This window comes from Aestuariimicrobium sp. G57, assembly GCF_050110855.1.
Lineage (GTDB): Bacteria > Actinomycetota > Actinomycetes > Propionibacteriales > Propionibacteriaceae > Aestuariimicrobium.
This window is the reverse complement of sequence record NZ_JBNINW010000002.1, coordinates 180297-235582: the sequence shown is the minus strand read 5'-3', so window position 1 is coordinate 235582 and position 55286 is coordinate 180297. Positions and strand designations below refer to the sequence as shown.

Here is a 55286-nt window from a genome sequence, read left to right as displayed (position 1 = left end):
CACCTCGACTCTGGCATGCACGGCTGGGACAGCAATGCCAACCCCGATGCGTTCATGAACGCCGATCCGCTCGAGGTCGGCCGCGACGTCGCCCGGCTGCTCGACGAAGAGGACGCCGACGTGCTCATCGGCTACGACTGGCACGGCAACTACGGCCACCCCGACCACATCATGGTGCACAAGGTGATGAACGCCGCCGCAGACCTCGCCGCCCGCCGCCCCCGGCTGCTGCAGTCCACCATGAACCGCGATGCCATCCGGGCAGGCTATGACCCCGAGAACAAGGCCGGCTTCGACCCCGATGCCCCGGCCGACGACGGCAACCCCGTCGGCACGCCCGAGGCCGAGATCGCCTGGAAGGTCAACGTCAACGAGGTGGTCATGCTCAAGCGTGAAGCCCTCGCCGCCCACGCCAGCCAGGAGGACGCCGCCCAGCTCATCGCCATGCCCGAGGGCTTTTTCGCGCTCGCGTTCCGCCACGAGTACTACATCGAGGACGGCGTCTCGCCCATGCGTGAGGCCTGGCCGTTCTGATGCTGCCCGATGTGACGCTGCGCGTCGTGCTGGCTGACACCCCGCAACTGCTGGCCGAGCACTTTCGCATTCGCCGCGAGGTCTTCATCGGCGAGCAGGGGGTCACCGAGGCCGAAGAGGTCGATGGCCGCGACGACCTGCCCACGACCGCCTGTGTGGTCGGACTGCTCGACCATGAAGGCTCGCCCGGCACCGTGGTGGCCGCCGGTCGGCTGCTCGACCTCGACCACCCGTCGGTGCATGTGGGGCGGGTCGCTGTCTCGTCCTCGGTGCGTGGCAGCGGTCTTGGACGAGAGCTGATGCGCGGCCTGGAACACCTCGCGGCGCAGCTGACCACCGGCGAGCTGACACTCGTGCTCGACGCGCAGGAGTACGCCCAGGGGTTCTATGCTTCGCTGGGATATGCGCGCACCGCGCGTGAGCGCTTTCAGGACGCCCGCATCTGGCATGTCGAAATGGCCAAGCGGGTGCGCTGAGCCCGGCGTCGCGCGTCAGAACAAGCCATCGGTCACCGGCGGCGCATGGGTCGGGTCGACCCCGGCGAACATGCTCGACAGTGATTCACCGCAGTGGATGCGCCGAATCGCGTCGGCGAACATCGGCGCCACCGAGCGTTGCACGAGGGCGGGCCAGTCCTTGGGGCGGGGCACCGTGTTGGTGCAGACCACCTCGCTGATGAAGTCGTGGTTGCCGAGCCGCTCGACGGCCCGGCCCGAGAACAGCCCGTGCGTGGTGGTCACCGAGGTGCCGGTGGCGCCGTGGTCGCGCAACCGGTCGACGATCTCGAGGATCGAGCCACCGGTGGCGATCTCGTCGTCGAGGATGATCGCGTGCTTGCCGGCCACGTCGCCCACGATCGAGTCGATCACGACCCGGTCGTCGGCCAGTCGCCGTTTCGAACCCGATGCCAGGGGCAGGTTGAGCAACCTGGCGAACTGCTGCGCCTGTTTGGCGGCCCCGAAGTCGGGGGAGACCACGACATGGTCGCTGAGGTCGCGTCCCCGGTAGTGGTTGGCCAGTTCACCGATGGCGGTCAGGTGGTCGACCGGGGTCGAGAAGAACCCATGCACCTGGGGTGAGTGCAGGTTCATGGTGAGCATGCGCGACATGCCCGAGGTCTTGAGCAGTTCGGCCACCAGTTTCGCGCCGATCGAGATGCGTGAGCGATCCTTCTTGTCCGACCTGGCGTACGCGTAGTGCGGCACCACCGCCGTGATCTGGGCCGCGGACGCCCCGCGCGCGGCGTCGATCATCATCAACAGCTCGACCAGGTGTTCCTGGGTGGGCGGCACCAACGGCTGGACGATGAACACGTCACGCTTGCGGCAATTGGCGAGCAGTTGCGCCTGCAGGCAGTCGTTGCTGAACCGGCTGGTGACGGCCCCGGACAGGGGAACGCCGAGGTTCTCACAGAGTTCGGCCGCAAACTCGCGGTGGGCCGATCCGCTGAAGATGACCACGTCGTCCATCGTCTGCCTCCATCGCCTGGGTGTTCGGGCCCGCTGGCCCCGGCATGGGCCACAGGCTACCGGCAGGCGATGTGGGCCGGTGCAGGGCGGCCGCACCCGTCAGCAGCTTTTTGCGACACCCTGTATCGCTACTAGAATCGCAGCATGACTGAAGCCCCGCAGGCCACCCCCACCGCCACCACCCCGATTGACGCCGACCTCGTTGAGGCCCGCCGCAAGCCGCTGCTCTACACCGCTGCAGCGCTGGTGGTGCTGCTGCTCGGCATGCTGGGTATGGGCATCGCGATCGCCAGCGGCAACCACGGACTGCGTGACGCCCACGCCGGCATCGGCTACCTGAGCGTGCTCGTCGGCATCGTCGCCTCGGTGCTCGCCTACCGCCACGGCAAGGCGCGCGGCAACCTCGGCACGTTCATGCATGCCGTGTCGCTTCCGGTGCTGATGCTGGTGCAGATCGGGCTGGCCGAGATGGACCTGGCCATGGTGCACATCAGCGTGGGCATCGTGATCCTCGTGGACGCCATCGCCCTGGCCACCCTGAGCGCCCGCAGGGGCAAGTAACCGGGGTTACCCCCGCCACAGTCCCCGGTCAGGCGCCGTGCCCGGCCAGGAACGCATCCACCTCGGACTGCGTCGGGGCAGTGTCCGGGCCCCGGCGGGTCACCTTGATCGCCGCTGCCGCGTTCGCCCGCAGGCAAGCCTGCGGCCAGCTGTCACCATGCTGCCGGGCCGCGATGAAGGCACCCGTGTGGCAGTCGCCGGCGCCGTTGGTGTCCACCGCCGTCTGGGGGAACCCCGGCACCAGCACGGTCTCGTCCTCGGCGTGCACCGCGCAGCCCCTGGCCCCGTCCCGGACGATGATCACCGAGCCGGTGGGCAACCGGTCGGCGGCAGCGGCCGCAGCCTGTTCCATGCCAACAACACCCGTGAGCGCCTCGGTCTCTTCCAGGTTGCCGGTCCACACGGTGGTCAGGGCCAGCATCGTCTCGTGCACGTCGTCGGGCAGTTCGGCGAACGCGGCGCCCGGGTCGAGCACCACGCCCACGCCGTCCGGCAGCAATGACAGCCAGGTGAGCAGCGGTGTGCGGGTCGACTCGACCGCCAGGCTGTAGCCGCTGACGCAGACCACATCACCGGCGCGCGGGTTGCTCGCCTGCAGGATGTCGATGCTGAGCTGCCGCTCGGCGCCCAATGTCGTCACGAATGTGCGCTCGGCCCCGGGTTCGACCATCACGAAGCAGATGCCCGAGTCGAGACCGAGGACGGGCTCGCCCGCGAGACTGATGCCGGCCTCTGAGAGCGTCCGACGGATGAGGTCGCCGTTCGGCCCGGTGCCGATCGCCCCGGCGTGGACGCATTCAGCGCCCTGCCGGTGTGCTGCCAGCAGGATGTTCACCGCCCCGGCGGCGTAACGGGTGAAGTCGGTGGCCATCACGTTGCCACCCCGTCGGGGGATGCTCGGCACCTCGGCGACGGCGTCGATCAGTGCTTGTGCCGTGTGGATGACCCGGCCCACGCGGGTGCGGGTGGCGTGCAGTTCCATGGCCCCTCAGTCGACGAATCGGGCCCACTGGCGCAGGCGGTGCGTCAGGTCGGCGTGCTGGGGCAGCGGGGTGCCGTCGACGGCAACCAGGGGCACCAGGCCGCGCACCGAACTGGCGAACCAGGCGCCCTCGGCGCCCCGCACCTCGTCGGTGGTCATCAGCCGCGTCGCGGTCTCGAACCCGGCGGCTTCGGCACCCTCGAAGACCATGCGCTGGGTGATCGAGTGCAGAATGCCGGTGCCCTCGATCGGGGTGGTCACGAGCACGCCGTCGATCAGGCAGATCAGCGCTGACGTGGGACCCTCGAGTGCATAACCGTCGGTGCTGGTGAACAGCACATCCTGGGCACCGCGGGCGTGGGCCTCGCGCTTGGCGGCGACGTTGACGGCATAGGCGAGCGATTTCACCCCACCCAGCAGCCACGGGGCATCGGCGAAGGCATTGCTGGGCATGCCGCGGCTGAGCATCGCCACGCTGATGCCGGCCCGGTCAGAGATGTTGCTGACGGGCATCTGGGTCAGGGTGAAGACCTCGGTGGGCCGGTCGGCGCCCGCACCGAAGCGCTGGCTCTCCTGCCCGTTGCTGTACATGATCTTGAGCACGGCCTCGCCGGGTTCGGTCCAGGCGTCGAGCGCCTCGTCGATGGTGGCGCGCCAGGCGTCTCGGTCGATGGGCTCGCCGCCGACCCCCACGATCGAGGCATCGAAACGGTCGAAGTGGGCGTCCAGGTTCTCGACGAGTGAATTGCCCTCGGCATCCGTGACCACCCGGGTCGCGTCGAAGCACCCGTCGCCGCGGGTGAACCCGAGGTCATCGGCGCTGATGACAAGTTGCCCTGCCGGGAACACGCCTCGTCCAATGACACCGACCAATTGCTGTGCAGACATGGTGCCCAGCTTAGGGGGCCCGGACATGACACTGCCCGGACGACCATGCGATCGCCCGGGCAGGAGTCAGGTGCGGCTGGGGTCAGGCGGCCTTGATGGCCGAGACCTCGAGCTCAAGGGCGATCTCGTCCGAGACGAGCACGCCACCGGTCTCGAGCGCGGCGTTCCAGGTCAGACCCCACTCCTTACGGCTGATCTTGGTCTTGCCCTCGAAGCCGATGCGGGTGTTGCCGAACGGGTCCTGGGCCTGGCCGTTGAAGTCGAAGTCGATGGTGACGGGCTTGGTGACGTCCTTGATGGTGAGGTCGCCGGTCACCTTGAGGGTGTCCTCGTCGACGACCTTGACGTCGGTCGAGGTGAAGGTGACGTTCGGGAACTGCTCGACGTCGAGGAAGTCAGCGCCGCGGACGTGCTCGTCGCGGCCGCCCTGGCCGGTGCTGATCGAGGCGGCCTTGGCCACCACGTTGATCTGGGCCGACTCGGGGTTCTGGCCATCGCCCGAGGCGGTGCCCTCGAGCTCGTCGAAGGATCCGCGCACCTTGGTCACCATGGCGTGACGGGCCACGAAGCCGAGGCGGGTGTGGGCGGGGTCGATGGTGAAAGTGCCGTTGATGTTGGTCAGACCGGTCATGAGGTGCTCCTAAAGATGTTGAAGGTTCAATCTTCGTGACCAGTGTAACCACAGCCCCCGGGCCTGTATTCCGGTTCGTCGAAAAAAGTTTCCTGAACAACTGATCAGGCGTGAGCGGGCCCCGAGTCAGCGCTGCTGCAGCTCGTGTCGAGCCGCCGCGGGGGCCGTCAACAGGTAGGACGCCGTCACCAGCTCAGCCACTTCGTCCCAGTCGGCGTCAAGGTCGATGTCAATGCCCAGCCAGCCGTAAGGGCCCAGGTAGCCCGGCACCCAGGCCCGTGGGTCCTGGCGCAGCGCCTCGGCGTCGTCGGGGTCGGGCAGCACCATGATCGACTGGTCATGCGAGAGCCATTCGCCGTCGACCTTGATGGAGCCGCCGTAGTAGGTGAAGACCTTCTTCGTGAAGAAGGCCGGTCGTCCATGGCTGATCTTGACCGATGCCTGCGGCAGGGCAAGGCAGATCTCGCGCACGCGGGCCAGCACCGGGTCGTCGTCGTCGAACATCTGTGGGTGTGCCATGCCCCTGAGACTACGTCGCGAGTAGGTTGGGCCCATGGACACCACGATCACGCTGCGTTCAGGCAACACGATCCCGCGCGTCGGGTTCGGCACCTACAAGATCCCGCAGGCCGAAACCCAGGCCGCGGTCGAGCAGGCCATCGAGATCGGCTACCGCCACATCGACACCGCGGCCATGTACGGCAATGAACAGGGTGTGGGTGCGGCCATCAAGGCCTCGGGCATCCGCGACGAGCTCTACATCGCCACGAAACTCGACAACCCCTATCACGCCCCGGACGACGCCCGCGCCGCCTTCGAACGCTCGATGGACGACCTCGGCATCGACATCGTCGACCTGTACCTGATCCACTGGCCGCTGCCGCGCAGCACCGACTATGCCGCCACCTGGCAGACGCTGGTCGACCTGCAGGCCACCGGGCGCATCCGCGACATCGGCGTCTCGAACTTCCTGCCCGAGCACCTGCGCCACATCATCGACGTCACGGGAGTGGTGCCGGTGATCAACCAGGTCGAGCTGCACCCCTTCCACACCCAGCAGGGGCTGCGTGATGTGCACGAGCAACTCGGCATCGTGACCGAGGCGTGGTCACCGCTGGCCCGGGCGCGGGTCTTCGACGATTCTGGGCTGGCCGCGATTGCCGAGAAGGTCGGGCGCACCCCCTCGCAGGTGGTGTTGCGCTGGCACCTGCAGTTGGGCAACGTGATCATCCCGAAGTCGACCAACCCGGGGCGCATGGCCGAGAACCTCGACCTGTTCGACTTCGAGCTGGACGACGAGGCCATGGCTGCCGTGTCGGCCCTGAACCGCGACATGAACACCGGCAGCACGCCCGACCAGGTCGAGGTGGGCACGCTCGAGGCGAAGCGGGCGGCGGCGAACAAGAGCTGAGTCTGGCCCGGGCTCAGCCCTCGCCGCCGATCCACTCGTCCATGCCCTGCTCGCGCTGGTGCTGGGTGGCCGAGATGTCGCCCTGCACATCCTTGTGCTGCATCGAGGCGAGCAGCAGCATGTGCGGCACGGCTTGCTCGATGACGGCTGTCTCGACGATGGCCTGCCCCCCGAGCGCGGGCACGGGGACGAAGGTGTACATGTCGTCGGCGGTCAGGGGACCGAGCTTGGCCAGGCATTCCTCGAACAGGGGCTCTTCGGTGACGTCGTCGTAGACCACGAACGAGTCCTCGTCATAGGTCCGCAGCGCGGAGCGGATCGACATGGCCTGGTCTTCGGCATCGCTGATGAGGTCGCCCATGTCGTTGGGGTAGACCTCGCCCCGCACGGGCACGATGGACACGCTCATGCCGGTGCGGGGGCCCCAGAGTTCGAGGTCGCCGAGCGCGCCGCGCACCAGTGGCACCCAGTAGTCGTCGTCCATCTCGAGGTCGAGGGTCTCGAGCCAGGCGTCGGCGGCGTCCTGCCATTCGAGGGGGTCGCACAACCAGAACCGGCCGTTGTCGAAACCCGAGAAGCCGAACTCCTGCCAGACCTCGAACATCTGCGCGGGCACCTTGTCACGCAACGCGTCATGGGCGGGGGTCAGGCTCGGGCCCTTGATGACGGGGCCGAGTTCGCCCCATTTGCGGCTCAGGTGGTCGGTGAACTCCGACATGCTTCCTCCGGGTCTTGGTTGGTGTGCGTCAGTGGTCGGCCGGCACCAGCTTGCCAGCCCGGGCGGTGGGGGTGGTGGGAACTCAGAGGTTGTGACCCAGGCTGATGGGGGTGTTGGGGTCCATCTTGCGCAGGGCATCGATCAGGTCTGGCTTGAGGTTCTTCCACTGCGAGCCGATTGAACTGTTCACGTTGCTCAGGCCCATGCTGTCCCAGTTGCCGTTCTTGCCGATCCTGTCGAGCCCGCCCGCGACGATGTCGGGCTCGTGCAGCGCGGCCACGGTGTCCATGAAGCCCTTGGTGCGGGCCTGGGCCAGGGCCGAGATGTCGTCGTAGGTGTTGCCGCTGGCGGTGACGCCGAACTCCTTCAGCTGCTTGGCGAACTCGGACGGATTGCTCGTCGCCAGCTTCTCGACCACTTGCTCCTGCCGCTTGGCCATCTGCTTCGTGAACCGCTCGCGGGCTTCCTTCTGCGCCTTGCCCGTGCGCTTGGCAGGGTTTTCGAGCCCCTCCAGGATCTGCTTGGGCGTCATGCCGTCGAAGTGCTTCAGCTGGCGCTCGAGCTGACGGGTCATCTCGTCGCTGTACTTCTGCATGCGCTTGGTGAGCTTGAACGGCACCTTCAGCACCTTGTCGGCCTCGCGGCCGGCTGCCTGCGCCGCCTCGCGCCCCAGCGCCTGCCCGCCTTCCCGGGCAGCGCCTCGTCCGCCCTTCTTGGCCGTCTGCAGCAGGTAGTCCTCGAGCATTTCCTTGAACACGCCGCGCATTGCTGCGTTGACCTTGGGCATCTCAGGCCCCCATCAGCTTGCTGATGCCGAAGTTGATCGCCATGTTCAGCAGCTTCTGGCAGATCAGCTTGGCGACCGGGATCCAGCCCAGTGAGACGCCCGCGGTCGGGACGGCCGCCGCGATGGCCGACGCGATCTGGATCACGGTGGCGATCAGGTTCACGACGAATGCGATCTTCAGGGCGATGATCGCGGCCCCCACCAGGAACAGGCAGCCGCCCATGATGTTCGCACCGAACTGCAGTTTGCGCGCCACATCATCGACGCCCTCGGATTCGGTGAAGGCGGTCCTGAACGCGTCCATCGCCTCACCGACGTTGTCGGCCAGCGCAGTGTTGGCGCCATCAGTCGCGGTCTGGACCACGCCGCCGAGCTCACCGGCATAGGCCATCCAGCGGGTGCCGTAGTCGAAGACCTTGTCCTCGTTGCCCTCGGGCCATTCAAAGCCGAGCTCGTTGAGCAGCTTGGACGCCTCGGGCGGCAGCATGACCGCCATCAGAGGTCCACCATCCGCGAGCTGGCGTCGGCGAAGCCCTGTTCGGCGGCTGCGTACTGGGTGGCGGCCTCGCGCAGCTTGCCGCCGTGGGCGCCGTATTCCTCCTGCACCGAGGCCACGGATTCCTGCACCGCCTGGATCGCCAGGCCATACAGCATCGAGGCGATCGAGCCGAGGGTGTCATTGGTGCCGAGCACAGTGACGTCCGAGACTTCGCCGAGCAGCGACTGGGTCTTCGCGACCAGGTCCTCGACCGCGGCGTCCATGCGTTTGCTGGACGAGTCAAGGCTGGCCAGGTTGAACTGCACATCAGCCATTGCCGCCACCGCCGTTCACACCGCTGCCGGTACTGCCCAGGTCGCGGGCGGAGCGCAGCATCTCGTGCATGCCCTCGGTGTACTTGTTCAGTTGGCGCACCGACTCGGCCTGGATCGATTGCAGGCGCTGCGACAGCTGGGCGAAGTCGGGCTGGTCACCCTGCTGTGCGGTGAGTGCGGCGATGTTGGCCTCGAGGGCGGCGTTGATGGCGGTGACCAGGTGTTCGCCGAGTTCAGGCAGGTCGAGCTTGCGCACGGGCGGCTGCAGTTCGACGCGCGTGACCTTGCCGGCCTTCATGTAGACGCTGATGCGGTCGTCATGGGCGTGGCCCACGACCTCTTCGGTCTGGCCGAGCTGGTCGGCGGTCGGGACGAGGCCGTCGACGGCGCGCTGGGTCTCGGCGATGAGGTCACTGAACAGCTTGTCGAAGTTCTCGCTCTGGCCCCCCATGTTCTGGCTCACTGTGGCCACCTTCCGGGTCGTGGGTTGCGCTGTCCATTGTTGTCCCGATCGGGTCACCGTGACGGAGTTTTCCACAGGCGAGGTCGTCCCGGGCGTGTTTGTCGGGGGCATCGACTAACCTTCGTGGGCGATGAGTGCCTTCCCCATGCCGGGCCCCGACGAGCCCGAGACCGCCGCCGGGGCACCGCTGCACCCACTTCAGGGCGCGGCGCCGGGTGAGGACGAGGCAGCGACCGGCGCCCCGAAAGCACTCGAGCACCTTCCCCCGGCCTATCCCGGTCGTGCACCGTGGGGCACCGCCCAGTCGCTGCGTGCCTGGCAGGCCGAGGCACTGGGGCAATACCTCGAGGCGATGCCGCGCGACTTCCTGGCGGTGGCGACCCCCGGCGCAGGCAAGACCACCTTTGCGCTGCGGGTCGCCTCTGAGTTGTTGCGCCGCCATCGGGTCAACCGCATCGTGGTGGTGTGCCCCACCGAGCACCTCAAGGTGCAGTGGGCCGAGGCGGCCGGGCGCGCCGGCATCAAGCTCGACCCCGGCCTGGGCGGCGGGGCGTCCCGCAAAGGGCGCAGCCGCGAGTTCGACGGGGTCGCGGTGACCTATGCGGGTGTGGCCGCCAACGTGTTCAGCTACGAGGCGCGGTGCTCGAACTCGCGCACGCTGGTGATCCTGGACGAGGTGCACCACGCCGGTGACGCGCTCAGCTGGGGCGATGCCATCAAGCAGGCGTTTGCGCTGGCCACGCACCGGTTGATGCTGACGGGCACCCCGTTTCGCAGCGACGACAACCCGATCCCGTTCGTGACCTATGACGAGCAGCCCGACGGCACGAAGAAGTCGCACGCCGACTACACGTATGGCTATGCCGATGCGTTGCGCGACCACGTCGTGCGGCCGGTGATGTTCATGAACTACGGCGGGCCGATGCGCTGGCGCACCAAGTCAGGCGACGAACTCGAGGCCAACCTGTCCGAGGCGCTGACCAAAGACCTGACCGCCCACGCCTGGCGCACTGCGCTCGACCCGAAGGGCGAATGGATCGCCTCGGTGCTGAAGTCGGCCGACGTGCGACTGACCGAAGTGCGCCGCCATGTGCCGGACGCCGGTGGGCTGGTGATCGCGACGAACCAGACGACGGCGCGCGCCTATGCCCGGCTGTTGGCCGAGATCACGGGCGAGAAGCCGACGGTGGTGCTGTCGGACACCCCCGGGTCGAGTGCGAAGATCGAGCAGTTCTCGGCCGGTACCGAGCGTTGGATGGTCGCGGTGCGCATGGTCTCAGAGGGCGTGGACGTGCCCCGGCTGGCGGTCGGGGTGTATGCGACGGCGACCTCGACGCCGCTGTTCTTCGCCCAGGCGATCGGACGATTCGTGCGCACCCGGCGCCGTGGTGAGGTGGCGACGGTGTTCCTGCCGACGGTGGCGGTGATCCTGGCGCATGCGACGCTGCTCGAGCGCCAGCGTGATCACGTCCTCGGACGTCCACGCAACGACGAGGACGGCCTGTGGGACGAGTCGGAAGCCCTGATGGACGAGGCCAACCGCACCCGCGACAACCCGGACGAGCTGCTGGGGTCGTTCGAGGCGCTGGGATCGGGCGCGGCCTTCGACCATGTGCTGTTCGATGCGCAACAGTTCGGGATGGTCGCCGAACCCTCGAGCGAAGAGGAACGCGACTACCTGGGGCTGCCCGGCCTGTTGGAATCGGACCAGATCTCGACCTTGCTGGCCGAGCGGCAGCGGCGGCACCTGGCCCGGGCCAAGAAGCAGGAGCAGCGCGAGAAGGTGCCCGAAGAGGTCAGCCTGCACCGGGCGCTCGAATCGTCGCGCAAGCAGCTGAACTCGCTGGTGGCGCAATACGCGCGGGTGACGGGCAAGCCGCACAGCCACGTGCATGCCGACCTGCGCCGTGAATGCGGCGGGCCGCCGCTGGGGCGGGCGACGACCGACCAGGTCGACCACCGGATCAGGGTGATCAAGCGCTGGCTGGATCGCTGATTGCCCGTTTGCCCATCGGCGGGAACTTTGCCGTGCGGCGCCGGTGTGCAAAGTTGCCGTGGTGAGGCAAACCCCCGGACGACCGTGCGGAGGGTTATCCACAGGTAGGGAATGCTGAGCGGCGGGTGCTACTGGATTGGGCTTTGCTGGGGGCATGACCTCGATCACCACCGCTGACCTGCATCGCCGCGGGCTCAACAAGCACCAGATCGCCCAGCTGGTGAAGAGTGGCCAGCTCGTCCGGCTGTCAAGGGGCATCTACCTCAGCTGTCCTGATGGACGACCTGCGGACCGACGGCTCCTGCACGAGGCGCTGGCGTCGTCCCGGGATGATGTGCTCGCCCTCGAATCGGCGGCTCTGTTGCACCGGCTGCCGACACTGTTCGTGCCCGAACTCGTCACGACCGTCCGTCCAGGTGGCGGACGCAGCCGGACGTCGCGGACACAAGCCGTCCTGACCGGGCCGCTTCCTGCGCAGCACGTGACGCTGGTCGGTGACCAGCTGGCCACCTCGATTGCGCGGACAGTAGTGGACCTGACCCGGGTGCGGGGGCTTGCGGCGGGGCTGGTTCCCTGGGAGGCCGCGCGCTGGAACGCCCGGGTGGAGTTCAAGCTGCCTGACTTCGACGCGCAGGTCGCCGAGGCCATCGACACGCTGAAGGGCCGCCACGGCATCGATCGCGCCCGGCAGGCGTTGTCGATGGCTTCGGCCTTGAGCCAGAGCCCCGCCGAAACCCGTAGTCGGCTGGCCATGATGGACGTCGGGCTGCCCATGCCGGTGCAGCAGTTCGAGGTGCTGGACGAGCGCGGCAATGTTGTCGCGACCACTGACTTCGCGTGGCCCGAGCTGGGGGTGCTGGGCGAGTACGACGGGCAGGACAAGTACACCGTGCTGGCCCGCCCGGGGGAGACGCCGGCCCAGGTCGTCCGCCGCGAGAAGCGTCGCCAGGAGGCGGCCGAATCGCTCGGCTGGGTGTTCGCGCGATGGGGCAAGGAGGAAGTCGCCCGGCCGGCCCTGCTGCTCACCCGGGTTCGTCGCGCGTTCGGCATCGCGGAGCGCAGAGGGCACCTCAGCCTGGCGTAATTGCCCGCCGGTGGGAACCTTGCCCATCGGCGGGAACTTTGCCGTGCGGCGCCGGTGTGCAAAGTTGCCGTGGTGAGGCAAACCCCCGGACGACCGTGAGCCCCACCACACCAGCTCACGTCGACGACTTGCGCCGCTCCAGCAGCTTCAGTGTTCCCCAGAACATCGCTGCCGAGAACACCAGCAGCGCCATGCCCGAGATGAACCACACCCCGGCGTTGTGCTCCCACAACCAGTCATCGGGCGCCGAGGGGTTCAGGCTGCGGTAGTCAATCGTGTTGGCCCCCATGCCAAAGGCCCAACGCCCCGGCACCAGATGCGAAATGAGGTCGAGCGGCTGGCGTCCGGTGATGTCGATCAACCCGCCGCACAACAACAGCTGCAGGATCACGCTGACCGCCAGCACCGGCATGGTCTGCTCCTGGGATGTCACCAGCCCCGAGAACAACAACCCCAGCATGCCGGTGGCCAGCGTCATCAGGAACACCATCCACACCAGCTCGAACGACCCCGGGAACAACGCCCCCTCGCTCGGCCCGTCCTTGCCGATGAGCACCACGATCACCAGCAACAGCGCCTGCACCAGCGAGAGCCCCGCCAGCACCGACACCTTCGACCACAGGTAGATCAGCGGCTGCACACCGACAGCCCGTTCCCGCAGGTAGATCGGGCGTTCGGCGATCAATTCGCGCACCGTGGTGACCATGCCCATCAGCGCGCCGCACATCACCAGCACCAGCAGCAACTGGCCCGGCTCGCTCGACGGCTGGCCCGACCCGAAGCCCTGCTCGCCCGGGATCACCCACGCCGCGAACCCCAGCACGATCGGCATCAGCAGGCTCAGCGCCGCATACGACCTGTCGCTGATGATGATCTCGAGCTGCCGGCGCACCAGTGTGCTGAACTGCCGGTCGGTCTTCGGTGGACGAGGCCGTGGCAGCTGGGGTGGGGGCCCCTGCCGCTGCAATTGCTGGGCAGGGTGCCCGGCCGCGGCTTGTGCGTGCCGCTCGATGGCCTGCCACCGGTTGGGGTCGGCCTTGATGTAGTCGAAGATGTCGGCGTAGTTGTCGGTGCCGAACCGCTGTGCCACCTGCGACGGCGGCCCGAAATAGGCCAGCTTGCCGCCGGGGGCCAGCACCACGACCGCGTCGCAGTCGTCGAGATTGGCCACCGAGTGGGTGATCACGAGCACTGTGCGGTCGCCGGTGGCCTGCTGGCGCAGCAGTTCCATGACGTCGCGGTCGAGGCTCGGGTCGAGGCCCGAGGTCGGCTCGTCGAGCAGCAGCAGCGTCGGCTGGGTGATCAGCTCCATCGCCACCGACGTGCGCTTGCGCTGGCCACCCGACAGCTTCTTGACCAGTGTGTCGGCGTGCGCGGTCAGCCCCAGCTCGCCGATGACCTCGTTCACTTCGCGGTCGCGGGCGGGTTTGTCGTAGTCAGCGGGCAGTCGCAGTTCGGCGGCATATCCCAGCGACTTGCGCACCGTCAGGTCGCGGTGCACGACGTCGTCCTGCGGCACCACGCCGATGCGGGTGCGCAACTGTTCATAGTTCTGGTACAGGTCGTGCCCCGCATAGAAGACCTGCCCCGACGTCGCCGGCTGTGAACCGGTCAGTGCCTTCAGCAGCGTCGACTTGCCCGCTCCCGAGGGCCCGACGATCGCCACCAGGCTGCCGCCGGGCACCGAGAACGAGAGGCCGTCCATCAGCACCTTGCCGTCCTTGAGCGTGAAGCTGATGTTGTTCGCCACGAGTGCGGTGTCGCGGTCGTCCAGTTCGACCAGCACGCCCTGGTGGTTGGCGAAGCTGGTGCGCCCGATGGTCAGCCGGTCGCCCGGGGTCACCAGCGCCTGGCGGATGTCGTGGCCATTCAGCTGCGTGCCATTGCGCGAGTTCGCGTCGCGCACCCCGAAGTTCGGCCCCTCACGGCGGATCATCGCGTGCTGCCGCGACACCAGCGGGTCGTCGAGCACCAGCATGCTGCTGGGGTCGCGTCCCACCGTGACGGTCACGCCGGGTGGTGGGTCAATGCGTCGTGGTGGACGACGCGCCGCGGGCGGTTGGGCTGGGCCGGAGGGGGCGCCCGCGGCCGTCCCGGGGCTGCCCGCACCCCTCGCACGCGGCACCATGCGCACCGTGTCGCCGGGGTCGGGGCTGAACTGCGGGGGTCGCTGCTGCGGAGCGGGCCCATGCGGTGGTGGGGGCCCCTGTGGCGGGCGCTGCCCCTGCGGCGGACGCCCCGGCCCGGCTCCCGGAACCCATGGTCCCTGTGGGGGCCGGGGACCCTCCTGAGGCGGTCGTCCCGGGGGGTACGGCGGCTGTCCCATGGAGCGGCCTCCCAACAATCACGTCGTCTGCATGGTCCGTGGCCACGATACCGGCGTGACGGTCAGGGCGTGCCACGGGCCGGACTCCCCGGAAAGGCGGACGCCGGCACGCCGCCACGTCCCTCCAGGGACGGATCCCACCCGCCCCCAGCCGCCATAGGCTGACCGGGTGAGCATCATCGAACGCCTGCGTGAGTGGTTCGGCTGGGACGACGACTGGGAGCGCCCGCGCCCGCCCATCGGGCGTGCCGATGTGGTGTTGGCAACGCTCGCGCTGACCATGGGGTGGCTGAACTCCGAAGCCGTGCTCTCGCAGCTCGCCCACGAACAGGTCACCTCGGCGACCTGGCTGCGCGTGCTGTTGCTCGTGACCGGCGCGGCGCTGCTCGTGTTCCGGCGCAGGTTCCCGCTGCCGACGATGCTGCTGCTCGGCGTGCACTTCTTCCTGGCCGTGACTTATGCGCCCGAGGTCGGCTACACCCTGGTCTTCCAACTGTTCGCCTTCCTGGGGCTCTACAGCGGGCTGGCCTGGGGATCGAACCGTCGCGCCACCATCCTGGCCGCAGCAGCGCTTGCGCTGGGTCTGGCGACCTGGCTCGTCTGGGAATTCGCTGTGGGGCGCGGGCTCGAAGGGCTCGGCATCCTGCCGGCCGAATCGGCGGGCCTGTTCAGCCCCCTGACGGGGGCGATCGTCGGGTCCGTGCTCGCCAATGGCGTCTACCTGTTCTCGTCGGTGCTCATGGGCCAGGTCGCCTGGCGCCAGGCCCGCACCGAGCACGTGCTGCGTGAGCAGGCCGAGACGATCCAGGTGCAGTCCGAGCGCATCGCTGAAGACGCGGTGCTCACCGAACGCCTGCGGCTCGCGCGCGAACTGCACGATGTCGTGGCCCACCACATCTCGGTGATGGGCGTCCAGGCTTCAGGAGCCCGGGCAGTGCTCTCGAAAGACCCCGACCTCGCCGCCCAGGCGCTCGACAATGTCGCCGATGCCAGCCGGTCGGCCGTCACCCAGATGCGCGGTCTGCTGGGCACGTTGCGCTCACCGCGTGAACTGGACGAGGCAGGGCGGGCCCCCGAACCCACCCTGGCCGAGGTTGCCGACCTCGCCCGCGCCGCCACCACCACCGGGTTCACGGTGCAGTACAGCCTGATTGAGCACGCCGAACGTGGGGCCGATGACGTACCGCTGCCGGTCGGGTTGACCATCTATCGCACGGTGCAGGAGTCGATCACCAATGCCCGGCGCCACTCGAGCGCGCGCCACGTGCGGGTGGTGGTGCGGCTCGACCTGCTCTTCGCCGAGGTCGAGGTCACCGATGACGGCACGCCCCGCCCCGGCAGCGGCGGCTCGGGCTACGGCCAGCTCGGCATCCGCGAGCGCGCCGAGTCGCTCGGCGGTGAGGTCGAGCTGGGGCCGCGCCCCACGGGCGGCTACCGCGTGCGGGTGCGGTTGCCGCTGCTGCGTCATGGCACCGGCCAGGTGGCAGGGTTGGCATCGTGACCGAGAAGCCGATCGACACCGAGAACCCCATCACCGTGCTGCTCGTCGACGACCAGGCCATGCTGCGTGCGGGCTTCGCCATGATCCTGTCCGTCGAGGACGACATCGAGGTCGTCGGGCAGGCGGCGAACGGCCAGGAGGCCATCAACGCGGTGGCCGGGCTCGCTCCCGACGTGGTGCTCATGGATGTGCAGATGCCCGTGCTCGACGGCATTGCCGCCACCGAACGCATCGTCGCCGACAGCGACGCAAAGGTCATCATCGTGACCACCTTCGACCGCGATGACTACCTGTTCGACGGCCTGCGGGCCGGCGCGGCGGGCTTCCTGTTGAAGAACTCCGACCCGGCGGTCCTGGTCGAGGCGGTGCGAGCCGTGGGGCAGGGCAATGCGCTGCTGAGCCCCGAGGTCACCATGCGGGTCATCGCCGAGATGACCCAGCAGCAGGTTCACCAGCAACCAGCCGCAGGCGGTGCCACCAGCCGCGCGCAGGCCTCGTCCACGTCGCCGGGGCCGTGCCCGGTGCGCGCTGCCGAACTGGCCCGGCTGACCGAACGCGAGCGCGAGGTGCTGGGCCTGATCGGACGGGGGCTGAGCAACCACGAGATCGCCACCCAGCTGTTTGTCGGCGAGGCGACCGTCAAGACCCACGTCAGCAACCTGCTCTCAAAGCTGCAGCTGCGTGACCGGGTGCAGGCGGTGGTCTTCGCCTATGAGGCCGGGCTCATCACTGTGGGGGAGCGCCGAATTCCGCCCCTCGACTGATCCGGACGACCCGGGCGGTCGGCAAGGCTTGGACCATCAACAAGCAGGGCCACCGACCAGGGGGTAAAATGCTGGAAGTTCAAGGGCTGACAAGGCGCTTCGGTGAACGCCTTGCCGTCGACGGGGTGTCATTCACCGTGCCGGACGGCGCCACCATCGGCTTCGTCGGTGCCAACGGTGCCGGCAAGACCACCACGATGCGCATGATCATGGGCCTGCTGGCCCCCACTGCCGGCAGCGTGCTGTGGGACGGCCACCACGCCACCGATGCCAACCGGCGCGCGTTCGGCTACATGCCCGAGGAACGCGGCCTCTACCCCAAGCAACCGATCCTGTCGCAGCTGGTCTACCTGGGCGAACTGCGCGGCATGACCCCGGCACAGGCCCGGGTCGAAGCCACCGACATGCTCACCGAACTTGGTCTGGGCGAACGGCTCAAGGACAAGCTCGAGAAGCTCTCGCTCGGCAACCAGCAGCGTGTGCAGATCGCCGCAGCGCTGCTGGCCAGCCCCACGATGCTCGTGCTCGACGAGCCCTTCTCGGGCCTCGACCCGATGGCCGTCGATGCCACCAGCGAACTGCTGCGCCGCCGCACCGGCGCCGGGGTGCCCGTGCTGTTCAGCAGCCACCAGCTCGACCTGGTCGAGCGGTTGTGCGACGGCCTGGTGATCCTGTCCGGTGGACGAGTCGTCGCCCAGGGCACCCGCGAGCAGCTCATCGCGCTCGGCCCGGTGCGCCACCGCCTGGTCGTCGCCGGTGATGCCGGCTGGGTGCGTGACCTGGCGGGCGTCCAGGTCGTCGACGTCGACGGCAACATCGCCGTGCTCGCCGACCTGGCCGAGGACGGCACCCAGGCGGTGCTGGGCGAGGCCATGCGCCGGGGGCCGGTGCACGAGTTCGCCCCCATCCGCCCATCCCTCAGCGAGATCTACCGAAAGGTCACGGACCAGTGAGCACCGACACCCGACAGGGCACCGAGGCCCTCGCGCAGCCGACCACCGCGACCCACCCCGCAGGCCGCCCCAGCACCAGGCCGTATTCACCCCCACGGCACCCGTGGACGATCGTGATGCGCCGCGAGCTGTTCACGAAGCTCACTGACAAGGCATTCCTGACCAGCACGCTGATCACGCTGGTGCTGATCATCGGTTTCGCCGGGGTGCAGATCTTCTTGGCACAGCGGTCACACGAGTCGGTCGTCGCAGTGAACAATGCTGCGGGCCAGTCGGTCGTCCACGGGGCGCACGAGATCGAGCACGCGGCCAACGACAAGAACTCGGTCACCGCGCGCACCGTCGCGTCCGACGCCGAGGGACGCCAGCTGGTGGCAGACGGGGCCGTCGACGCTTTCCTGCTGTCGCAGCCGGATGGCAGTTGGCAACTGGTCTTCGAGAAGCAGGCCGACCTGGGCCTGCAGCAGGCGCTCAGCCAGGCGCTCGCCGGGGTGGTCTCGGGCACGCTCGCCGTCGAGGCGGGCATGACCCCGCAAGAACTCGCCAGGGCCACCACCATCAACACCCAGCTGCTCGACGGGTCGGCCGACCAGGCGATGCTGGCCCAGGTGGTCAGCTTCGCGTTCGCGGTGCTGTTCTTCATGTCGGCGTTGACGTTCGGCATGCAGATCGCGGGCTCGGTCGTCGAAGAGAAGGCGAGCCGCATCGTCGAGATCATCTCGGCAGCCATCCCCATCAGGCATCTGCTGGCCGGCAAGGTGATCGGCAACACCCTGCTCGGCTTCGGGCAGATGGCGGTGTTCGGCATCGTCGCGCTGGTCGCGGTCAGCTTCACCCCGTACAAGGCGATGCTGCCGAGCCTGGGCGGTGGCGTGGCGTGGTTCCTTGTCTATTTCATCGCCGGGTTCCTGGCGCTGGCCTGTGTGTGGGCCGTGGCCGGCTCGCTGGCCAGCCGGCAGGAGGACCTGCAGCAGACGACCACCCCACTGACGCTGATTCTCACCGCCGTCTATTTCGCGGGGCTGTTCGTCACCGGAACCGCGCAGACGGTGCTGAGCTACCTGCCGGTGCTCTCGTCGGTGATGATGCCGGCCAGGTTCGTGGCGGGCACGGCCCAGTGGTACGACCTGGTCATCGGGCTGGTGATCAACCTGGTGTTCGCCGCCCTGACGGTCGTGGTCGGCGAGAAGATCTATCGCCGCAGCCTGCTGCAGACCGGCGGGGTGATCAGCCTGCGCCAGGCCCTGAAGCTCACTGATTAACGAACCGGTCTGCTGACGTAAAACCCGGGCCCGACAAGCCATTCCGACGCCGGTGGTGCACGAATGTGCCACCGGCGTCGGCGCGTCATGGAACTTGTCGCCCGGGGCTCCACGGACGTCCCGGGGCCAATATGGTGGAAGGCGAACCCTAACCTCGATGGGGAGGACCGCATGAAGCGTCTGAGCGTGGATGTCGTCGTGATTGGTGGCGGGGCCACCGGCGCGGGCGTCGTCCGAGATGTGGCGATGCGTGGATATTCCACGGCATTGCTTGACAAGGCCGACTTCGGCCAAGGCACTACCGGCCGGTACCACGGCCTGCTGCATTCTGGTGGGCGCTATGTCGTCTCTGACCAGCACTCGGCCACCGAGTGCGCCGAAGAGAATGCCATCCTGCGCCGCATCCAGGCCCATGCCGTCGAAGACACCGGCGGCATGTTCGTCGTGACACCCGAGGACGACCTGGAGTATTCAGGTCGATTCGCCATCGGGGCCACCGAGGCCAGGGTGCCGTTCGAAGAGATCACGATCAAAGAAGCGCTGCGCCGCGAGCCGCGGCTCAACCCCGGCATCAAGCGCGCCTTCGCCGTCGAGGACGCCTCGGTCGACGGCTGGCAGCTCGTCTGGGGTGCCGCCAACGATGCCAAGCGCCACGGTGCCCACCTGCTGACCTACCACCGCGTCACCGCCATCGATGTTGCCGACGGCGCCGTGCGCCAGGTCACGGCCTATGACGAGAAGCGCGGCGAAGAGGTGCTGATCGACTGCAGGTTCGTGCTGAACTGCGGCGGCCCCTGGGCCGGCCAGATCGCCGGCATGGCCGGGTGTGAGCAGGTCGAGGTCGTGCCCGGTCGCGGCATCATGATCGCGATGAACCACCGGCTGGTGAACAGCGTGGTCAACCGGTGCATCTACCCCGCCGACGGCGACATCCTCGTGCCCGTGCACACCGTCAGCATCATCGGCACCACCGACGTCAAGGCCGATGACCCCGACCAACTCGCGATCCCGCGCGACGAGGTGCAGCAGATGCTCGACGCCGGTGAGGCGCTCGTGCCCGGCTTCCGCCAGTCGCGCGCCGTGCACGCCTGGTCGGGCGCGCGCCCGCTGTTCAAGGACCCGCGGGTCTCGGCAGCGGACACCCGCCACATGACCCGCGGGATGAAGATCCTCGAGCATGACACCCGCGACGGTGTCTCGGGCATCCTGTCGATCATCGGCGGCAAGCTGACGACCTATCGCCTGATGGCCCAGCACATGGTCGACATCATGGAGGAGAAGCTCGGCGAGTCGCACGAGTGCAAGACCGCCGTCGAGGTCATCCCGGGCAACGAGGACCAGAAGCTGTACCACGTGACCCATCGCCTCGAGGAGCGCGAGAAGGACCGTCGCGACGACCAGATCATCTGCGAATGCGAGCTGATGAACCGCGGCATGATCACCCAGTTGATGGCCGAGCAGCCGACCGCCACCTTCGACGACCTGCGCCGCCAGCTGCGCCTGGGCATGGGCCCCTGCCAGGGTGGCTTCTGCACCATGCGCGCCACGGGTGTGGCACTGGAGGAGAAGATGGTCGACCTGGTGCGCGCCACCGAACTGATGCGGCTGTTCCTCAAGAACCGCTGGATCGGGCTGTGGCCGATCCTCTACGGCGACCAGGTGCGCCAGACCGCACTGGACAACTGGATTTTCCACGGCACGTTCGATGTCGAACACCTGCCGCATGCTGAGGAAGAGGTGCTGGTATGAGTCAGACACAGGCGAGCGAGGCACAGCCGCGCCGGGGCAGCGAGCGTGTCGTCGTCGTGGGTTCGGGGATCGCCGGGCTCACGGCGTCCATCGCACTGGCGCGGGCCGGCCGCACGGTGACCATGGTGACCAAGGGTCTGGGCGGTCTGCAGCTGTCGCAGGGCACGATCGACATCCTGGGCTACGCCGGTGACGACAAGACGCTGGTGACCAGCCCGCTCGATGCCATCGACCAGGTGGGCGACGAGCACCCCTACCGGCGTACCGGACGCGATGCGGTCGAGCAGGGTGTGGCGCTGCTGCGCGAGGTGCTGGGTGACGACGCGTTGGTGGGTTCGACCAACACCAACGACCTGTACCCGACCGCTGTCGGTGCGTTGCGCCCCACCGCGCTGGTGCCGCGCAGCCTGGCCAACGGCAAGGCCGAGCAGGGCAAGAAGTACGTGATCGTGGGCATCCACGAGCTGAAGGACTACCACCCGGAACTGATCGCGGGGAACATCGCCCGCACACCGCTGCCCGATGGCGACCCCGCCCCGGCGCGGCACGTCAGCTTCTCGCTGCCGGCACGTGAACACGAGATCGACATCAGCCCCGTCCAGTACGCCCGGGCGATGGACGACCCGGGTTTCCGCGCGCGGTTCGCCGCGGCGGTCAAGCAGGTCGTCGAGCCGGGCGAGACCGTCGGCGTGCCCGCAGTGCTCGGGCTCAACGACCCGACCGTCTATGACGAGGTTGAGAAGGCGGTCGGTGCGCCGGTCTTCGAGATCGTCTCGCAGCCCCCGTCGGTCGTCGGCATGCGCCTGAACCAGGCGCTGCTCGCCGCGGCAAAGGCGGCCCGGGTGCGGGTCATGCTGGGTGCCGAGGTCACCGGCCTCGAGGTTGACGGCGGACGCGCAAGCGCCGTCAAGGTGCACACGGCAGGCGGCGAGCGCAGGATCACCACCGACTGGGTCGTGCACTGCGGTGGCGGCTTCGAGTCGGGCACGCTGGCGGTCGACTCGTACAACAAGGTCAGCGAGACGGTGTTCGGGCTGCCGGTCAGCGCGACCGATGCCACCCAGCTGATCCATGGGGATTTCTGGGGCAAGCCGCAGCCGCTGTTCCAGGTCGGCCTGCGCACCGACGAGGGCATGCGCGTGCTCGGCGACGACGGCCAGCCCGTGTACCCGAACGTGCTTGCCGCGGGCGGGGTGCTCGCCGGGTCGATCCGGTGGGATGAGAAGTCTGGTGAGGGCATCGCCCTCGGCAGCGCGATGAAGGCTGCGGCCACCATCACTGAAGGAGCCAACTGATGACTGACCTCGACAACAAGCCGGGCACTGCCATGTCGCCCGCCGCAGGCCACGGGCATCCCGACACCACGATGCGCGAGACCCTCGACCACTGCGTCAAGTGCACCATCTGTGAAACGCAATGCCCGGTCGCGCGGGTGACGCCGAAGTTCCCCGGCCCGAAGTTCGTGGGCCCGCAGGCCGAGCGCTTCCGCAACGGCGAGTCCGTCGATGATTCGATCGACTACTGCTCGTCATGCGGCATCTGCACCCAGGCCTGCCCGCAGGGGGTCAAGATCGCCGAGATCAACACCATCCGCCGTGCAGAGATGCGCGCGGGCAAGATCCCGGTGCGCGACAAGCTGATCACCCAGACCACGCTGATGGGCAAGTTCATGACCCCGTTCGCCCCGATCGCGAACATGGCCCTGGGCAACAAGCCGATCCGCAAGATCGTCCAGGCCGTGGTGGGTGTGGCCGAGGACGCCGCGATGCCGCCGGCCCAGTCGCAGACGGTGCAGGGCTGGCTCAAGAAGCGCAAGCCCCCGGTCAAGCAGCCCACCCGTGAGCCGATCGTGTTCTTCACCGGTTGCGCCGGCGGCTACTTCGAGGTCGAGACGTCGAAGAAGACCATCGAGGTGCTCGAGTTCCTGGGCTATGAGGTGCTCGTCCCCAAGCAGGGTTGCTGCGGCCTGGCCCAGCAGAGCAATGGCCTGTTCGAGGGCGCACGTCGCGACGTGCTGTCGCTGTGTGACGCGCTGCTTTCGGCGGGCAAAGACCTGACGATCGTGTCGAGCTCGGGTTCGTGTGCGGGCATGATGAAGCATGAGGCCCACCAGATCCTGGGCGTGGACGACCCGCGCCTGCTCGACGTCGGCACCCGCATGCGTGAGACCTCGGAGTTCCTGCTCGAGATCATGGACGAGGGCGTGCTGACCCCCGAGATGTTCCGCGAGATCAACGTCACCGTGCCCTACCACCAGCCCTGCCAGGTGAAGTCGCAGGCCATGGGCATGCCGGCCCTGACGGTGATGGAATCGATCCCGGGTGTCAAGGTTGTCGACTCGAACCAGCCCTGCTGCGGCATCGCCGGCACCTATGGCCTCAAGAAAGAGAAGTACGAGATCGCCAAGGCCGTCGGCCAGCCGGTGTTCGACATGGTGAAGGCCACCAACCCGAACCTGGGGGCCTGTGACACCGAGACCTGCCGCTGGCAGATCGAGAAGCATTCGGGTGTGAAGATGGTGCACCCGGTCGAGCTGGTGCACCAGGCACTGGGGCTGTCGAACAACCTGCCGGTGTGAGGCCGGCACCCCTCAAGGAACCACACACCTGCCCTCGATGCGTCGAGGGCAGGTGTGTTCTTGTTCAGACAGCGGCACCCTGAGGTGTCTCGTGGTGGTGTGGCGCCAGGTCGCCCTGGCCCAGCAATGCCTCGACCACCTCAGCCGCGCGCTGCGACACGCTCGACAGGTTGTCGTTGAACTCTTCGCCGGCGTTCGGCCCGGCCATGTCAGAGATGCCGCGCACCGAGACGAACGGCACCTCGAACGAATAGCAGACCTGGGCGATGGCGGCCGATTCCATGTCAACCGCCACCGTGTCGGGATGCTCGAAGACGATCGTGTCGAGCAGGTTGCCGGCCACGAACACGTCACCTGACGCGATCGGCCCCAGCACCACACCGGGCACCATGCGCAGCCGCTCGATCGCCGCCATGTCCGCCGGGAACCGGGCTGGCATGCCCGGCACCTGCCCCGGCACGTAGCCGAAGGCCACCGCGTCGGCGTTGGAGTAGTTCAGCTCGGTCGAGACCACCACGTCACCGGGGGTCACCTTGCCCTCCATGCCGCCGGCGCTGCCGACCGAGATCACCAGGTCGGGCTGCCACAGGTGCAGTGCTGTCAGCACTGCCGAGGCACCATTGACCAGGCCGATGCCGCTGCGCACGAGCACCACGTCCTGGCCCGCGAGGCGTCCGGCCTGAAACCTGGCCGCACCCACCTCGGTCACGCGCTGCAGGTCGCTGGCGCGGTCGCTGAAGGGGCGCAGTTCATCGCCCATTGCGGCAATCACCAGCGCGCGCACCGTCGGGCGCTGGCTGGTCAATCCATGTTCTGCGGTGTTCATTGTTGCACCGTCTCCCACTCCGACTTGTGTGCAAGAAACTCGCTGGCCGCTGCCTGCGCACCGGCCAGGTCATGGCTGGCTGCCCAACCACACTGCACTTCGTTGGCGGCTGGCACCTCCTCAGCCGCGATGACATCGGACAGCGTAGTGGCCAGGGTGTCGAGGAAGGCCGGCATGCCGCCCACCTCGTCCTGGTTCACGACGGTGACATAGAAGCCTGTCTGGCATCCCATGGGGCCAAGGTCGATCACGTTGTCGACGTGGTCACGGATGCGTTCGGCCATCGTGTGCTCCAGCGAGTGCACGGTCGGCATCGGCAGGTGGGCCTCGTTGGGCTGGCAGAAGCGCACGTCGTACTTCGTGATGATGTCGCCCCCCGGCAAGTGCTTCGTGTCTGCCACGCGCACATAGGGGGCCGCTACTGTTCGGTGGTCAAGGTTGAAACTCTCGACGTTCTGAACCATGAAACGAACCTCCTTGTCCTGCGCGCTGTCCAGCGAGCATGCAACAGGATATCCATGGGCGAGGGATGAAGGATACATCCCGTAACACCGTTTTTGTTACGAATCTGAGAAATTCCCAAAAGGAATGGTGAACCCACGCTGTCAGCTGGGAATTTGGGTGGGCTAGCGTGGGTTCCATGTCTGGTAACGCTACGACCTCCGCATCCACGGCTGTGGTGCGTGGTGCGGGGCCGCAGGTGCGGCGCCAGAGGTCGGGTCGTCCACGTCGTTCGCCCGGATGGGTTCCCCAGCAGCATGGTGCCTGGGCGATCCTGGTCGTGCCCTGGTTGGTGGGTCTCATGCTGCATTCAGCCTCGGTGACCGTCAGCAAATCCTCCGAAATGGCCGCGCTCGTGCTCGGGCCGGCCTGGGTGTGCGGCTACCTCGCGTTCAATGCCCTGAATTTGTGGACGAAATCGCCGCCCTCGCGACGCGCGGCCTACCGGCACCCGCTGCTGGTGTACGGCCTGGCGACGGTGGTGCTGGGCGGGGTGGCCGTCGGGTATGGCGGGCCCGGTGTGCTCTGGTGGGCACCCCTCGGAGCCGTGTTGATCGGCGCGGCACTGCTGGCCACCCGGCACAAGCAGGAACGGTCGCTGGCTGCCGGGTTGGTGAGCGTTGCCGCCGGCACAGGGGTGGGGGTGGTCACCAGGTTCTGGTCGCCTGCCGACCTCGGTTCGGCCACGTCGACCGATATCGCCACGCTGGTGGCCACCGCCGCCTATTTCGCGGGCACGGTGCTGGTCGTCAAGACGATGATCAGGCAACGGGGGCACACCGGCTGGCTGCTCGGCTCGATCGGCTACCACGTGCTGCTGCTGGCGGGGGTGGTCGTGGCGGCCGCATCCGGGTGGTTGGGGTGGCCGTGGGTGCTCTTCGCCGCCCTGTGCCTGGTGCGGGCGGTGGTTGAACCGGTCGTGGCGAGGCGTCGCCCGTTGAGCCCGCTGCAGGTCGGGGTGGTCGAGATCGTGCTGTCGGTGGTGCTGCTGGTGGTGGCCTGGGCGGGCTGAACGGGCCACGTGGGTGCTCCCCGGCCTACGGGCCGAAGCCGGGGCCAAGCTGTGTCCGGGGCCAAGCTGTGTCCGGAACCCGGCACGAGTTCGCCCGAGTGGTCCTCCATGACCCCCATTCCCGAGCTCCTGCCGGGTTCTGGTGTGCCAGCGGGGCGGCCGGGTGGGGGGATGACGCCGTTCCCCGGCAGGTGCACCCACCACGCCGTGCAGTGCCCCGAGATCTTGCACAACTGGCACCAGTGCCTCGTCCGCAGCTCGTTCGCAGGGAATGGGGCGCATTCGTGGCACCCAGGTCACGTGTGCAGGTTTCGGCTGGCCTGGGCGGGCAGAGGGTGTCGGGTGCCACGGACGGGCGCCGGGGTCGATCCTGATCCGAAGTGCACGCCGACACCTTTGGCTGCACCTCGACACCCGGCTGCGGGTGTCAGCGTGTTCACAAGGGTGTCGGCGTGTCCTTTGGCGGCGGTCGGCCTGTGGACGAGGCCTCCTGGGGCTCCTCAGCGCCCGTCCGCGGGCGATGCGGGGGTGGGGCCGGGGTGCAGTGCCCCGAGATCTTGCACAACTGGCACCAGTGCCTCGTCCGCAGCTCGTTCGCCGGGAATGGGGCGCATTCGTGGCACCCAGGTCACGTGTGCAGGTTTCGGTTGGCCTGGGCGGGCAGAGGGTGTCGGGTGCCGCGGACGGGCGCCGGGGTCGGTCCAGATCCGATGTGCACGCCGACACCTTTGGCTGCACCTCGACACCCGGCTGCGGGTGTCAGCGTGTTCACAAGGGCGTCGGCGTGTCCCTTTCACCTCGACAGGAGTTGGTGAAATGGACTGGTGCGGCGGCGGACTCGTGAAGTCCGGCCGGGTTCTGGACACCCGGGCGGGCCCGGGCAGCAGGCGTCGTCAGTGCGAGCTGATCACCCGCACCCCCGCCTCGGCCGCAGCCTTGAGCTGGGGCTCATGGGGGTCCATGTCGGTGATGATCACGTCGAAGTCGACCAGCCGTCCGACCTCATACAGTGCGGTGCGGTCGAACTTCGAGGCCGAGACGACCAGCACCGAGGTCGTGGCCCGGGTCGCGGCGAACCGCTTGAACGCCGCCACATCCTCATAGGGGTGATAGACCATGCCGTCCTGGATCGCCGCAGCACCCAGGAAAGCGACGTCGACCCGCAGGCCGCCGAGCGCAGCCATCGCCGAGGGTCCGTAGAACGCCTGCAGCGCACGGCGGTACCGCCCACCGACCATGATCAACTCGGCATCGGAATGCTGCACGACCAGGTCGGCCTGCCCCGTGCAATTGGTCACCACCGTCAGCGAGCCCTTGTCGAGCACGCTCTCAAGGATGAAATGCGCCGTCGTCGAGTCGTCAACCAGCACCGAGTCGCCCCGCTCGACCAGGGGCGCCGCCAGCGGCACGAGCGCATGCTTGGACGACGCCTCCTGACCCAGTCGAAACACGAAACTCGTCTCGGACAGCGACGAAGCCGCCGCCGAGACCTCACCACGGGCGCGGATGATGACCTGCCGGGACTCAAGTTCTGCCAGGTCGCGATAGAGCGTCATCGCTGAAACGCCCATCTCGTCCTGCAGTTCTTCGACACGCATCGTGCCCCGCGAGAAGATCAGCGTGGCAAGCCTGTCCTGCCGCTCCTGCTTCGTCGTCGGGGTTCCCGGCTGGGCCACCACTACCACCGCGCTTCCGTGCTTGTTGTGAGGGGATGTGTGCTCGTCCGAGCGCTATTTCGACTGCCCGTAGCCGCTCATGCCGGCGCCGGCCTCGTCGAGGAGTTCGCGCGAGAGCACCTTCATCGACGCCCCCGCAGCCATGCCCGGGACTGCGGCCATGGCACGCAACTGCACCTCGCAAATGTACTCGAGATAGGGCAGCAGCGAGAAAGCCTTTGCGAGGGTGGGCCCGGTAGTCAGCGCGCCATGGTTGGCCATCAGCGCGCCGGTGCGCCCATGCAGGGCAGCGGCGACATTCTCGGCCAGCTGCGGGGTGCCGAACGTGGCGTAGGGCGAGACCCGCACCGGTCCGCCGAACATCGACGAGTAGTAGTGCGTCGCCGGGATCTCGTCGACGACCAGGCTCAGCGCCGTCGAGGCCGGGGCGTGGTTGTGGGTGATGGCGCCGGCGTCGGTCGCCGCATACACGGCCAGGTGCAGCGGCAGTTCGCTCGACGGCTTGTACTTGGCATCGATCGGGTTGCCCTGCAGGTCGTGCACACCGACGTCGCCGGGTTCCATGGTCTGGTAGTCCATGCCCGAGGGCGAGATGACGACCTGGTCGCCGACGCGCACCGAGACATTGCCCGCGGTGCCGACAACGAGCCCGAGTCGCTGCATCTCCTGACAGACGTGGACGACCTCAGCGCGTTCCTTCTCCAGCAACATGATGGGTGTTCCTCCTTGTGAAAGTGGATGAAGAGCTTGGTGGGGGGCATCCCCCCGAAGAAACTACGGGCGCAGGATGTACTTCGAGCCGAGGCCCTTGCTCATGTCTTCCAGCGAGTCGACCAGCGCCTCGAGCGGGCGCACCTCGGTGACCAGGCTCATGCCGTCGAACTTGCCATTGCCCAGCAGCTCGACCGCGATCTGCACGAACCGGGGCTGGTGGTGGTAGACGCCCTTGATCGTGTACTCGTTGTAGTGCATGTCCGACGAGTTCAGCGTGAACGGGGCGTTCTTCGGGGTGCCGCCGAACAGCACCGCGGTGCCACCCGGACGAAGCTGCAGCACGGCCTGCTCCCACACCTGGGGCAGCCCGACGGCTTCGATGACGACGTCGCCGCCGCGGCCGCCGGGGGTGAACGGCTTCACGGCGTCCGCGCATTCTTGCGGCGTCTCGAGCCCGGACAGGTTGACGACGTGTGCCGCACCCGCCTCGAGCGCCTGCTGCAGGCGGCCCTCGGAACGGTCGGCCACGATCACCGACGCGCCGCGCAGCTGCGCCAGCTTCAGGAACATCTGGCCGATGGGCCCGGCGCCGTTGACCACCACGGTGTCGCCGAGCGCGATGCCCGACTCATGCATGCCGTGCACGACCGTCGACAGCGGCTCGAGCGGGGCGGCGGCCTCGAACGCGAGTGAGTCGGGCAGCTTGTAGGTGTTGCGGTCGACGATCGCCTTGGGCACGACGATCTGTTCGGCGAATGCGCCGTTGAGGTACTGCAGGTTCTCGCACAGCGATTCCCGACCGATGGTGCATGCCCAGCACGCGCCACAGGGGGCGGTGTTGGCGGCGACGACGCGGTCGCCGACGGCGAACTTCTCGACACCCTCGCCGACCTCGGTGACGACGCCCGAGAACTCGTGGCCGAAGCGGGCGGGCAGCGTCGGGAACAGGGTGGGGTGGCCGCGGCGGTACGACTTCAGGTCGGTGCCACAGGTGGCGGCTGCCTTGATCTCGACGGCGATCTCGCCCGGTCCGGGCTTGCCCTCGGGAACGTCCTCGAGACGCAGGTCGCCGGGGCCGTAGAACATGTAGGCGCGCATGGGTGGGGTGTCCTCTCGATGTGGTGTGGGGTCTGGTGTGGATCAGGACGCTGGTGGGGTCAGTCGGCCGGGAACCGAGCGGGGGAGTGGGCCGAGGCCCACTCCCCCCACGGATTTCAGTTTGCGGGTGCCTTGGGCAGCACCGCGTCGACCAGGATCTCTTCGTAGTTGGCCGGGTCGTCCTGGATGATCGTGCGGGCAGCGGTCAGCAGCGGCAGCTGGTCGGCGATCTGCGGGGCGCGCTGGGCCACCAGCTGCACCGCGAGCCCGACGGCGGGTTCGCCCTCGACGGTCTGTTCCTGGGCTGCCATCGTCGCCAGCGCGGCCCGCGAGCCCTCGCCGCGCCCGATGCGGGTGCCGTAGGTGCCGTTGCGGCCCGAGAGCCCGGTCACCTCGAGGTCGCCCACGCCCGCCAGCCTGAACGCCGTGTCCGGACGAGCACCGACGGCCTCGCCCAGCAGCGACATCTCTTTCACGGCCTGGGCGAACGTGGCCGCCTTCAGGTTGTGGTGGGGACGTCCCCGCAGTTCCTGCAGGCCATCGGCGATGCCCAGCATGATCGCGTAGACGTTCTTCATGGGCGCGCAGATCTCGACGCCGATCTCGTCGTCGCTGGCCTCGATGGCATAGCGGCGTGAGCGGGCGGTGGTCGCGTACTTCGTCGACACCGACAGGTCGGTGCAGGCGAACACGGTGGCCGTCGGCTCTTCGGCGGCGCATTCGTTGGCCTTCACGGGGCCACCGACCGCGACGATCGGCGGCACCGTGACACCGTGGGCAGCGGCGATGCGCCGGATGCCGTCGGGCAGCAACTCGATCTGGCCGTCGTCGGCGGGCAGGAACCCCTTCGACGTCAGCCACAGCGCCTCGGCCTGGGCGATGCCCGGCAGGGCCATCTCGGTGACCTTGGCGACACCGACCGAGGCGATCGACAGCACGATCACCTGTGAGCCGGCCATCGCCTGTTCCAGCTCGGACGAGCGGAAGGTCTTCACGGCCGGGTCGATGACGACGTTGATGCGCGGGTGCGGCTGGCCGGCCTCGATGGCATCGACCAGGTGGTCGTCCAACCAGGTGCCCCACAGGTGCGTCGTCCAGCCTGCGCGGACCATGGCATTGGCCAGCGCAGAGCCCATGGCGCCTGCGCCCAGGATGGTGATCTGACTCATTTCGTGCCCTTCTGTTGCTGTTGGCTCACTGGTCACTCGACGTCGGACAGTTCGGCATCGGGGTGCTTGGTGGCGAACGCCTGCAGCGCGTCGGTGCTGCTCTTCAGCGCGCTGTAGAGCTGGCCCTGGATCTCGCCGAGCTCGTTGTAGATCTCGTGGCGTTCCTGGTTGGGCTCGTAGACGTCACCGAAGCGGGCCATCTTGCGGGCGGCCGTGGCGATCGAGGTGTCGCCGTGCACGCCGGTCGAGGCCATGGCCAGCACACCCGCGCCCAGTGCCGAGATCTCGTCCTCGAGGCAGGCGGTGATCGGCAGGCCGGTGGTGTCGGCCATGATCTGGCGCCACAGCGGCGAGCGGACGCCGCCGCCCATCGCACGCACGGTCGTCACCTTGGTGCCGGTGCCCTCTTCCATGCCGCGCAGCGAGCGGGCCATTTCGAGGCCGATGGCCTCGAGGATCGAGCGGTACATCGAGCCGCGTCCGTGGGTGCCACGCCAGCCGACGACGGCGCCGCGGGCGATCGGGTCCCAGTGGGGGCTCTGCACAGCGTTCCAGTACGGCAGGGTGACCAGGCCACCGGCGCCGACGGGCCGTTCTGAGGCTACGCGCTCGAGCTCGGGGTCGGGGCGTCCACCCAGTTCGGGATTGCCGAACGCGCTGCGGTACCAGGTGGGCAGGAATGCACCGGACGACTGCAGCACCTCGAGCACGTAGGTGTCGGGGACACCGCCGGCCAGGGTGCGGTAGACGGGCCCGAACGCGTACTCATTCGACATGACACCGGCGACCACGGCGGTGCCCAGGTTCATGTAGAGCACCTCGGGGTCGACGGCGGCCGCGCCGATGCCGGCGGCCTGGCCGTCACCGAGGCCGGCCACCAGGGTGATGTCCTGGGTGAGGCCCCAGTAGTCGGCGATGTCGCGCTTGACGACGCCGAGCACCTCACCGGGCTTGGCCAGCGAGGCCATCTGGTCGCGGCGCACGCCGGCGATTTCCATCAGCGAGTCGTCGAAGTCCTGCTTGGCGATGTCGAACAGGCCGAGTGAGTCGGCGCAGGCGACGGAGTCCTTCCACTCACCCAGCAGCTTGAAGACCAGGTAGGCATGCACGTCGACGACACGGTCGGCCTTCTCGAGCACGCCGGGCTCGTTCTCTTTCACCCAGGCCATCTTGTAGATGGCGGGGGTGACGTCGGCGGGCTTGCCCGAGAGCTCCCAGATCTGCTGGCTGCCGTACTTCAGGATCTGGTCGGCGGCGCGGATGTCGAGCCACAGGATGCCGTTGCGCAGCGGGGTGCCGTCCTCGGTGAAGGGGGCGAAGGTCTCGCGCTGGTGGGTGACACCCATCGCGACGATGCGTTCCTTGTCGGCCTGGCTCAGGTGGGCGATCGCGGCGGCGATGGCTTCGTTGGTGGAGTTCCACCAGTCTTCGGGGTTGTGCTCGCCGTAGCCCTGCTTGGGGGTCTTGAGCGCGATCTCGCGCTTGCCGAGCGCCAGCACCTTGCCCTCGGCGTCGACGATGATCGCCTTGCTGGACGTGGTGGAGGAGTCGACGGCAATGACAAGGGGGTCAGAGATGGACATGTGGACCTCGAATCAGCGTTGATTTCCAGCGGGTGCCCACGGTGGCACCCGGCTGGGGGACCACGTCCTCTGTGGTCGCCTCGTGGTCCATCCAACAGCATCAATGGTTGATTAACCAGATGAAGTGGTGAAATGAACGAACGTTCAAAGGGGTGGAACGATTGTGCAAGGTCGGGTTGTTGGACGGCCCGGCACATGCCTCGTCCACGCACGGCGGTGCCGGGTCATTGCCGGGTCGGTGCTTCAGTTGCTCGGCTGTCAGGTGTCACGGGACGAGGCATCGCCGCGGGCGTGGCCAGTCAGCCGAACCGCAGCACCGCCGCCGTGGCGTCGTCGTGGCGCTTCCCGGGCCGGTCGGTGCCGTCATCCTCGGCGGCGCGGATCTCGTCCACGACCGCGCCGAGTGGTGAATCCACCAGAGCTGTTGCGAGCGAGGCCACGTCATGCAGCGCCAACCTGTCGAGCGCACGCGTGATGCCATCCGAGCAGGCGACCACCGCACGCAGTCCCTCGAGTGGCACGCTCGCCGAGATCGCGTGGTCGGCCACCTTCGGGTCGTCCTGTGCCACCCAGAAGCCCTCGGGGTGGTTGCGGTGCATCTCGACGAACCGCGCCGTGCTCTCGGCGGCCATGGTCTCGGGCACGCCGCGCGTGCGCAGTTCTTCCCGATACGTGGACGCCCTGGCTGCGACACCCTCGACCAAGGTGTCGGTCACCAGCTGGGGTTCGTCCGAGCTGGGCACCAGCAGCACGGCGGCATCGCAGAGCACCATGTACTCGAGCTTGTCGCCATGGGTGCGGAAGGCCGCCACCGTTGCCGAGGGCGACCCGTCCTGCAGGATGCAGGCCGCCCCGTGCAGGTTGCGCACATGGCCGATCGCCAGTGCCAGCGCCTCGCGGGGGCCGAGTCGCCGGTCGTGGAACCGGTCATACAGGGCGTCGGCGAGCTTGTTCGCGTACCACGACACCGAGTGCTGGCAGCCGGCCCTGAACCGGTGGTCGACGCCTGCGCCGTCCACGACAACGGCGAGCCCGGGGCCGACGCGCACCGCGTCCTCGTTGGCACGCTCGGCCGACGAGGGGCGCGAGACCGAATCCGGCAGCAGGCGCGTCGTCCAGGGTTCGACGGTCGTCACGGTCATCGCACCGCCGGGACGTGCCAGATCTTGTCCAGGTAGTCGCCGATGGCACGGTCAGAGCTGAAGTAGCCCGACCGGGCGACGTTCAGGATCGACGCGTTCGTCCAGCGCGGCTTGTCGGCGTAGGCCTTCTCGACCTCGTCCTGGGCCTCGAGGTACGACTCGAAGTCGGCCAGGGCCAGGAAGCGGTCGTTGTACAGCAGGTCCGAGACCACCGGTGCGGCGGCCTCACGGTCACCGCCGGTGAAGTGGCCGCTGGCCAGCAGGTCGATGGTGCGACGCAGGCGCTCGTTGTGCTCGTAGACACCGCTCGGCACGTAGCCGGCGGCCTGACGGGCGGCCACCTCGGGCTCGGTCATGCCGAACAGGAAGAAGTTCTCTTCGCCGACCTGTTCGCGGATCTCGACGTTCGCGCCGTCGAGGGTGCCGATGGTCAGCGCACCGTTGAGCGCGAACTTCATGTTGCCGGTGCCAGAGGCCTCTTTGCCGGCCAGCGAGATCTGCTCGGACAGGTCGGCGGCAGGGATGAGCTTCTCGGCCAGGGTGACGTTGTAGTTCGCCGGGAAGGCGATCTTGAGCGCGTCGTCGACCCGCTTGTCGGTATTGATCGTCTCGGCGACCTTGTTGATCAGGAAGATCGTCTCTTTGGCCATCCGGTAGCCAGGGGCGGCCTTGGCGCCGAAGACCACCGTGCGGGGGGTGATCTGGTCGGGCGTCTTCTCACCTGAGATGATCTGCTCGTACAGGCTGACGATGTGCAGCAGCTTCAGCGACTGGCGCTTGTACTCGTGCAGTCGCTTGACCATGACGTCGAGCAGGTGGGTCTCGGGCAGCACGATGCCGTCACGCTGCGCCAGCAGTCGGATCAGGCGGTTCTTGTTGGCCTGCTTGGCCTCGACGAAGCGCTGCTGGAAGTCCTCGTCGCCGGCGTAGACCTCGAGTTCCTGCAGGCGGCCAAGGTTCGCCAGCCAGCCCTTGCCGATGGTGTCGGTGACGACGGCCGACAGGGCGGGGTTCGAGAGCCGGACGAACCGGCGTGGGGTCACACCGTTGGTCACGTTGGTGAACTTCTCGGGCATCATCTCGCTGAAGTCGGCGAAGACCTTGTCACGCAGCAGTTGCGATTGCAGCGCCGCGACACCGTTGACCTTCGAGCCGGCGACCGTGGCCAAGTAGGCCATCCGGACGGCGCGCTCGGGGAACTCCGAGATGATCGACATGCGGCGCACCCGCATCTCATCGTCGGGGAACTGCTCGCGCACCTGCAGCAGGAAGGCGTCGTTGATCTTGTAGATGATCTCGAGGTGGCGCGGCAGCAGCCGACCCATCAGTTCGGTCGACCACACCTCGAGCGCCTCGGGCAGCAGGGTGTGGCAGGTGTAGGCGAAGCACTGCTGCGTCGTGGCCCAGGCATCGTCCCAGTCGAGCTTCTCTTCGTCGACGAGGATGCGCATCAGCTCGGGGATGCCGATGACCGGGTGGGTGTCGTTGAGCTGGAAGATGATGCGCTCGTGCAGGTTGCGCAGGTCGAAGTCGTCGGGCAGCGAATCGATGAAGTCGCGCAGCGAGGCGGCGACGAAGAAGTACTGCTGCTGCAGGCGCAGTTCCTTGCCCTGGGGGGTCGAGTCCTCGGGGTAGAGCACCTTCGAGATGTTCTCGGCGAAGGTCTGGGCGCGCACGGCATCGGCATAATCACCGGAGTTGAAGATCTGCAGGTCGAACGCCTTGGTCGCCTGCGCGCTCCACAGGCGCAGGGTGTTGACACGGTCGTTGCGGTAGCCCGGCACCATGTAGTTGTAGGGCACGGCCAGCACATTCCAGTCCGGCACCCACCTGCTGCGGGTGGTGCCGGCATCGTCATAGGTCTCGGTGCGGCCGCCGAAGTGCACCTGCACCGAGGCCTCGGGGTGCGGGAACTCCCACGGCACACCCAGGCCCAGCCAGTTGTCGGGCTGCTCGACCTGACGGCCCTCGACGAAGGTCTGGCGGAAGATGCCGTACTCGTAGCGGATGCCGTAGCCGATGCAGGGGATCTCCATGGTGGCCAGGGAGTCGATGAAGCAGGCGGCCAGGCGGCCGAGGCCACCGTTGCCCAGGCCCGGCTCGACCTCTTGCTGGCGCACGGCGGCGATGTCGAGGCCACACTGCTCGAGCGCCTTCTCGGCGATGTCGAACAGGTCTGTGGCGAGCAGGTTGTTGTTGAGCTGTCGTCCCAGCAGGTATTCGGCCGACAGGTAACCGACGAACTTGGCGCCGGTCTCGCGGTAGTAGCGCTGGGTCGGCAGCCACTGGGCCATCAGGTAATGGCGCACGGTGCGGGCGAGTGCCAGGTACTGGTCGTTCTTGGTCGAGCGCGACAGGGTGACGCCCTGGCCGAAGTTGAGCTCGCGCAGGAACTCCTTGACGAAGCCGTCGACCGAGAAGGGCGGGGCGACCACAGGCCCGCGGGCCACGGGATGGGTCACCTCGGAGATCGGGCCAAGGGTGCCCTTGCTCTCGGGGGACTCGTCGGTGACGTCGAGCTTGGTGTAGGTGCTCATGTGATTCCTTCACGAAGGGCAGCTGACACAAACCTGCGCCCACTGGGAACGATCCCCCGTGGACGCAGCAATGTCCGGACAGGGCCCATCCTTACACGATTTACGTCCGTTGAGCAGGGGGCAACCGAACACTTCAGGTCGGCTTGTGGGATTTGCCACTCAGTGTTGACCCGCGACCATGGCCACCCGGACGAGTTCACACCGACGAGTTCACGCAGCGGGGCCCCGCACCGAATCCCGGTGCAGGGCCCTGCAACACGTGGTGGCGTGGTGGTGCCTCAGGCGGTGACCAGCTGGCGCTCGTCCTCGCTGACGTAGTCGACCTCGCCGTCGTAGAGGCGGCGGTTCAGCACCTTTTCGCGGGCGCTGACGATCACGGGCACGAGCTGCTGACCAGCCACGTTCGTGGCGGTGCGGATCATGTCGAGGATCGGGTCGATGGCCAGCAGCAGGCCGACGCCCTCGAGGGGCAGGCCCAGGGTCGACAGGGTCAGCGTCAGCATGACGATGGCCCCGGTCAGACCGGCGGTGGCGGCCGAACCCACGACGGCGACGAAGGCGATCAGCAGGTAGTCGGTGATGCCCAGGTCGATGCCGAACAGCTGGGCCACGGTGATGGCGGCCAGGGCCGGGTAGATGGCGGCGCAACCGTCCATCTTGGTGGTGGCACCCAGCGGGGCGGCGAACGAGGCGTACTCAGACGGCACACCCAGCTTCTCGACGAGGGAGCGACGGGTGACCGGCAGGGTGCCGATGGACGAACGCGAGACGAAGGCCAGGGTGATGGCATCCCAGGCGCCGGCGAAGAAGCGGCGAATGCTCAGGCCGTGCAGCTTCAGGATCACCGGGTAGAGCACGAACATCACGATCAAGCAGCCGACGTAGACGTCGAGGGTGAAGATGCCGAGCGGCGCGATCAGGTCCCAGCCATAGGTGGCGACCGCACGTCCGATCAGGGCGGCGGAGCCGATGGGCGAGAGCAGGATGACCCACCAGACGAGCTTCTGCAGCACCTCGAGCACCGATTCGCTGAGGTTGACGAAGGGCTCGGCCTTCTTGCCGACGGCCAGCGCGGCGGCGCCCAGCGCGATGCCGAGCACGACGATCTGCAGCACGTTGAAGTTGAGCGAACTGGTGACTGCGACAGCGCCATCAGCCTGGGCAACCTTCGAGCTGACCGAGGCACCGAAGATGTTGCTGGGGATGATCGAGGTGAGGAAGTCGAGCCAGGTGCCCTGGGTGGCAGATGCCTTGGCGCCCTCGGTGCCGATGCTGGCGTGGGTGCCGGGACCGGTGAGCACACCGATGACGATGCCGATCACGACGCTGGCAAGGGCGGTGATGGCGAACCAGATCAGGGTCTGCACGGCCAGTCGGGCCGCATTGGTGACCTGGCGCAGCTTGGTGATGCTGACGATCATGGCGAACAGCACCAGCGGCACGACGATCACGCGCAGCAGTTGCACGAACGCGTTGCCGATGATCGAGAGCGTCTGGGTGAGCCACTCGACGTCCCAGGTGCGGGCGATGAAGCCGAGCACGACGCCGACGGCCAGGCCGACGAAAATCTGGGCCCAGAACGGGAACTTCTTCTTCTTGGCCGCGGGCCGGGTGACCTGCGGCTGGTCGAGGTCGTCGACCGGGTCGGCCGAGGGGTGTGACTGCGACATGGGTACTGCCTTTCACCAAAAGTGAACGTTCGGCATGCGGCGGGTGCGGCAGCCGGGGGCGGGCAGGCCCAGAGGGAGCGTCTGCCACTGCACTGGGCAACAACCCGTGCATGTTCAACTATTCCCGATGGGGTGGATGAGTTTTCGGGCGGCCCCGGGAAACTCGGGGGTGGTCGGGGCGTGCCGGGCGGTCAGTACCAGGGCCAGCCGGTGGTTGAGGGGCAGCTGGGCTCGCGGAAGCCACGGAAGGCCACTGACGCCTGGGCGAGGGTGGTGGGCACTTTGGCGAGGACTCGTCCGGCAAGGGCCAGCGACATCAGCGGGGTGCCACCCAGGAAGGCGGCTCCGAGGGCCTGCACCGACATCGAGAGCTGGGGCTCGTCCCGGCTGCGCACGCACATGGCACCGGCCTCGTCGGCCTGCAGGCGGAAGGTGCCGTGGTTCCAGGGGCAGAGGTGGTCGGTGACCTCGAAGGTGACGTCGACGGGGGCCGAATAGCGGCGCGATGACAGCGCGCGGGGCACGTCGACGAGGCGGACGGCGAGGGCATCGCGGATGGTCCAGTCGAGGGCTTCGGGGTCTTGCACCATGTACTGGAGTGCCTCGTCAGGGGCACAATTGGCGCGCACGGAGTCGGCGGCGTCGAGGTCGAGCAGGAAGCGCCAGAGCTGGGCATAGGCCGAGCGGTGCACGGCGACGAGTTCGGGTACGAGCAGGCGGTTGACGGTGCGGCCGCGTTCGTCGAGGCGCTCGGCGAACCAATAGGTGGCATAGCCCTGGGGCTGGCCCTCGGCGTCCCAATGGATGGCGAAGCGGGTGGTGGTGCGCCCGGAGCGGGTGGCGGCCAGGTCGGTGAGGAAGGTCGACCATTGGGTGGGGGAGCGCTCGGCCCAGCCGACGTTCATCTGGCGGGCGCGGGCGTGGACACGAGGCAGCACCCCGGCGGCGACCTGCTCATCGACCAGGGTCACCCGGCCGGTGCCGAGCTCGACATCGGGCCGGTAGCCCATGAACCGGGTCTGGCCGTGCACGACGGCGGTTTGCATGGCCATGCCGAAGCCGAACCGGGTGTAGACCTCGGCCTGGTCGGAGTTCAGCACGGCGAGGGCTTCGCGGCGGTGTTCGTACATGTCGGTGAACAGGTCGCGCACGAGCTGGCTGAAGACGCCGCGGCGGCGGTGGGTGGGGCTGACGGCCGCGCAGGCGATGCCGGCCACGTCTTCGCGCTGGCCGCCGGGAAGCGTGAGCTGGCGTGGCAGCGCGGCAATGCCGCCCACCGGGTCGGCGCCGTCGAAGGCACCGCGGGTGCGTTCGAGCGGCAGCGACTGGCGCAACCAGCGCAGCGAGCGCTCGTCGTGGTCGCGGCCCTGGGCATTGCCCACCACCTTGGCCCAGTCGTCGAACTCCGCCGGGGTGACCGGGCGGGTGGTGATGACGGGGATCGAGGTGTGCGACATGGGGGCCACGAAACCATGCGGGTGGTTCACGGGGTGTGGATGCTCGGGCGGGGCTGGGGGCGCGTACTCACGCGTGTGGGGAGCGTGTCCGGGATCGGGCAGGAGTTCGCGGGATCAGCCGGTGAGCGGGAGCATTCGCCAACTCCGGCCGGGTTCTGGTCACCCGCCCGGCACGCGTGGCCATGCGCCTGCACCTGCACCCGCGCCCTCATGACCGTGCCGGGGTACACCAGGCGCTGGCCGAGGCGGTTGTGAGCCCCGGATCCCAGCAGTGTGCATCGACCGGTCCGAACCGGCCCCAACGACCCGGAAATCCGCAGGTCGATGCACGCTGCTGGAGTTGGGGCCTCACGAGGGGCACCTCGGGCTGCTCCTGATGGGCTGCTTCGGCGGCTGGGCTACTTCGGGGGCAACGTGCGGGCGTGGGCCACGCCCTGCTCGACGAGCTCGGCCAGCAGGTCGTCATCGAGATCGTCGAGCTCGGCGTGCAGCCAGCCCTTCATCTCGCGGCCGCGCATCACCATCGGGGCCAGGGCCGGGTGCCTGGCCGCCAGTTCGACGCCGGTGTGGTCGGCGACCCTCGCCATGGCACCACCATCGCCATTGGCGGCGACGGCCATGTTGCCGTTGACAAGGAAGGCGAGCCCGCCGAACATCGCCTTTTCGGTGATGCCGTCCTCGGGCTCGAGCAGCTCACGGATGCGGTCAGCCAGGCCGCGGTCATATGCCATGACCTGAGTATGCGCCGGGTGTCCGCAACCCGGCGGGAGTTCGCAGGATCAGCCGGTGGACGGGAGCATTCGCCAACTCCGGCCGGGTTCTGGTCACGCCCCCCGGCACGGCTTGGCCATGCGCCTGCACCCGTGCCCTCATGACCGTGCCGACGTACTCCAGGCGCTCGCCGAGGCGGCTGTGACCCCCGGGTCCCAGCAGTGTGCATCGACCGGTCCGAACTGGCCCCAACGACCCGGAAATCCGCCGGTCGATGCACGCTGCTGGAGTTGGGCCTCACGAGGGGCACCTCGGGCTGCTCCTGGTGGGCTGCTCCTGGTGGGCTGCTTCTGGTGGGCTGCTTCTGGTGGGCTGCTCCTGGTGGGCTGCTCCTGGTGGGCTGCTCCAGGTGGCCGATTCGCTGCCGAACCCCGCTGCCGTCACCGATGGGGCACCAATCCCGCCGGGTGTCCGCAACCCGGCGGGAGTTCGCAGGATCAGCCGGTGAACGGGCGCATTCGCCAACTCCGGCCCGGTTCTGGTCACCCCGCAACCGCACTGCGCGCCCGCCGCGTTTCGGGGCACATCACCGCCCGCCGACCTAGGCTGAACCCCATGGGCGATGACACGATCCTCGAGATCCCGGCACCCGATGGCGGCACCCGGTCGGTGAAGCTGTCCAGCGGCGACCGGGTGCTCTGGCCCGGGTCGGGCATGACCGACGGCCGCGATGTCACCAAGCGTGACCTCGTCGACTACCTGCTCGCCGTCGCTGAACCCTTCCTCGCCGCCAATGGTGACCGGCCCATCACGCTGCAGCGGTTCCCCGAGGGTATCGAGGGCGAGGAGTTCTTCAGCAAGCGCCCGCCCCAGGGCAAGCCCGGCTTCATCGACACGGTCACCTGCACCTATCCCTCGGGCCGCCGCCATGCCCAGCTCGTGCTGCACGAACCCGCCGCACTCGCCTGGACCGGCCAGATGTCGACCATCACGTTCCACCCGTGGCCCGTGACCGCTGACGCCAACCACCCCAACAGCCTCGACAACCCCGATGAGCTGCGCATCGACCTCGACCCGCAGCCCGGCCGCGGTTTCGCCGATGCCGTCGAAGCCGCTCATGCCCTGCGCGAGCTGATGGTCGAGCTTGGCTACCGCCCCTTCGTCAAGACCTCCGGCAACCGCGGAGTGCACATCTTTGCCCGCATCAACCCGACCCATGAGTTCCAGGACGTGCGCCACGGCGTCATCGGCATCGCCCGCGAACTCGAACGCCGCCTGCCCGACCTGGTCACCACCAGCTGGTGGAAGGAGGAGCGCGGCGAAAAGATCTTCGTCGACTTCAACCAGGCCAACCGCGACCGCACCCTGGCCGGCGCGTTCAGCCCCCGCCCGCTGCCCGGCGCCCCCGTCTCGATGCCCGTCGCCTGGGACGACCTCTCGTCGGTCACCCCCGGCGACTTCACGGTCCGCACCGTCCCCGAGCTGCTCGCAGCACACGGCAACCCCTGGCAGCACCTGGCCGACGATCCCGGCGACATCACCCGCGCGCTCGACCTGTGGCAGGCCGACCTCGACCGCGGCCTGGGTGAACTGAACTTTCCCCCCGACTACCCGAAGATGCCCGGGGAGCCGCCACGCGTGCAGCCGTCCAAGCGCCGAAAGGACCGTGACGAGGCCGAATACCTGCCGCCCAAGGCCGAGCGCGACGCCGAATGGGGAACCGCGATCACCCCGCCGTACGGCCCGATGCTGGCCAAGGCCGTCAAAGAGATCCCCAAGGTCGAGGCCATCTACGAGCCCAAATGGGACGGCTTCCGCACCCTGATCTGGCGTTCCGGCGACATGGTCGAGCTGGGCAGTCGCAATGAACGCCCGATGACCCGCTACTTCCCCGAACTGGTCGAGGCGATCAAAGAGAACTTTCCCGAACACTGCTGCATCGATGGCGAGATCGTCATGGTCGACCCCGAGCACGGCGACCGGTTGAACTTCGATGCGCTGCAGCAACGCATCCACCCCGCGGCGAGCCGCATCAAGAAGCTCTCGGTGCAGATGCCGGCCAGTTTCGTCGCGTTCGATGTGCTCGCGATCGGCATGACCGACTACACAGGGGTGCCCTTCGTCGAGCGCCGCGCCGCGCTCGAAAAGGCTCTGGCAAGGGCAAAGGCGCCGATTCACCTCACCCCGATCACCCGCGACCGCGATGTCGCGCGCGAATGGTTCACCCGGTTCGAGGGGGCCGGGCTCGACGGCATCATGGCCAAGCCGCTCGACATGGGTTACCTCGAAGACAAGCGCGTCATGTACAAGATCAAGCACGAGCGCACCGCCGACTGCGTGGTCGCGGGCTACCGCACCTACAAAGACACGGACGACGCGGTCGGCTCGCTGATGCTCGGCCTGTACGACGAGTCGGGCAACCTCAATTCCGTCGGGGTCATCGGGGCCTTCCCCATGGACCGCCGCCGAGAGCTGTTCGAAGAACTGCAGCCGTTGGTGACCAGCTTCGAGGGACACCCGTGGGCCTGGGCCGACCCCGGCCAGGGCGACGCCGCGGCCAAAGCCGCCCCCACTGAACAACTGCCCGACAACCGTGACCAGTCGTTCCCGCGCACGCCGACCTCGTCGGCCTACAGCCGCTGGAATGCCAAGAAGGACCTCTCGTTCACCCCGCTGCGCCCCGAGCGGGTGGTCGAGGTGCGCTACGACCACATGGAGGGCAACAGGTTCCGCCACACCGCCCAGTGGGTGCGCTGGCGCGACGACCGCACGCCCCAGAGCTGCACCTATGACCAGCTCGACGAGCCGGTCAGCTACGACCTGGGCGAGATCCTGTCGCTGTGACCAGAACCGGGCAGGAGTTCCCGAATCCAGCCATCAACCGCGCCCCTCCGCACACTCCTGCCGGATTCTGGACATGGCCCGTCCCATGCCCCCGCGCCGGGCCGACCTACGACTCCCGCCCGCGCCTGAACCGCCGCTTCAGCGTCACCTCCGGCAGCTCCGGGGCCCGCAACCGCGGCACGCTGCCCCGGTAGCCCGACACCCGGCCGAACCGGTCATCAGGGGCCTCGTTCCATTCCTGGCGCAGCCGGGTGATGTCGTCGTGACTACGGCCGATGAAGTTCCACCACATCACGATGCCCTCGTCGAACGGGGTGCCGCCCAGCAGCATGATGCGGGCCGGGGCGTCGGTGGGGTTGTGCAGCCGCAGGTGGTCGAGCCCGGCATCGCGCACCCCCAGCACGCTGTTGTCGAGGCGCACCCCGTCGAAGTCGACCACGCCTGAATCCACCAGCACCCCGTGCTCGAAACCGCCGTCGACGGTCGTCTCCCACGTCGCCCCGGGTTCGAGAACCACCTCTGAACCCAGCAGCGGCGTCTCGGTCTGCACGGGCGAGCCGGCATCACCGAGCCGCCCGATGAAGGTGCGCGCCCGCACCCCCGGCGCCACCGCGTCGACGTCCGGCTCGAAATGCTGGAATTCCCGCTCAAGATCAGCACTGTGCTCCGGCAGTACCACCCACAACTGCACCCCGTGCAGTGCCGCGCGGCTCTTCGTCGACACCTCTGAATGGGCGATGCCATGACCAGAGGTCATCAGGTTCACCTGCCCCGGCCGCACCATCGCATGCACCCCGCCCGAATCCCGGTGCTCAATCTCGCCCGAGAACAGCCAACTCACTGTTTGCAGCGACGTGTGCGGGTGCGGCGGCACATCCATGCAGGCACCCTCTTCGGGGCCGTAGTGGTCGATGAAGCACCACGCCCCCACGAACGAGCGGCGCAGGTTGGGCAGTGTTCGCCGCACCCGCATGGCGTCCTCACCGCCCAGCGCAACGTCCTTGGGCGGGTAGGTGTCGACCTGGCCGGGGTGGTGCTCAAACGGTACCGGGCAGTCGAGCAGTGCTGACGTCTTCTCGGTATTGCTCATGGGAGGCCTCCTCGGCCCATCGTGACACGGGTATCCCCGGTGAGGGGCGGCCCGCCGGAAGGTAACGTATGGCGCATGGCCGAGGAATTCCGATTGCGCGCGGGCGACACCGACCGTGACGCGGTGCTCTCAGTGCTGCAAGAGGCGCTGGTCGCCGGACGCCTTGACCGTTTCGAGTTTGATGAGCGCCAGACCCAGGTGATGTCGGCGAAGTTCTTGGACGAGCTGCCGCCGGTGGTGGCCGACCTTCCTGAGGGCGGGGCGCTCGTGATGATGCAGGGCCATGCAGGTCAGGCAGCACTCGCGGCAACGACCGGTCCCACCGCCGGTCTCGCGCAGCGTCCGGCCGGTGCCGTGGCCCCCGTCGACCCGTCGATGACCAGCGTCGCCGTGATGAGCGGACGCAACCTGGTGCCCGAATACGGCACCACCGAGGTGAAGCAGTTCTCGTTCTGGGGCGGTGACGACATCGACCTGGGGCGGGCATTCGGGCCCGGGGTCGAAATCGAGCTGTCGATGTTCGTCGTGATGGGCGGCAATACTGTTTACGTGCCTGCGGGCGTGCGGGTGATCGACGAAACGGTGGCGGTCATGGGCGGCAATGACGTGCGTGCGAAGGCGCAGGGCGACGGCTCGAACGGCGTGCTGCGGTTGACGGGGCTGGCGTTCATGGGTGGCAGTTCGATCAAGCGGTCCAAGCTCGACACGTCACAGGACGACTGAAGACCGCCGCTCGTCCGAAGACACTGAACCCCCGAACGCGCACGGCGTCCGGGGGTTCGTTGCAGGTGCAGCGTGACTCAGGCGGCCAGCACGGCAGCGAGTTTGGCAGCAGCGGCTTTGAGGTCGGCCTCGTGGGCGGCGACGATCGCGGCGGGCTCGGCCACGAGACCGTCGGCGCCGGGGGCGTTGTCACCGAAGGCGAGTGCGACCGGCTCGGTCACGACGTTGGCCTTCATGTTGCCCAGGATCTCGACGAGGTGCTTGCTGGCACGCGAGGCGCCGCCGAAGCCGTAGCCGATCACCATGGTGGGCTTGTCCTGCCATTCGGCGAACAGGTGGTCGATGGCGTTCTTGACGCTGGCGGGCATGCCGCCGTTGTACTCGGGCGAGAGCCACACGACGGCGTCGGCACCCTTGACGACCTCGGACCAGTTCTGGGTGGCCTCGAGGGTGTAGTTGCCCATTGCCGGCATCTGTGGCTCGGCGAGGAAGGGCAGGTCAAGCTGCTTGAGGTCGACGACCTCGACGTCGGCGCCGGTGGCCTGGGCCAGGGCCGGTGCGACGGAGTCGACGAGCTGGGTGCCGACGCGGACGGGGCGGGTGCTGCCGATGATGAGCTTGATGGTTGCCATATCTGGTGTGCTCCTGGGTGGTGGGCGAGATAGTAGAACGTTCAACCACCACTCTAGCGCTGGTGTGGGCTGTCGTATTCCCGGGTGTTGGTGGCGGGCCTGTGGGGGCCCGCGACGGGGGATAGGTTGGCCCCATGTTCATCGTGCATTGCTTCGTCCGCACCCATGAAGACAAGGTGCAGGACTTCATCGACATCTCGTCGGCCAACTCGAAGGCCAGCCTGCAGGAGCCGGGCTGCAAGCGCTTCGACGTGATCCAGCAGCTGGACGACCCCACCCAGTTCGTGCTGGTCGAGGGCTACGGCTCGCCCGAAGACCTGGACTTCCACAAGACCCAGCCGCACTACTTCGCGTGGAAGGAGGCCATGGAGTCGATCCAGGCCGAGCCGCGCTACACCCGCAAGTACCAGAACCTGCAGCCGGGGGACGAGTCCTGGGGCTGAGGCATCTGCCTGGCGACGGATGACCTGCACCGTGGCGGACGATCTGCCGTGCGGCGCCGTGGTGTAGATCGTCCGTCGACAGGCAGGTCGTCTTTCGACAGGCAGGTGTCAGGAGGCGAGCACGCCGGGTGATTTCGGGACGGGCGCCCGCCGTGACATTATCTGCGTATGGATGCAGATAAGCAGATGTGCGGACTCGACCTGGAGAACCAGTACGTCGAGCTCGCCGTCGAGGTCTTCGGGCTGCTTGCCGATGCCACCAGGGTCCGGATCATCCTTGCCCTGCGCGAACACGGCGAACTGTCGGTGAACCACCTGGCCGAGCTGGTCGACAAGTCCCCGGCGTCGGTCTCGCAGCACCTCGCGAAGTTGCGCATGGCCCGGATCGTCTCGACCAGGCAAGAGGCGCAGCGGGTGTTCTATCGCCTCGCGAACGAGCACGCCTCGCAGCTGGTTTCGGACGCGATCTTCCAGGCCGAGCACTCGCTGGGCGACGAGCCCCTGCATCACCACGCCGACAAGCAGGAGCAGGAGTGACCAGCCGCACACACGAGGCCCACTCGCATGAGGGGCACCAGGATCACGATCATGGGCATGACCACCCCCATGGCCATGACCACGCCCACGACCACCCCCGTGGCCACGCCCACGACCATGGTGACCACGGCCACTCCCACCCCACCGGCTTCAAGGGCTTGCTGCACGAGATCTTCGTGCCCCATTCCCATGACGCCGCCGACTCGATCGACGACGCGATGCAGGCCCACAGCGCCGGCGTCCGCGCCCTGAAGGTCAGCCTGGTCATCATGCTCCTGACGACCCTCTTGCAGGCCGTCGTGGTCGCCTTCTCGGGATCGGTCGCCCTGCTCGCCGACACCGTGCACAACCTCTCGGACGCGCTCACCGCCGTACCGCTCTGGATCGCCTTCGTGCTCGCCCGTCGCCAGGCAACTCGCCGCTACACCTACGGCTTCGGCCGCGCCGAAGACCTTGCGGGCCTGTTCATCGTGCTCATGATCGCCCTGTCGGCCGTCTTCGCCGCCACCGAGGCCATCGACCGCATCGCCCATCCCCGCCCGATGCAGAACATCGGCTGGGTGCTCGCCGCGGGAATCATCGGCTTCCTGGGCAACGAGGCCGTCGCTGTCTATCGCATCAGGGTGGGACGACGCATCGGCTCGGCCGCACTGGTCGCTGACGGCGTCCATGCCCGCACCGACGGGTTCACCTCGCTCGCCGTGGTCCTCGGCGGCATCGGCGTGCTGCTGGGCTTCCCGCTGGCCGACCCCATCGTCGGGCTGCTCATCTCGGCCATGATCGTGGTGCTGCTGGTCGGCACCATCCGCTCGGTGGGGCGCCGGCTCATGGACGGCATCGAGCCGGACCTGGTCGATCGCGCCGAACATGGGCTGGCCCACGTCGACGAGGTGCGGCAGGTCGAACAGGTGCGACTGCGCTGGGTGGGCCACCGCCTGCGCGGCGACGCGCTCGTCCGGGTGGCGCCGATGAGTCTGGCCGAGGCCGAACATGTGGCCGCCCGGGCCGAGGAATCGGCCAAACGCCACCTGCCGAAGCTCGACGAACTGAATGTTCGCGTCACCACGGCAGGTGGCGAGGGCTGAGTTACTGGCTGGGTGGCAGGCTGCTCAAACTGCCAGCGCCACCGCGGCCGGGGTGGTGTCGCGGCCCAGCAGCTGCTGCAGGTCGGTGCTGTCGGACTCCAGGGCACCCTCGGCGATGGCCTCGTCCATGCCGGCGACGAAGCCCGCCACGTCAGCCGGCAGGCCGGCCGACTCGAGCACGGACTGGTACTCGGCGACGGACTGGTTGACGTAGGTGACCTCGCTGCCGATGACCTCACCGACCGCGTCGGCGAGTTCGGGGTAGGTCAGTGCCGGCACGCCGGCCAACTCGTAGACCTTGCCGGCGTGCCCGTCGGTGGTCGCCACGATCGCGGCGGCTTCGGAGTAGTCCTTGCGGGCGGCGGCCGCAACCTTCGCGTCGTCGGCGGCGCCGAAGACCTTGCCGGTCGCACGGGCGGTGTCGATGGCCGAGGAGTAGTTCTCCCAGTACCAGCCGTTGCGCAGCAGGGCATGGTCGATGCCGCTCTCGGCGAGCAGCTGCTCGGTGACGCGGTGCTCCTCGGCCAGGGCCAGGGTTGAGGTGGGGGCGCCGAGCAGGCTCGTGTAGGCGATGAAGTCGACACCGGCCGCCTTCGCGGCATTGATGATGTTCTCGTGCTGGGCCGCGCGCTTGCCGACCTCGCTGGCCGAGACGAACACGAGCCGGTCAACACCGGTCAGGGCGGCGGTCAGGGCGGCCTCGTCCTCGTAGGGGGCCACGGCGACGGTGACGCCCTGGGCGGCGAGCCCGGCTGCCTTCTGCTCATTGCGGACGATGGCCACGATGTCGGCAGGGGCGATGCCGCGGGCGATGAGGGTCTCGATGACGTGTCCGCCGAAGGGGCCGGTGGCGCCGGTGACTGCGATGCGCATGGTGATGTCTCCTGAAGTTCGGTCTGGGGCGCTGTCTGTGGCGACCCGGTGGAGGTGTTTCACCTAGATCATGACACTAACTTTTCGTAAGCACAAATTGTGTGTTAGTGCTGCCTGCGAGTTACCATGGATGGCATGATCGACAGCATGCCCCCCGGGCAGGACGTCCCCCCCGCGGCGGACGTCTTCTCGAGCGCGTGCAGTTCGCGCGATGTGTTGCAGCACCTGACCGGCCGTTGGGGTGCGCTCGCGATGGTCGCGCTGCTGCGCGAGGACGACCTGCGCTTCGGTGAGCTGCGTCGGCGCGTCGGGGGCATCAGCGACCGCATGCTGTCGCAGACCCTGGGCCAGCTCGAGCGCGACGGTTTCGTACAGCGCACGGTGCACAGCGCGATCCCGCCGCATGTGGAGTACTCGCTCACGCCGTTGGGTGCTTGTTTGTGTCGTGAGGTCAGGATCACCCGAGCTGGCTCGGCACCGTCAGCAGCGTCCCTCGGCGATCAGGTCGGCGGCAGCGGTGTCCTCGGCGAATGTTGAACGGGTTCGAGTAGCGCATGTCGAGGTTGTCACACTTGAAGTCTCCGGCCTGCCCCGAACTGTTGATCAGTGGTGGATCGGATCGGCCGCCGGTAGCATCGGAGGCATGATCGTTTCAATAGCGTCGGCCATCCTCTACGTCAGCGATCAGGACTCCGCTCTGAGGTTTTACAGGGACATTCTTGGCTTCGATGTTGTCATGGATGCAGACATGGGCGAAGGCTCGCGTTGGCTGGAAGTCAAGCCTGCCGGTGCCCAAACTTCCATCGTGCTCAGCTCGGCTGAGTCGTTCGGAAAGCAGCCCGGCGAGGGTGCATTTCTGACGTTCGCCGCCGACGATGTTGCGGCCACCGTTGAAGAATTGCGTGCTCGAGGCGCGACGACATCTGAAGTGACGCGCGAGCCTTGGGGGACATACGCGACTGTCGACGCTCCCGATGGCCACAAGCTCCAGTTCAACGAGCGCCCTCAAAACTAGCTGCCCTTCCAGGTCTCCACCCTGGTTGTCCTCGGCCGGGGACTGGAGCTTCACACCTGCCGAGTCCGTAGCTGCTGGTGCGAGCATCGTCGAGAACGACGGAAGACATGACGGAAAACCTCACGAATGAGTTCTTCCGGATCCCGTCGAGCGCTGACGACTGTGTTGACCGGCCAATTATCGGCTCGATGGTCGAGGTAACCAGCTCGTCCGCGAGTAGCCGCCGACGGGCCGTGTCCCATGCATCCCACTTCCGCTCTGCGGCTTCACGGCGCTGCACGGTGCCAACGGGAGGGGCGCCAGCCCCACAAACAAGCACCCAGCGGCACGCGCCCCGGAGAATTCCGGGGCGCGTGCCGTTGGGTGCTTGTTTGTGTCGTGAGGTCAGCGCCAGCCCAACCCCGGGGCCACCTCGGTCAGGATCGCCTCGATGACGTGCGCGTTGTATTCCACCCCGAGCTGGCTCGGCACCGTCAGCAGCAGCGTGTCGGCGGCGGCGATCGCCTCGTCCTCGCGCAACTGCTCGATCAGCTTGTCGGGTTCATCGGCATAGCTGCGTCCGAACACCGCGCGGGTGTTGTTGTCGATGTAGCCGATCTGGTCATTCTTCTCACGCCCGCCCAGGAAGTAGCGGCGGTCCATGTCATTGGTGATCGCGAAGATCGAGCGCGACACCGAGACCCGCGGCGTGAAGCCATGGTCGTGCTGGGCCCACTGGTCGTGGAAGGCGTCGATCTGCTTGCGCTGTTGCACGTGGAACGGCTCGCCCGACTCGTCGTTCTTGAGCGTCGACGACATCAGGTTCATGCCCTTGTCAGCGGCCCATCGCGCGGTGGCGTCCGAGCCCGCACCCCACCAGATGCGCTCGCGCAGCCCCTCTGCATAGGGCTCCAGGCGCAGCAGTCCCGGCGGGTTCGGGAACATCGGCCGCGGGTTCGGTTCGGCGAACTTCGTCCCCGTCAACAGTTCGAGCGCGACCTCGGTGTGGCGCCGCGCCATGTCGGCGTCCGTCTCACCCTCGGCCGGCGCGAACCCGAAGTGGCGCCACCCGTCGATGACCTGCTCCGGCGATCCCCGGCTGATGCCGAGCTGCAGTCGGCCCTCGGCGATCAGGTCGGCGGCCGCCGCGTCCTCGGCGAACGTGAACGGGTTCGAATAGCGCATGTCGATCACGCCCGTGCCGATCTCGATCGTGGACGTGCGTGCGCCCACGGCCGCCAGCAGCGGGAACGGCGAGCCGAGCTGGTGGGCGAAGTGGTGCACCCGGAAGTAGGCCCCATCGGCGCCGAGTTCTTCGGCGGCGACGGCCAGGTCGATGCTCTGCAGCAGCGTGTCCGAGGCCGAGCGCACGGCCGACTCGGGATGGTCCATCCAGTGCCCGAACGAGAGGAATCCGATCTTCTTCATCGTCCAACCCCCAGGTTGCTCATCATTTGCTCGAAGGGCACCACGTCGTCACCGAACCCCTTGGCGGGGGCAAGTCGTGGGGTGCCGTTGGCCTTGTGGGCAGGGCCGTTGCCCTCGTCCTGTGACCCTGCCTGGACGACGCCCGCGCCGCAGACCCGGCCCACGAGTTCGCGCGCGGCCCGGCGCACGCGGGCGGTCAGCTGCCCATCGGTGCCGCCGAAGTCGCCGGTGGCGGCGAAGATGCCGGTGCGCACGGGGTCGGCGCCCAGGTAGGCGAACAGCGGGCGCAGCGCATGGTCGATCATCAGTGAATGCCGCTCGGAACCACCGGTCGCGGCCAGCACCACCGGCTTGCCGACCAGCGCCTCGGGCTCGACGATGTCCATGAAGCTCTTGAACAATCCCGAGTACGACGCCGAGAAGGTCGGGGTGACGACCACCAGGGCATCCGCGGCGATGACAGCGTCGAGCACGTCCTGCAGTTCGGGGCCCGAGAAGCCCGTCATGAACGTGTCGACGATGGCGTGGGCATGGTCGCGGATGTCGACGATGCGCGTCTGGGCGCCGTAGCCCTCGTGTTCGAAGGCGGCCTTGATCTCGCGCTCGAGTTCTTCGGCCAGCATGCGGGTGGTCGACGGGTTGCGCAGACCCGCCTGCAGCAGCACGATCCTGCGGGTCACAGGTCGCTCCCTTCAATGGTCTGGTCGGCCAGGTCGTCGGCGCCCGCGTTGCCCTCTTCGGCGCGGGTGCCGGTGTACTTGTCCTGCTGGGGGGCGCGGAATTCGTCCTCAACCTTCGGGCCACCCGCCGCAGCCACGCGGGCAGCGTGGGTCGGGGCGTCGGGCACACCGGGCTTGCGGACCTTGTCGAACTCTTCGCGCAGCACGGGCACGACCTGGGTGCCCAGGATTTCCATCTGCTTCAGCACCTCGCTGAGTGGCAGGCCGGCGTGGTCGATCAGCCACAGCTGGCGCTGGTAGTCGCCCACGTAGTCGCGGAACTTCAGGTGGCGCTCGATGACCTGCTCGGGCGAGCCGACGGTCAGCGGGGTCTGCGCGGTGAATTCCTCAAGGCTGGGGCCACCGCCATAGACGGGGGCGTTGTCGAAGTAGGGGCGGAAGTCGCGCACGGCGTCCTGCGAGTTCTCGCGCATGAAGACCTGGCCGCCTAGGCCGACGATCGCCTGGTCATAGGAGCCGTGGCCGTAGTGCTCGTAGCGGCGGCGGTACAGATCGACCATGCGCTGGGTGTGGCTCGCCGGCCAGAAGATGTGGTTGTGGAAGAAGCCGTCGCCGTAATAGGCGGCCTGCTCGGCGATCTCTGGCGAGCGGATCGAGCCGTGCCACACGAACGGCGGGACCCCGTCGAGCGGGCGCGGCGTCGCGGTGAACTGGTGCAGCGGGGTGCGGAACTTGCCCTCCCAGTCGATGACGTCCTCACGCCACAGGCGGTGCAGCAGGTTGTAGTTCTCGACGGCCAGGCCGATGCCCTCGCGGATGTCCTTGCCGAACCACGGGTAGACGGGGCCGGTGTTGCCGCGGCCCATGGTCAGGTCCATGCGGCCGTCGACCAGGTGCTGCAGCAGGGCGTAGTCCTCAGCCAGGCGCACGGGGTCGTTGGTGGTGATCAGGGTGGTGGCGGTCGACAGGATCAGCTTCTCGGTCTGCGCGCCGATGTTGGCGAGCAGCACCGGCGGGTCGGCCGGGGCGATGAACGGCGGGTTGTGGTGCTCGCCGACGGCGAAGACGTCGAGGCCGACCTGTTCGGCATGCTTGGCGATGGTCACCAGAGTCTTGATGCGCTCGTGCTCACTGGGCGTCTTGCCGGTGGTCGGGTCGGTGGTTACGTCACCGATCGAGAAGACTCCGAACTGCATCGACGACATCGTGCTTTCCTTCCGCTGATGGCTAACTATGAATCTACTAGTTCCTAGCAGGTGTGTCAGCTACTATGAACATCATAGTTCGTCAGATCATTCCCTGGGTCCAGTGTGGACCCGGTGGTCGTCCAGCGGGGGAGGGGTGCGACATGAGCGAGGGGTCGCAGCAGATGCCGGCGTGCTCGCGCATCGAAGACGTGATGGGCGTGCTCGGACGCGCGTGGGCCGGGGCGGTGCTGCAGGCTGCGCTGGCGGGTGCCGAGCGGTTCAGCGACTTCAAGCGGGCGGTGCCGGGGGTCAGCGATGCGGTGCTGTCGACCCGGCTCAAAGAGCTGACCGAGCGCGGCTTCTTCGAGCGCGAGGTCGACCCGGGGCCGCCGACGGCGGTGCGCTACCGGCTCACCGAGACCGGGCGCCAGGTCGAGCCGGTGCTCAGCGCGGCGGTCGCGTTCGCCGCGGCGAACCCGGGTGCGGTGGGCTGAGCCCGGGGGCCAAAGGGCATCGTTGGTCGTATTCCCTTCAGCAACGCCGACACTCTTGTGGGCACCGTGACACCCCTTCAGCCACCCCGACACCCATGCGGGCACGCCGACACCTGTTGACGGGTGTCAGCGTGTACACAAGGGTGTCGGCGTGCGTTCGAGGGTGTCAGCGTGCGTTCGAGGGTGTCAGCGTGCACCAACCCGGGCGGGCCCGTTCAGCGGGTCCGGTGCGGGTGGTGTCCCACGCCTGGCGCTGTCCGAGATTGTCGCCCGACGGCAGATCTGCCTCATGGCGGGAACTTTGCCCTGCGGCGCCGCACGGCAAACCGTCCGCCGACAGGCAGATTGCCCCTGGATAGGCAGATCGCCCGTGGACAGGCCAGCTCGGCGTGCACCAGCCCTGCCCAGCCGGTGTTGTCCAGAACCCGGCAGGAATTCACCCGAACACCGGATCGGCGGCACTTCCGGGCAAGTCCGGCCGGGTTCTGGTCACGGGCTGCGGCAGGGGTCGGACGAGCAGACCGGGCAGGTGGGCACGCCGCCACCCCTTCCGCCACCCGCGGCACCTTTCTGTGGGCACGCCGACACCTGCCACGGATGCGGCGCACCACGATGGCCTCGTGGTGCCCTATCCCAGCGTCACCGCCGTGAACTGGGCCAGTTCGCCCGCCGCCACACTGATGCGTTCGGCCAGCTCAACCCCCGGACGCTCCGCCTGCCATTCATCGGCCGTCACGAACAGCGAGCTCGGCAGCACCACCGCCCGCTGGTAGCCCAGCATCGGCCGCACGGCCTGGTCGAGCACCAGCGTGTGCCTGGTCGTCCCACCGGTCGCCGCGATGCTGGTCGGCACCGAGCGCAGCGCGTTCGGCGGCAGCACATCCAGGAACGACTTCAACAACCCCGAGAATGATGCATTCACCGTCGGGGTGGCCACCACCAGCGCGTCGGCCCGCTGCACGGCCTCGACGGCCGTGACCAGTTCGGGTTCCCAGTGGTGCTCGACCAGCGCCCGCACCACCGCCGTGGCGACCCGACGCAGTTCGAGCACCTCGACCTCGGCGTCGAGCCCCGCCCTGCCCAGGGCCGCGGCCGTCCCCTCGGCGACCTCGCGCGCCAGCCGCGTCGTCCCCGAAGCCGGGCCGTGCCCGGCGCTCACGGCCACCACCCGGACGACGCGCGCGCCGACAGCCACCGCAGACGCGACGCCACCCGGCACCAGTTCAGCCTGCGCGCTCATCGGCCCGCCCGCTCGTCACGGCGCTGGCGCGGCGACGCGAACGCCCACCTGGCCACCACGTCGAGCGCGAACCCGATGGTGCCGATCACCAGGATCAGCGCGGTGATGTGGTGGTAGGCCAGTTGGTCCTTGGCGTTGAGCACCGCATAACCGAGTCCTGAGGTCACGCCCAGCATCTCGGCGGGCACCAGCACCACCCAGCCCAGGCCCATCGCCAGTCGCAGCCCGGCCAGCACATTCGGCCTGATCGCCGGCAGCACCACGTGGCGCACCACCTCGGCCCGGGACGCACCCAGGCTGCGCGCCACCTGGCGATGTGCTGGGCGCACGGCCCGCACACCGTCGGCGGTCGCCGTCAGGATCGGCCACACCGCGGCCGCCGCGACGAGCGCGACCACCGGCAGCCCGCCGACACCAAATGCGATCACGGCCACCGGCGCCCACGACAGCGGCGAGACCATCCGCAGGAACAACTGCACCGGCCGGGTGGCGCGGTCGAGCCAGCCGATGCTGCCGACGGCGATGCCGCCGACCACACCCACCACGAACGCGACCGCCAGCCCGGCGAGCAACCGGAACACCGACGAGGCCGCGGCGTCCACGAGCGAACCTGAGCGCCACAGTTCGGCCAGCCCGGTCAGCGTGAGCGTCGGCGAGAACCCCGTCACCAGCGGCCGCGACGCGAACAACACATCGGTCAACAGCCACCACAACCCGACGGCGGCGGCGACGCCCAGCACGGGCAGGGTCCAGCCAGGCAGTGCCACCGAGGGACGCCGTGGGCCGGTGACGACTGCAGCGGGTGCGGCGCCGGGTGCGGCGCCGGGTGCGGCGCCGATCGCGGACTGGTCAAGAGATTGCGCACTCATGAGCCGATCAACTCCTTGCGGGTGGCGATGGGTTTGCCCGCCTGCTGCAGTGACGTGGTGACGAACCGGGCATCGACGAGCTCGGCGTGGGCATCGGCGGCGTTGGCGGGCAGGAACCCGGTCTCGCCGTCGATCGTGGTGGTGCGCAGCTGGTCGACCAGCGCCTGGGTGTAGCTGGTGTGTGGATACGCGCTGAAGCCGAGGCGTTCGGGTGCCCAGTCGGGGTGCTGGATGACCTTGGCGTAGGGCGCCCGGGCACGGGTGAACACCTTCGAAACAGCAGGTTCGGGCTGGGGCAGGAAGCCGGCCCCGGTCAGCAGTGCGCCGGCCTCGCTGCGGTGGTCGTCGAGCCATGACTGGGCCGTGACCACGGCATTCGTGAGTGCCTGGACAGCCTGGGGGTGCCGGTCGACCAGGTCCTGGCGCACGGTGATGGCGCAGCAGGCGTGGTCGGCCCAGACATCCCCGAGAAAGCGGTGCACGTGGCCGATCTTCTGTTTCTCGGCGACCGCGCTGAACGGGTCGGCGACGGCGAACCCGGCGATGCTCTTGGCTGCCAGCCCGGCGACCATCTCGGCGGGGGCCATGAGCACCAGTTCGA

54 protein-coding genes (2 of these 54 cut by a window edge) are annotated in these 55286 nt (G+C 68.0%); 22 read left to right on the top strand and 32 right to left on the bottom strand.

All coding sequences use genetic code 11. The annotated features are described in order from the left end of the window. Together ACQCX5_RS05150 and ACQCX5_RS05145 are read left to right on the top strand one after the other, a co-directional pair. On the top strand, positions 1-534 hold the 3' portion of the coding sequence (locus ACQCX5_RS05150; protein WP_434540942.1) for a PIG-L deacetylase family protein. 231 nt of this gene lie to the left of the window's left edge; only the last 534 of its 765 coding nucleotides appear in the window; the start codon falls outside the window, past its left edge; its stop codon occupies positions 532-534. A gap of 11 nt (positions 535-545) precedes the next feature. Further along, positions 546-1010: a GNAT family N-acetyltransferase gene (locus tag ACQCX5_RS05145; protein ID WP_434540941.1), complete on the top strand. Its 465-nt coding sequence runs from the start codon at positions 546-548 to the stop codon at positions 1008-1010. A 15-nt stretch (positions 1011-1025) separates the two neighbouring features. On the opposite strand, the gene ACQCX5_RS05140 is transcribed toward ACQCX5_RS05145, so the two are convergent. Beyond that, on the bottom strand, positions 1026-2003 hold the full coding sequence (locus ACQCX5_RS05140) for a ribose-phosphate diphosphokinase (RefSeq protein ID WP_434540940.1): 978 nt from the start codon (positions 2001-2003) through the stop codon (positions 1026-1028). A gap of 144 nt (positions 2004-2147) precedes the next feature. On the opposite strand from ACQCX5_RS05140, the gene ACQCX5_RS05135 reads away from it, so the two are divergent. Further along, on the top strand, positions 2148-2564 hold the full coding sequence (locus tag ACQCX5_RS05135) for a hypothetical protein (RefSeq protein ID WP_434540939.1): 417 nt from the start codon (positions 2148-2150) through the stop codon (positions 2562-2564). 28 nt (positions 2565-2592) lie between these two features. Here the strand turns inward: ACQCX5_RS05135 and ACQCX5_RS05130 are convergent, their stop codons facing one another. The 4 genes from ACQCX5_RS05130 to ACQCX5_RS05115 all read right to left on the bottom strand — a co-directional run bounded on the left by ACQCX5_RS05130 (position 2593) and on the right by ACQCX5_RS05115 (position 5584). Next, a complete protein-coding gene (locus tag ACQCX5_RS05130; protein ID WP_434540938.1) occupies positions 2593-3546 on the bottom strand; it encodes a PfkB family carbohydrate kinase in 954 nt (317 codons plus the stop codon). A 6-nt stretch (positions 3547-3552) separates the two neighbouring features. Continuing rightward, the gene (locus ACQCX5_RS05125) at positions 3553-4434 is read right to left on the bottom strand and encodes an aminodeoxychorismate lyase (RefSeq protein ID WP_434540937.1); all 882 of its coding nucleotides are present in this window, start codon (positions 4432-4434) and stop codon (positions 3553-3555) included. A gap of 82 nt (positions 4435-4516) precedes the next feature. Continuing rightward, positions 4517-5065 carry a YceI family protein gene (locus tag ACQCX5_RS05120; protein WP_434540936.1) on the bottom strand — a complete coding sequence of 183 codons (549 nt, stop codon included), beginning with the start codon at positions 5063-5065 and terminating at the stop codon, positions 4517-4519. 126 nt (positions 5066-5191) lie between these two features. Then, positions 5192-5584, bottom strand: coding sequence for an MmcQ/YjbR family DNA-binding protein (locus tag ACQCX5_RS05115; RefSeq protein ID WP_434540935.1), 393 nt, complete (start codon positions 5582-5584; stop codon positions 5192-5194). Positions 5585-5618: 34 nt separating this feature from the next. Here ACQCX5_RS05115 and ACQCX5_RS05110 point away from each other — a divergent pair, with 34 nt between their 5' ends. Beyond that, a complete protein-coding gene (locus ACQCX5_RS05110; RefSeq protein ID WP_434540934.1) occupies positions 5619-6476 on the top strand; it encodes an aldo/keto reductase in 858 nt (285 codons plus the stop codon). Between the two features lie 13 nt (positions 6477-6489). Here the strand turns inward: ACQCX5_RS05110 and ACQCX5_RS05105 are convergent, their stop codons facing one another. From ACQCX5_RS05105 to ACQCX5_RS05085, 5 genes are all read right to left on the bottom strand, one after another. After that, positions 6490-7194, bottom strand: coding sequence for a GAD-like domain-containing protein (locus tag ACQCX5_RS05105; protein WP_434540933.1), 705 nt, complete (start codon positions 7192-7194; stop codon positions 6490-6492). Between the two features lie 82 nt (positions 7195-7276). After that, positions 7277-7981: a polymorphic toxin type 15 domain-containing protein gene (locus tag ACQCX5_RS05100; protein WP_434540932.1), complete on the bottom strand. Its 705-nt coding sequence runs from the start codon at positions 7979-7981 to the stop codon at positions 7277-7279. A 1-nt stretch (position 7982) separates the two neighbouring features. Next, positions 7983-8477 (bottom strand): hypothetical protein, encoded by a 495-nt coding sequence (locus tag ACQCX5_RS05095; RefSeq protein ID WP_434540931.1) that lies wholly within the window; start codon positions 8475-8477, stop codon positions 7983-7985. Continuing rightward, on the bottom strand, positions 8477-8794 hold the full coding sequence (locus ACQCX5_RS05090) for a hypothetical protein (protein ID WP_434540930.1): 318 nt from the start codon (positions 8792-8794) through the stop codon (positions 8477-8479). The genes ACQCX5_RS05095 and ACQCX5_RS05090 overlap by 1 nt, the downstream gene beginning before the upstream one ends. Next, positions 8787-9257, bottom strand: coding sequence for a hypothetical protein (locus tag ACQCX5_RS05085; RefSeq protein WP_434540929.1), 471 nt, complete (start codon positions 9255-9257; stop codon positions 8787-8789). Before ACQCX5_RS05085 ends, ACQCX5_RS05090 begins: the two co-directional genes overlap by 8 nt. Before the next feature lie 130 nt (positions 9258-9387). Here ACQCX5_RS05085 and ACQCX5_RS05080 point away from each other — a divergent pair, with 130 nt between their 5' ends. Continuing rightward, positions 9388-11253 carry a DEAD/DEAH box helicase gene (locus tag ACQCX5_RS05080; RefSeq protein WP_434540928.1) on the top strand — a complete coding sequence of 622 codons (1866 nt, stop codon included), beginning with the start codon at positions 9388-9390 and terminating at the stop codon, positions 11251-11253. A 154-nt stretch (positions 11254-11407) separates the two neighbouring features. Further along, positions 11408-12337, top strand: a complete 930-nt coding sequence (locus ACQCX5_RS05075; RefSeq protein WP_434540927.1) for a type IV toxin-antitoxin system AbiEi family antitoxin domain-containing protein — start codon at positions 11408-11410, stop codon at positions 12335-12337. A gap of 115 nt (positions 12338-12452) precedes the next feature. Here the strand turns inward: ACQCX5_RS05075 and ACQCX5_RS05070 are convergent, their stop codons facing one another. Next, positions 12453-14348: an ATP-binding cassette domain-containing protein gene (locus ACQCX5_RS05070; RefSeq protein WP_434540926.1), complete on the bottom strand. Its 1896-nt coding sequence runs from the start codon at positions 14346-14348 to the stop codon at positions 12453-12455. Between the two features lie 484 nt (positions 14349-14832). On the opposite strand from ACQCX5_RS05070, the gene ACQCX5_RS05065 reads away from it, so the two are divergent. The 7 genes from ACQCX5_RS05065 to ACQCX5_RS05035 all read left to right on the top strand — a co-directional run bounded on the left by ACQCX5_RS05065 (position 14833) and on the right by ACQCX5_RS05035 (position 23470). Beyond that, positions 14833-16164, top strand: coding sequence for a sensor histidine kinase (locus ACQCX5_RS05065; RefSeq protein ID WP_434540925.1), 1332 nt, complete (start codon positions 14833-14835; stop codon positions 16162-16164). A 29-nt stretch (positions 16165-16193) separates the two neighbouring features. Beyond that, complete coding sequence (locus ACQCX5_RS05060) at positions 16194-16928, top strand: response regulator (protein WP_434541292.1); 735 nt, start codon at positions 16194-16196, stop codon at positions 16926-16928. A 68-nt stretch (positions 16929-16996) separates the two neighbouring features. Continuing rightward, positions 16997-17881 carry an ABC transporter ATP-binding protein gene (locus ACQCX5_RS05055; RefSeq protein ID WP_434540924.1) on the top strand — a complete coding sequence of 295 codons (885 nt, stop codon included), beginning with the start codon at positions 16997-16999 and terminating at the stop codon, positions 17879-17881. Next, on the top strand, positions 17878-19143 hold the full coding sequence (locus ACQCX5_RS05050; protein ID WP_434540923.1) for an ABC transporter permease: 1266 nt from the start codon (positions 17878-17880) through the stop codon (positions 19141-19143). The genes ACQCX5_RS05055 and ACQCX5_RS05050 overlap by 4 nt, the downstream gene beginning before the upstream one ends. A 171-nt stretch (positions 19144-19314) precedes the next feature. Next, the gene (glpA, locus tag ACQCX5_RS05045) at positions 19315-20892 is read left to right on the top strand and encodes an anaerobic glycerol-3-phosphate dehydrogenase subunit GlpA (RefSeq protein ID WP_434540922.1); all 1578 of its coding nucleotides are present in this window, start codon (positions 19315-19317) and stop codon (positions 20890-20892) included. Beyond that, a complete protein-coding gene (gene glpB / locus ACQCX5_RS05040; protein WP_434540921.1) occupies positions 20889-22187 on the top strand; it encodes a glycerol-3-phosphate dehydrogenase subunit GlpB in 1299 nt (432 codons plus the stop codon). Before glpA ends, glpB begins: the two co-directional genes overlap by 4 nt. A gap of 32 nt (positions 22188-22219) precedes the next feature. Further along, positions 22220-23470 (top strand): anaerobic glycerol-3-phosphate dehydrogenase subunit C, encoded by a 1251-nt coding sequence (locus ACQCX5_RS05035; RefSeq protein WP_434541291.1) that lies wholly within the window; start codon positions 22220-22222, stop codon positions 23468-23470. A gap of 64 nt (positions 23471-23534) precedes the next feature. Here the strand turns inward: ACQCX5_RS05035 and ACQCX5_RS05030 are convergent, their stop codons facing one another. Together ACQCX5_RS05030 and ACQCX5_RS05025 are read right to left on the bottom strand one after the other, a co-directional pair. Continuing rightward, the gene (locus ACQCX5_RS05030) at positions 23535-24296 is read right to left on the bottom strand and encodes a 5'-methylthioadenosine/adenosylhomocysteine nucleosidase (RefSeq protein WP_434540920.1); all 762 of its coding nucleotides are present in this window, start codon (positions 24294-24296) and stop codon (positions 23535-23537) included. Beyond that, positions 24293-24760, bottom strand: a complete 468-nt coding sequence (locus ACQCX5_RS05025; RefSeq protein ID WP_434540919.1) for an S-ribosylhomocysteine lyase — start codon at positions 24758-24760, stop codon at positions 24293-24295. The genes ACQCX5_RS05030 and ACQCX5_RS05025 overlap by 4 nt, the downstream gene beginning before the upstream one ends. A gap of 176 nt (positions 24761-24936) precedes the next feature. Here ACQCX5_RS05025 and ACQCX5_RS05020 point away from each other — a divergent pair, with 176 nt between their 5' ends. Continuing rightward, complete coding sequence (locus ACQCX5_RS05020) at positions 24937-25809, top strand: YwiC-like family protein (RefSeq protein ID WP_434540918.1); 873 nt, start codon at positions 24937-24939, stop codon at positions 25807-25809. Positions 25810-26702: 893 nt separating this feature from the next. Here ACQCX5_RS05020 and ACQCX5_RS05015 read toward each other — a convergent pair. From ACQCX5_RS05015 to ACQCX5_RS04970, 10 genes are all read right to left on the bottom strand, one after another. Beyond that, complete coding sequence (locus tag ACQCX5_RS05015; protein WP_434540917.1) at positions 26703-27485, bottom strand: DeoR/GlpR family DNA-binding transcription regulator; 783 nt, start codon at positions 27483-27485, stop codon at positions 26703-26705. A gap of 54 nt (positions 27486-27539) precedes the next feature. Beyond that, a complete protein-coding gene (locus ACQCX5_RS05010; protein WP_434540916.1) occupies positions 27540-28196 on the bottom strand; it encodes a class II aldolase/adducin family protein in 657 nt (218 codons plus the stop codon). Positions 28197-28259: 63 nt separating this feature from the next. Further along, positions 28260-29297, bottom strand: a complete 1038-nt coding sequence (locus ACQCX5_RS05005) for a zinc-dependent alcohol dehydrogenase (protein WP_434540915.1) — start codon at positions 29295-29297, stop codon at positions 28260-28262. 116 nt (positions 29298-29413) lie between these two features. Further along, entirely contained in the window at positions 29414-30466 is a 1053-nt protein-coding gene (locus tag ACQCX5_RS05000; RefSeq protein WP_434540914.1) for an NAD(P)H-dependent glycerol-3-phosphate dehydrogenase, read from the bottom strand. A gap of 32 nt (positions 30467-30498) precedes the next feature. Continuing rightward, positions 30499-32049 carry a xylulokinase gene (locus ACQCX5_RS04995; RefSeq protein WP_434540913.1) on the bottom strand — a complete coding sequence of 517 codons (1551 nt, stop codon included), beginning with the start codon at positions 32047-32049 and terminating at the stop codon, positions 30499-30501. 299 nt (positions 32050-32348) lie between these two features. Continuing rightward, entirely contained in the window at positions 32349-33191 is an 843-nt protein-coding gene (locus tag ACQCX5_RS04990; protein WP_434540912.1) for a hypothetical protein, read from the bottom strand. Further along, entirely contained in the window at positions 33188-35728 is a 2541-nt protein-coding gene (locus ACQCX5_RS04985; protein ID WP_434540911.1) for a glycogen/starch/alpha-glucan phosphorylase, read from the bottom strand. Before ACQCX5_RS04985 ends, ACQCX5_RS04990 begins: the two co-directional genes overlap by 4 nt. Before the next feature lie 278 nt (positions 35729-36006). After that, positions 36007-37398, bottom strand: coding sequence for a dicarboxylate/amino acid:cation symporter (locus ACQCX5_RS04980; protein WP_434540910.1), 1392 nt, complete (start codon positions 37396-37398; stop codon positions 36007-36009). 191 nt (positions 37399-37589) lie between these two features. Then, complete coding sequence (locus ACQCX5_RS04975) at positions 37590-38885, bottom strand: GNAT family N-acetyltransferase (protein ID WP_434540909.1); 1296 nt, start codon at positions 38883-38885, stop codon at positions 37590-37592. Between the two features lie 368 nt (positions 38886-39253). Then, positions 39254-39586, bottom strand: coding sequence for a TfoX/Sxy family protein (locus tag ACQCX5_RS04970; protein ID WP_434540908.1), 333 nt, complete (start codon positions 39584-39586; stop codon positions 39254-39256). A 595-nt stretch (positions 39587-40181) separates the two neighbouring features. Between ACQCX5_RS04970 and ACQCX5_RS04965 the strand changes: the two genes are divergently transcribed. Beyond that, a complete protein-coding gene (locus ACQCX5_RS04965; protein WP_434540907.1) occupies positions 40182-42410 on the top strand; it encodes an ATP-dependent DNA ligase in 2229 nt (742 codons plus the stop codon). Positions 42411-42516: 106 nt separating this feature from the next. Here the strand turns inward: ACQCX5_RS04965 and ACQCX5_RS04960 are convergent, their stop codons facing one another. Next, positions 42517-43500 carry a pirin family protein gene (locus ACQCX5_RS04960; RefSeq protein ID WP_434540906.1) on the bottom strand — a complete coding sequence of 328 codons (984 nt, stop codon included), beginning with the start codon at positions 43498-43500 and terminating at the stop codon, positions 42517-42519. 75 nt (positions 43501-43575) lie between these two features. Between ACQCX5_RS04960 and ACQCX5_RS04955 the strand changes: the two genes are divergently transcribed. Beyond that, positions 43576-44223: a DUF1707 SHOCT-like domain-containing protein gene (locus tag ACQCX5_RS04955; protein WP_434540905.1), complete on the top strand. Its 648-nt coding sequence runs from the start codon at positions 43576-43578 to the stop codon at positions 44221-44223. 77 nt (positions 44224-44300) lie between these two features. On the opposite strand, the gene ACQCX5_RS04950 is transcribed toward ACQCX5_RS04955, so the two are convergent. Then, positions 44301-44855: an NADPH-dependent FMN reductase gene (locus tag ACQCX5_RS04950; protein ID WP_434540904.1), complete on the bottom strand. Its 555-nt coding sequence runs from the start codon at positions 44853-44855 to the stop codon at positions 44301-44303. Positions 44856-44989: 134 nt separating this feature from the next. Between ACQCX5_RS04950 and ACQCX5_RS04945 the strand changes: the two genes are divergently transcribed. From ACQCX5_RS04945 to ACQCX5_RS04935, 3 genes are all read left to right on the top strand, one after another. Then, a complete protein-coding gene (locus ACQCX5_RS04945; RefSeq protein ID WP_434540903.1) occupies positions 44990-45298 on the top strand; it encodes a putative quinol monooxygenase in 309 nt (102 codons plus the stop codon). 168 nt (positions 45299-45466) lie between these two features. After that, positions 45467-45835 (top strand): ArsR/SmtB family transcription factor, encoded by a 369-nt coding sequence (locus tag ACQCX5_RS04940; RefSeq protein ID WP_434540902.1) that lies wholly within the window; start codon positions 45467-45469, stop codon positions 45833-45835. Beyond that, on the top strand, positions 45832-46920 hold the full coding sequence (locus ACQCX5_RS04935) for a cation diffusion facilitator family transporter (RefSeq protein WP_434540901.1): 1089 nt from the start codon (positions 45832-45834) through the stop codon (positions 46918-46920). The genes ACQCX5_RS04940 and ACQCX5_RS04935 overlap by 4 nt, the downstream gene beginning before the upstream one ends. A gap of 24 nt (positions 46921-46944) precedes the next feature. Here the strand turns inward: ACQCX5_RS04935 and ACQCX5_RS04930 are convergent, their stop codons facing one another. Beyond that, positions 46945-47793, bottom strand: coding sequence for an SDR family oxidoreductase (locus tag ACQCX5_RS04930; protein ID WP_434540900.1), 849 nt, complete (start codon positions 47791-47793; stop codon positions 46945-46947). Between the two features lie 135 nt (positions 47794-47928). On the opposite strand from ACQCX5_RS04930, the gene ACQCX5_RS04925 reads away from it, so the two are divergent. Together ACQCX5_RS04925 and ACQCX5_RS04920 are read left to right on the top strand one after the other, a co-directional pair. Next, entirely contained in the window at positions 47929-48330 is a 402-nt protein-coding gene (locus ACQCX5_RS04925) for a winged helix-turn-helix transcriptional regulator (RefSeq protein WP_434540899.1), read from the top strand. A gap of 106 nt (positions 48331-48436) precedes the next feature. Continuing rightward, positions 48437-48808 (top strand): VOC family protein, encoded by a 372-nt coding sequence (locus ACQCX5_RS04920; RefSeq protein WP_434540898.1) that lies wholly within the window; start codon positions 48437-48439, stop codon positions 48806-48808. A gap of 384 nt (positions 48809-49192) precedes the next feature. On the opposite strand, the gene ACQCX5_RS04915 is transcribed toward ACQCX5_RS04920, so the two are convergent. The 3 genes from ACQCX5_RS04915 to ACQCX5_RS04905 are packed head-to-tail and all read right to left on the bottom strand — an operon-like array spanning position 49193 to position 52100. Next, the gene (locus ACQCX5_RS04915) at positions 49193-50215 is read right to left on the bottom strand and encodes an LLM class flavin-dependent oxidoreductase (RefSeq protein ID WP_434540897.1); all 1023 of its coding nucleotides are present in this window, start codon (positions 50213-50215) and stop codon (positions 49193-49195) included. Further along, positions 50212-50895 carry a CE1759 family FMN reductase gene (locus tag ACQCX5_RS04910; protein ID WP_434540896.1) on the bottom strand — a complete coding sequence of 228 codons (684 nt, stop codon included), beginning with the start codon at positions 50893-50895 and terminating at the stop codon, positions 50212-50214. Before ACQCX5_RS04910 ends, ACQCX5_RS04915 begins: the two co-directional genes overlap by 4 nt. Next, complete coding sequence (locus tag ACQCX5_RS04905; protein WP_434540895.1) at positions 50892-52100, bottom strand: LLM class flavin-dependent oxidoreductase; 1209 nt, start codon at positions 52098-52100, stop codon at positions 50892-50894. The genes ACQCX5_RS04910 and ACQCX5_RS04905 overlap by 4 nt, the downstream gene beginning before the upstream one ends. A gap of 143 nt (positions 52101-52243) precedes the next feature. Between ACQCX5_RS04905 and ACQCX5_RS04900 the strand changes: the two genes are divergently transcribed. After that, positions 52244-52576, top strand: coding sequence for a winged helix-turn-helix transcriptional regulator (locus ACQCX5_RS04900; protein WP_434540894.1), 333 nt, complete (start codon positions 52244-52246; stop codon positions 52574-52576). A 628-nt stretch (positions 52577-53204) separates the two neighbouring features. Here the strand turns inward: ACQCX5_RS04900 and ACQCX5_RS04895 are convergent. The 3 genes in view from ACQCX5_RS04895 to ACQCX5_RS04885 are tightly spaced (each overlapping or abutting the next) and all read right to left on the bottom strand, a layout consistent with a single transcriptional unit that may run on beyond the window. Then, complete coding sequence (locus ACQCX5_RS04895; RefSeq protein ID WP_434540893.1) at positions 53205-53816, bottom strand: NAD(P)H-dependent oxidoreductase; 612 nt, start codon at positions 53814-53816, stop codon at positions 53205-53207. Then, entirely contained in the window at positions 53813-54685 is an 873-nt protein-coding gene (locus ACQCX5_RS04890) for an ABC transporter permease (protein WP_434540892.1), read from the bottom strand. The genes ACQCX5_RS04895 and ACQCX5_RS04890 overlap by 4 nt, the downstream gene beginning before the upstream one ends. Continuing rightward, a protein-coding gene (locus ACQCX5_RS04885; protein ID WP_434540891.1) for an ABC transporter substrate-binding protein crosses the window boundary here: on the bottom strand, positions 54682-55286 show its 3' portion. Its footprint extends 553 nt past the window's final position; only the last 605 of its 1158 coding nucleotides appear in the window; its start codon lies beyond the right edge, outside the window — the gene reads right to left on this strand; it ends in the stop codon at positions 54682-54684. The genes ACQCX5_RS04890 and ACQCX5_RS04885 overlap by 4 nt, the downstream gene beginning before the upstream one ends.

Excerpts from the sequence above, each read along its gene's own strand:
- ACQCX5_RS05030 (WP_434540920.1), bottom strand. The coding sequence starts at position 24,296 with ATGAACACCGCAGAACATGGATTGACCAGCCAGCGCCCGACGGTGCGC.
- ACQCX5_RS04940 (WP_434540902.1), top strand. The coding sequence starts at position 45,467 with ATGGATGCAGATAAGCAGATGTGCGGACTCGACCTGGAGAACCAGTAC.
- ACQCX5_RS04895 (WP_434540893.1), bottom strand. The coding sequence starts at position 53,816 with ATGAGCGCGCAGGCTGAACTGGTGCCGGGTGGCGTCGCGTCTGCGGTG.
- ACQCX5_RS05130 (WP_434540938.1), bottom strand. The coding sequence starts at position 3,546 with ATGGAACTGCACGCCACCCGCACCCGCGTGGGCCGGGTCATCCACACG.
- ACQCX5_RS05095 (WP_434540931.1), bottom strand. The coding sequence starts at position 8,477 with ATGGCGGTCATGCTGCCGCCCGAGGCGTCCAAGCTGCTCAACGAGCTC.
- ACQCX5_RS05140 (WP_434540940.1), bottom strand. The coding sequence starts at position 2,003 with ATGGACGACGTGGTCATCTTCAGCGGATCGGCCCACCGCGAGTTTGCG.
- ACQCX5_RS05035 (WP_434541291.1), top strand. The coding sequence starts at position 22,220 with ATGTCGCCCGCCGCAGGCCACGGGCATCCCGACACCACGATGCGCGAG.
- ACQCX5_RS04970 (WP_434540908.1), bottom strand. The coding sequence starts at position 39,586 with ATGGCATATGACCGCGGCCTGGCTGACCGCATCCGTGAGCTGCTCGAG.
- ACQCX5_RS05055 (WP_434540924.1), top strand. The coding sequence starts at position 16,997 with ATGCTGGAAGTTCAAGGGCTGACAAGGCGCTTCGGTGAACGCCTTGCC.
- ACQCX5_RS04965 (WP_434540907.1), top strand. The coding sequence starts at position 40,182 with ATGGGCGATGACACGATCCTCGAGATCCCGGCACCCGATGGCGGCACC.
- ACQCX5_RS05020 (WP_434540918.1), top strand. The coding sequence starts at position 24,937 with ATGTCTGGTAACGCTACGACCTCCGCATCCACGGCTGTGGTGCGTGGT.
- glpB (WP_434540921.1), top strand. The coding sequence starts at position 20,889 with ATGAGTCAGACACAGGCGAGCGAGGCACAGCCGCGCCGGGGCAGCGAG.
- ACQCX5_RS04905 (WP_434540895.1), bottom strand. The coding sequence starts at position 52,100 with ATGTCGTCGATGCAGTTCGGAGTCTTCTCGATCGGTGACGTAACCACC.
- ACQCX5_RS05075 (WP_434540927.1), top strand. The coding sequence starts at position 11,408 with ATGACCTCGATCACCACCGCTGACCTGCATCGCCGCGGGCTCAACAAG.
- ACQCX5_RS04925 (WP_434540899.1), top strand. The coding sequence starts at position 47,929 with ATGATCGACAGCATGCCCCCCGGGCAGGACGTCCCCCCCGCGGCGGAC.
- ACQCX5_RS05110 (WP_434540934.1), top strand. The coding sequence starts at position 5,619 with ATGGACACCACGATCACGCTGCGTTCAGGCAACACGATCCCGCGCGTC.
- ACQCX5_RS04915 (WP_434540897.1), bottom strand. The coding sequence starts at position 50,215 with ATGAAGAAGATCGGATTCCTCTCGTTCGGGCACTGGATGGACCATCCC.
- ACQCX5_RS04990 (WP_434540912.1), bottom strand. The coding sequence starts at position 33,191 with ATGACCGTGACGACCGTCGAACCCTGGACGACGCGCCTGCTGCCGGAT.
- ACQCX5_RS04890 (WP_434540892.1), bottom strand. The coding sequence starts at position 54,685 with ATGAGTGCGCAATCTCTTGACCAGTCCGCGATCGGCGCCGCACCCGGC.
- ACQCX5_RS04980 (WP_434540910.1), bottom strand. The coding sequence starts at position 37,398 with ATGTCGCAGTCACACCCCTCGGCCGACCCGGTCGACGACCTCGACCAG.
- ACQCX5_RS04950 (WP_434540904.1), bottom strand. The coding sequence starts at position 44,855 with ATGGCAACCATCAAGCTCATCATCGGCAGCACCCGCCCCGTCCGCGTC.
- ACQCX5_RS04995 (WP_434540913.1), bottom strand. The coding sequence starts at position 32,049 with ATGTCCATCTCTGACCCCCTTGTCATTGCCGTCGACTCCTCCACCACG.
- ACQCX5_RS05105 (WP_434540933.1), bottom strand. The coding sequence starts at position 7,194 with ATGTCGGAGTTCACCGACCACCTGAGCCGCAAATGGGGCGAACTCGGC.
- ACQCX5_RS05120 (WP_434540936.1), bottom strand. The coding sequence starts at position 5,065 with ATGACCGGTCTGACCAACATCAACGGCACTTTCACCATCGACCCCGCC.
- glpA (WP_434540922.1), top strand. The coding sequence starts at position 19,315 with ATGAAGCGTCTGAGCGTGGATGTCGTCGTGATTGGTGGCGGGGCCACC.
- ACQCX5_RS05100 (WP_434540932.1), bottom strand. The coding sequence starts at position 7,981 with ATGCCCAAGGTCAACGCAGCAATGCGCGGCGTGTTCAAGGAAATGCTC.
- ACQCX5_RS04930 (WP_434540900.1), bottom strand. The coding sequence starts at position 47,793 with ATGCGCATCGCAGTCACCGGCGCCACCGGCCCCTTCGGCGGACACGTC.
- ACQCX5_RS05115 (WP_434540935.1), bottom strand. The coding sequence starts at position 5,584 with ATGGCACACCCACAGATGTTCGACGACGACGACCCGGTGCTGGCCCGC.
- ACQCX5_RS05010 (WP_434540916.1), bottom strand. The coding sequence starts at position 28,196 with ATGTTGCTGGAGAAGGAACGCGCTGAGGTCGTCCACGTCTGTCAGGAG.
- ACQCX5_RS05080 (WP_434540928.1), top strand. The coding sequence starts at position 9,388 with ATGAGTGCCTTCCCCATGCCGGGCCCCGACGAGCCCGAGACCGCCGCC.
- ACQCX5_RS04945 (WP_434540903.1), top strand. The coding sequence starts at position 44,990 with ATGTTCATCGTGCATTGCTTCGTCCGCACCCATGAAGACAAGGTGCAG.
- ACQCX5_RS05135 (WP_434540939.1), top strand. The coding sequence starts at position 2,148 with ATGACTGAAGCCCCGCAGGCCACCCCCACCGCCACCACCCCGATTGAC.
- ACQCX5_RS05005 (WP_434540915.1), bottom strand. The coding sequence starts at position 29,297 with ATGCGCGCCTACATGTTCTACGGCCCCGGCGACCTGCGTCTCGAGGAC.
- ACQCX5_RS04900 (WP_434540894.1), top strand. The coding sequence starts at position 52,244 with ATGAGCGAGGGGTCGCAGCAGATGCCGGCGTGCTCGCGCATCGAAGAC.
- ACQCX5_RS05090 (WP_434540930.1), bottom strand. The coding sequence starts at position 8,794 with ATGGCTGATGTGCAGTTCAACCTGGCCAGCCTTGACTCGTCCAGCAAA.
- ACQCX5_RS04955 (WP_434540905.1), top strand. The coding sequence starts at position 43,576 with ATGGCCGAGGAATTCCGATTGCGCGCGGGCGACACCGACCGTGACGCG.
- ACQCX5_RS04985 (WP_434540911.1), bottom strand. The coding sequence starts at position 35,728 with ATGAGCACCTACACCAAGCTCGACGTCACCGACGAGTCCCCCGAGAGC.
- ACQCX5_RS04960 (WP_434540906.1), bottom strand. The coding sequence starts at position 43,500 with ATGAGCAATACCGAGAAGACGTCAGCACTGCTCGACTGCCCGGTACCG.
- ACQCX5_RS04920 (WP_434540898.1), top strand. The coding sequence starts at position 48,437 with ATGATCGTTTCAATAGCGTCGGCCATCCTCTACGTCAGCGATCAGGAC.
- ACQCX5_RS05025 (WP_434540919.1), bottom strand. The coding sequence starts at position 24,760 with ATGGTTCAGAACGTCGAGAGTTTCAACCTTGACCACCGAACAGTAGCG.
- ACQCX5_RS05125 (WP_434540937.1), bottom strand. The coding sequence starts at position 4,434 with ATGTCTGCACAGCAATTGGTCGGTGTCATTGGACGAGGCGTGTTCCCG.
- ACQCX5_RS05000 (WP_434540914.1), bottom strand. The coding sequence starts at position 30,466 with ATGAGTCAGATCACCATCCTGGGCGCAGGCGCCATGGGCTCTGCGCTG.